The 55,340-nt window shown below is 63.0% G+C and carries 45 protein-coding genes and 1 tRNA gene (1 of these 46 only partly in view); 25 read left to right on the forward strand and 21 right to left on the reverse strand.

The window, feature by feature from the left end:
- Positions 1-342: the beginning of a protein-disulfide reductase DsbD domain-containing protein gene (locus ABID44_RS04790; protein ID WP_354150531.1), read on the reverse strand. It extends 465 nt beyond the left edge of the window; 342 of the gene's 807 nt are visible here — the first part of the coding sequence; its start codon is at positions 340-342; its stop codon lies beyond the left edge, outside the window.
- 161 nt (positions 343-503) lie between these two features.
- Here ABID44_RS04790 and ABID44_RS04795 point away from each other — a divergent pair, with 161 nt between their 5' ends.
- Positions 504-1,115, forward strand: coding sequence for a YqgE/AlgH family protein (locus tag ABID44_RS04795; RefSeq protein ID WP_354150532.1), 612 nt, complete (start codon positions 504-506; stop codon positions 1,113-1,115).
- 14 nt (positions 1,116-1,129) lie between these two features.
- Here ABID44_RS04795 and ABID44_RS04800 read toward each other — a convergent pair whose 3' ends face one another.
- The 4 genes from ABID44_RS04800 to thrC all read right to left on the reverse strand — a co-directional run bounded on the left by ABID44_RS04800 (position 1,130) and on the right by thrC (position 7,526).
- Positions 1,130-3,949: an EAL domain-containing protein gene (locus ABID44_RS04800; RefSeq protein WP_354150599.1), complete on the reverse strand. Its 2,820-nt coding sequence runs from the start codon at positions 3,947-3,949 to the stop codon at positions 1,130-1,132.
- A 198-nt stretch (positions 3,950-4,147) separates the two neighbouring features.
- A complete protein-coding gene (locus ABID44_RS04805) occupies positions 4,148-4,732 on the reverse strand; it encodes a GNAT family N-acetyltransferase (RefSeq protein WP_354150533.1) in 585 nt (194 codons plus the stop codon).
- 13 nt (positions 4,733-4,745) lie between these two features.
- Positions 4,746-6,038 (reverse strand): M16 family metallopeptidase, encoded by a 1,293-nt coding sequence (locus ABID44_RS04810; protein WP_354150534.1) that lies wholly within the window; start codon positions 6,036-6,038, stop codon positions 4,746-4,748.
- 96 nt (positions 6,039-6,134) lie between these two features.
- Entirely contained in the window at positions 6,135-7,526 is a 1,392-nt protein-coding gene (gene thrC, locus ABID44_RS04815; RefSeq protein WP_354150535.1) for a threonine synthase, read from the reverse strand.
- A gap of 115 nt (positions 7,527-7,641) precedes the next feature.
- Between thrC and ABID44_RS04820 the strand changes: the two genes are divergently transcribed.
- Complete coding sequence (locus tag ABID44_RS04820; RefSeq protein ID WP_354150536.1) at positions 7,642-8,337, forward strand: hypothetical protein; 696 nt, start codon at positions 7,642-7,644, stop codon at positions 8,335-8,337.
- Between the two features lie 39 nt (positions 8,338-8,376).
- Here ABID44_RS04820 and ABID44_RS04825 read toward each other — a convergent pair whose 3' ends face one another.
- On the reverse strand, positions 8,377-9,066 hold the full coding sequence (locus ABID44_RS04825; protein WP_354150537.1) for an HAD family hydrolase: 690 nt from the start codon (positions 9,064-9,066) through the stop codon (positions 8,377-8,379).
- A 164-nt stretch (positions 9,067-9,230) separates the two neighbouring features.
- On the opposite strand from ABID44_RS04825, the gene ABID44_RS04830 reads away from it, so the two are divergent.
- Positions 9,231-10,364, forward strand: coding sequence for a site-specific DNA-methyltransferase (locus ABID44_RS04830; RefSeq protein ID WP_354150538.1), 1,134 nt, complete (start codon positions 9,231-9,233; stop codon positions 10,362-10,364).
- Positions 10,365-10,410: 46 nt separating this feature from the next.
- On the opposite strand, the gene mutY is transcribed toward ABID44_RS04830, so the two are convergent.
- Complete coding sequence (mutY, locus tag ABID44_RS04835; RefSeq protein ID WP_354150539.1) at positions 10,411-11,502, reverse strand: A/G-specific adenine glycosylase; 1,092 nt, start codon at positions 11,500-11,502, stop codon at positions 10,411-10,413.
- A gap of 75 nt (positions 11,503-11,577) precedes the next feature.
- Here mutY and ABID44_RS04840 point away from each other — a divergent pair, with 75 nt between their 5' ends.
- The 7 genes from ABID44_RS04840 to ABID44_RS04870 all read left to right on the forward strand — a co-directional run bounded on the left by ABID44_RS04840 (position 11,578) and on the right by ABID44_RS04870 (position 23,145).
- Positions 11,578-12,081 (forward strand): DUF721 domain-containing protein, encoded by a 504-nt coding sequence (locus ABID44_RS04840; protein WP_354150540.1) that lies wholly within the window; start codon positions 11,578-11,580, stop codon positions 12,079-12,081.
- Positions 12,082-12,219: 138 nt separating this feature from the next.
- A complete protein-coding gene (locus ABID44_RS04845) occupies positions 12,220-12,909 on the forward strand; it encodes a DsbA family protein (protein WP_354150541.1) in 690 nt (229 codons plus the stop codon).
- Positions 12,910-12,993: 84 nt separating this feature from the next.
- Positions 12,994-16,452 (forward strand): chromosome segregation protein SMC, encoded by a 3,459-nt coding sequence (gene smc, locus ABID44_RS04850; RefSeq protein WP_354150542.1) that lies wholly within the window; start codon positions 12,994-12,996, stop codon positions 16,450-16,452.
- A 320-nt stretch (positions 16,453-16,772) separates the two neighbouring features.
- On the forward strand, positions 16,773-18,770 hold the full coding sequence (locus ABID44_RS04855; RefSeq protein WP_354150543.1) for a polysaccharide biosynthesis protein: 1,998 nt from the start codon (positions 16,773-16,775) through the stop codon (positions 18,768-18,770).
- Positions 18,771-19,017: 247 nt separating this feature from the next.
- On the forward strand, positions 19,018-20,658 hold the full coding sequence (locus ABID44_RS04860; RefSeq protein WP_354150544.1) for a polysaccharide biosynthesis tyrosine autokinase: 1,641 nt from the start codon (positions 19,018-19,020) through the stop codon (positions 20,656-20,658).
- The gene (locus ABID44_RS04865; protein WP_354150545.1) at positions 20,630-21,805 is read left to right on the forward strand and encodes a tetratricopeptide repeat protein; all 1,176 of its coding nucleotides are present in this window, start codon (positions 20,630-20,632) and stop codon (positions 21,803-21,805) included. The genes ABID44_RS04860 and ABID44_RS04865 overlap by 29 nt, the downstream gene beginning before the upstream one ends.
- Positions 21,802-23,145: an O-antigen ligase family protein gene (locus ABID44_RS04870; RefSeq protein WP_354150546.1), complete on the forward strand. Its 1,344-nt coding sequence runs from the start codon at positions 21,802-21,804 to the stop codon at positions 23,143-23,145. Before ABID44_RS04865 ends, ABID44_RS04870 begins: the two co-directional genes overlap by 4 nt.
- A gap of 103 nt (positions 23,146-23,248) precedes the next feature.
- Here the strand turns inward: ABID44_RS04870 and ABID44_RS04875 are convergent, their stop codons facing one another.
- The 4 genes from ABID44_RS04875 to ABID44_RS04890 form a co-directional block, all read right to left on the reverse strand.
- Positions 23,249-24,817: a VOC family protein gene (locus tag ABID44_RS04875; RefSeq protein WP_354150547.1), complete on the reverse strand. Its 1,569-nt coding sequence runs from the start codon at positions 24,815-24,817 to the stop codon at positions 23,249-23,251.
- 16 nt (positions 24,818-24,833) lie between these two features.
- Entirely contained in the window at positions 24,834-25,790 is a 957-nt protein-coding gene (locus ABID44_RS04880; protein WP_354150548.1) for a pirin family protein, read from the reverse strand.
- A 130-nt stretch (positions 25,791-25,920) separates the two neighbouring features.
- Positions 25,921-26,541, reverse strand: coding sequence for an alpha/beta hydrolase (locus tag ABID44_RS04885; RefSeq protein ID WP_354150549.1), 621 nt, complete (start codon positions 26,539-26,541; stop codon positions 25,921-25,923).
- Between the two features lie 56 nt (positions 26,542-26,597).
- Positions 26,598-27,527, reverse strand: coding sequence for a ring-cleaving dioxygenase (locus ABID44_RS04890; RefSeq protein ID WP_354150550.1), 930 nt, complete (start codon positions 27,525-27,527; stop codon positions 26,598-26,600).
- A 114-nt stretch (positions 27,528-27,641) separates the two neighbouring features.
- On the opposite strand from ABID44_RS04890, the gene ABID44_RS04895 reads away from it, so the two are divergent.
- Positions 27,642-28,541 (forward strand): LysR family transcriptional regulator, encoded by a 900-nt coding sequence (locus ABID44_RS04895; RefSeq protein ID WP_354150551.1) that lies wholly within the window; start codon positions 27,642-27,644, stop codon positions 28,539-28,541.
- A 230-nt stretch (positions 28,542-28,771) separates the two neighbouring features.
- Here the strand turns inward: ABID44_RS04895 and ABID44_RS04900 are convergent.
- Both ABID44_RS04900 and ABID44_RS04905 read right to left on the reverse strand, forming a co-directional pair.
- Positions 28,772-28,846, reverse strand: a tRNA-Gln gene (locus tag ABID44_RS04900).
- Between the two features lie 215 nt (positions 28,847-29,061).
- Complete coding sequence (locus tag ABID44_RS04905; RefSeq protein ID WP_354150552.1) at positions 29,062-29,406, reverse strand: VOC family protein; 345 nt, start codon at positions 29,404-29,406, stop codon at positions 29,062-29,064.
- Positions 29,407-29,681: 275 nt separating this feature from the next.
- Here ABID44_RS04905 and ppdK point away from each other — a divergent pair, with 275 nt between their 5' ends.
- A complete protein-coding gene (gene ppdK / locus ABID44_RS04910; protein ID WP_354150553.1) occupies positions 29,682-32,348 on the forward strand; it encodes a pyruvate, phosphate dikinase in 2,667 nt (888 codons plus the stop codon).
- 10 nt (positions 32,349-32,358) lie between these two features.
- Here the strand turns inward: ppdK and ABID44_RS04915 are convergent, their stop codons facing one another.
- Complete coding sequence (locus tag ABID44_RS04915; protein WP_354150554.1) at positions 32,359-32,715, reverse strand: hypothetical protein; 357 nt, start codon at positions 32,713-32,715, stop codon at positions 32,359-32,361.
- A 231-nt stretch (positions 32,716-32,946) separates the two neighbouring features.
- Here ABID44_RS04915 and ABID44_RS04920 point away from each other — a divergent pair, with 231 nt between their 5' ends.
- Entirely contained in the window at positions 32,947-33,714 is a 768-nt protein-coding gene (locus ABID44_RS04920) for a DUF1499 domain-containing protein (protein WP_354150555.1), read from the forward strand.
- 8 nt (positions 33,715-33,722) lie between these two features.
- Here ABID44_RS04920 and ABID44_RS04925 read toward each other — a convergent pair whose 3' ends face one another.
- Positions 33,723-34,631, reverse strand: coding sequence for an MBL fold metallo-hydrolase (locus ABID44_RS04925; RefSeq protein ID WP_354150556.1), 909 nt, complete (start codon positions 34,629-34,631; stop codon positions 33,723-33,725).
- Between the two features lie 129 nt (positions 34,632-34,760).
- On the opposite strand from ABID44_RS04925, the gene ABID44_RS04930 reads away from it, so the two are divergent.
- A complete protein-coding gene (locus ABID44_RS04930) occupies positions 34,761-35,354 on the forward strand; it encodes a biotin transporter BioY (RefSeq protein ID WP_354150557.1) in 594 nt (197 codons plus the stop codon).
- 69 nt (positions 35,355-35,423) lie between these two features.
- Here the strand turns inward: ABID44_RS04930 and ABID44_RS04935 are convergent, their stop codons facing one another.
- Complete coding sequence (locus ABID44_RS04935) at positions 35,424-36,704, reverse strand: O-antigen ligase family protein (protein ID WP_354150558.1); 1,281 nt, start codon at positions 36,702-36,704, stop codon at positions 35,424-35,426.
- A gap of 400 nt (positions 36,705-37,104) precedes the next feature.
- On the opposite strand from ABID44_RS04935, the gene cysD reads away from it, so the two are divergent.
- The 3 genes from cysD to cysQ are packed head-to-tail and all read left to right on the forward strand — an operon-like array spanning position 37,105 to position 40,766.
- The gene (gene cysD, locus ABID44_RS04940) at positions 37,105-38,031 is read left to right on the forward strand and encodes a sulfate adenylyltransferase subunit CysD (RefSeq protein WP_354150559.1); all 927 of its coding nucleotides are present in this window, start codon (positions 37,105-37,107) and stop codon (positions 38,029-38,031) included.
- Between the two features lies 1 nt (position 38,032).
- A complete protein-coding gene (gene cysN / locus ABID44_RS04945) occupies positions 38,033-39,970 on the forward strand; it encodes a sulfate adenylyltransferase subunit CysN (protein WP_378226449.1) in 1,938 nt (645 codons plus the stop codon).
- Between the two features lie 58 nt (positions 39,971-40,028).
- Positions 40,029-40,766 carry a 3'(2'),5'-bisphosphate nucleotidase CysQ gene (gene cysQ, locus ABID44_RS04950; protein ID WP_378226464.1) on the forward strand — a complete coding sequence of 246 codons (738 nt, stop codon included), beginning with the start codon at positions 40,029-40,031 and terminating at the stop codon, positions 40,764-40,766.
- Between the two features lie 20 nt (positions 40,767-40,786).
- On the opposite strand, the gene ABID44_RS04955 is transcribed toward cysQ, so the two are convergent.
- The 3 genes from ABID44_RS04955 to ABID44_RS04965 all read right to left on the reverse strand — a co-directional run bounded on the left by ABID44_RS04955 (position 40,787) and on the right by ABID44_RS04965 (position 44,257).
- Positions 40,787-41,926 carry a DegT/DnrJ/EryC1/StrS family aminotransferase gene (locus ABID44_RS04955; protein ID WP_354150562.1) on the reverse strand — a complete coding sequence of 380 codons (1,140 nt, stop codon included), beginning with the start codon at positions 41,924-41,926 and terminating at the stop codon, positions 40,787-40,789.
- A 142-nt stretch (positions 41,927-42,068) separates the two neighbouring features.
- Positions 42,069-42,992 carry a carbohydrate kinase family protein gene (locus ABID44_RS04960; protein WP_354150563.1) on the reverse strand — a complete coding sequence of 308 codons (924 nt, stop codon included), beginning with the start codon at positions 42,990-42,992 and terminating at the stop codon, positions 42,069-42,071.
- 38 nt (positions 42,993-43,030) lie between these two features.
- Positions 43,031-44,257: an ROK family transcriptional regulator gene (locus tag ABID44_RS04965; protein WP_354150564.1), complete on the reverse strand. Its 1,227-nt coding sequence runs from the start codon at positions 44,255-44,257 to the stop codon at positions 43,031-43,033.
- A gap of 210 nt (positions 44,258-44,467) precedes the next feature.
- Between ABID44_RS04965 and ABID44_RS04970 the strand changes: the two genes are divergently transcribed.
- The 4 genes from ABID44_RS04970 to ABID44_RS04985 all read left to right on the forward strand — a co-directional run bounded on the left by ABID44_RS04970 (position 44,468) and on the right by ABID44_RS04985 (position 49,212).
- Positions 44,468-45,499, forward strand: a complete 1,032-nt coding sequence (locus tag ABID44_RS04970; protein WP_354150565.1) for a sugar ABC transporter substrate-binding protein — start codon at positions 44,468-44,470, stop codon at positions 45,497-45,499.
- 103 nt (positions 45,500-45,602) lie between these two features.
- Complete coding sequence (locus ABID44_RS04975; protein WP_354150566.1) at positions 45,603-46,685, forward strand: ABC transporter permease; 1,083 nt, start codon at positions 45,603-45,605, stop codon at positions 46,683-46,685.
- On the forward strand, positions 46,685-47,467 hold the full coding sequence (locus ABID44_RS04980) for an ATP-binding cassette domain-containing protein (protein WP_354150600.1): 783 nt from the start codon (positions 46,685-46,687) through the stop codon (positions 47,465-47,467). Before ABID44_RS04975 ends, ABID44_RS04980 begins: the two co-directional genes overlap by 1 nt.
- A gap of 116 nt (positions 47,468-47,583) precedes the next feature.
- Positions 47,584-49,212, forward strand: coding sequence for an alpha-D-glucose phosphate-specific phosphoglucomutase (locus ABID44_RS04985; protein WP_354150567.1), 1,629 nt, complete (start codon positions 47,584-47,586; stop codon positions 49,210-49,212).
- 93 nt (positions 49,213-49,305) lie between these two features.
- Here the strand turns inward: ABID44_RS04985 and ABID44_RS04990 are convergent, their stop codons facing one another.
- Together ABID44_RS04990 and ABID44_RS04995 are read right to left on the reverse strand one after the other, a co-directional pair.
- Complete coding sequence (locus ABID44_RS04990; protein WP_354150568.1) at positions 49,306-51,093, reverse strand: TadG family pilus assembly protein; 1,788 nt, start codon at positions 51,091-51,093, stop codon at positions 49,306-49,308.
- On the reverse strand, positions 51,093-51,560 hold the full coding sequence (locus ABID44_RS04995; protein WP_378226452.1) for a TadE/TadG family type IV pilus assembly protein: 468 nt from the start codon (positions 51,558-51,560) through the stop codon (positions 51,093-51,095). The genes ABID44_RS04990 and ABID44_RS04995 overlap by 1 nt, the downstream gene beginning before the upstream one ends.
- Before the next feature lie 145 nt (positions 51,561-51,705).
- Between ABID44_RS04995 and ABID44_RS05000 the strand changes: the two genes are divergently transcribed.
- From ABID44_RS05000 to tsaA, 4 genes are read left to right on the forward strand one after another with little or no spacing between them, the layout of a single operon-like run.
- Complete coding sequence (locus tag ABID44_RS05000; protein WP_378226453.1) at positions 51,706-52,749, forward strand: iron ABC transporter substrate-binding protein; 1,044 nt, start codon at positions 51,706-51,708, stop codon at positions 52,747-52,749.
- Positions 52,746-53,795: a FecCD family ABC transporter permease gene (locus ABID44_RS05005; RefSeq protein WP_354150570.1), complete on the forward strand. Its 1,050-nt coding sequence runs from the start codon at positions 52,746-52,748 to the stop codon at positions 53,793-53,795. Before ABID44_RS05000 ends, ABID44_RS05005 begins: the two co-directional genes overlap by 4 nt.
- Complete coding sequence (locus ABID44_RS05010; RefSeq protein WP_354150571.1) at positions 53,792-54,580, forward strand: ABC transporter ATP-binding protein; 789 nt, start codon at positions 53,792-53,794, stop codon at positions 54,578-54,580. Before ABID44_RS05005 ends, ABID44_RS05010 begins: the two co-directional genes overlap by 4 nt.
- 5 nt (positions 54,581-54,585) lie before the next feature.
- Entirely contained in the window at positions 54,586-55,107 is a 522-nt protein-coding gene (gene tsaA, locus ABID44_RS05015) for a tRNA (N6-threonylcarbamoyladenosine(37)-N6)-methyltransferase TrmO (RefSeq protein WP_354150602.1), read from the forward strand.
- Positions 55,108-55,340 lie beyond the last annotated feature (233 nt).

The following is a 55,340-nucleotide window of genomic DNA, read 5'->3' on the forward strand; positions in this document are numbered from 1 at the left end:
CAGCAGCACGGAGCGGTCATAGCCCGCCCATTCCGAATAGCCGTCGTCGTGCCGACTGGGGGCGGGGAAGTCGAGCTTCGCTTCCCTGAACCGCTTGCCATCGACCGTGATCTGCGGCGGCACGCCGCTATCGCCGGGGTCGCGCCAATAGGTCTTCCAGCCGGGCTTCAGGTCGATCTCAAGCACACCTTGCAGGCGCCCTTCAGCGTCGGGCTGGCTGGCTGTAACGAGCCGGATCCGTCCGCCCTCGTTCTGGTGCCAGTCCGACGAGGCCGCATGGGCGGGAAGGACGACGAGAGCGGCCGCCAGTGAAATGACCGGAAAAATGAACGGGCTGCGCATGGCGTTCGGTTTGGCCCTCGCCGACCGCCTCTGCAACCACTTTTGACCTGCGCCCCGTATCATTTTTGCGTGAGCATCGGTGGTAAGCTGGAATTTTCAGCAGGCAGGCGTGACGCTGGCGCATCTTTCCAGCGTCGCTGAAACGCGCTAACTTTCACGGGATGGATATATTGTCCGGCAAGAATGCGGACTCGGGGCGCGGCGGTTTCCTCGAGGATCAGTTCCTCATCGCCATGCCCGGCATGAAGGATGACAGGTTCGCACGCTCCGTGATCTATGTCTGCGCCCACAGCGACGAGGGCGCGATGGGCCTGATCATCAACCAGACCCAGCAGATATTGTTCCCCGACCTTCTCGTGCAGCTTGGCATCATGGACGAGCAGGAAGCGATCCGCCTGTCGCCGCCGGCGCGCGACCTGGTGATCCGCAATGGAGGTCCGGTCGATCGCAGCCGCGGTTTCGTGCTGCATTCGGGCGATTACCGGGTCGAATCCTCGCTCAATGTGGCCCACAACATCTGTCTGACTGCGACGGTGGACATATTGCGGGCCATCTCGACCGGCCGGGGACCGCGCAGCGCGCTGATGGCGCTTGGCTATTCGGGTTGGGGCGCGGGCCAGCTCGAGAACGAGATCGCCCAGAACGGCTGGCTGACCTGCCCGGCCACACCGGAACTGCTGTTCGACGCTGAGATCGAGAGCACGTATGATCGTATCCTCGCCTCGATCGGCATAGACATCGCGCATCTCAGCCCGAACGCCGGGCACGCCTGATCCGATACGGATAATCACGCCTGCGCTAGAGGGTACTGTTCCTTCAGCAGCTTGATGGCCTGATCGCCGGAAACCGGCGGGCCGAACATGAAGCTCTGCACATATTCACAGCCGATCTGGCGAAGCTCCAGCGCGTCGCTCGGATCGGACACGCCTTCGGCAACCACCGAAAGGCCCAGCTCATGGGCCATGTTGACCATGGATTTGAGAAGCATGGTGCGCTTCGGCGTGGTGTCGTCGACGAAGCTCTTGTCGATCTTGATCGTATCGAACGGGAAGCGGGTGAGATAGGCGAGCGACGAATAGCCGGTGCCGAAATCGTCGAGCGACAGGCCGATGCCGAGATGCTTGAGCTTGTTCAGCACATGGGCGGTCTGTTCGGGATTGTCCATGACCAGAGATTCGGTCAGCTCCAGCCGGAAACAGCGCGCCTTGAGATTGGCGCGGGCGAGAATGGAACGCACGTCGCTGACGAGATCGCGGCGAATGAGCTGGCGGCTGGAAAGATTGACGGAAACAGACAGCGGCACGTCGCCGATCTGCTTCTGCCACGAAACGAGGTCCTCGGCGGCCTTCTGCATGGCGAACAGGCCGAGCGGAACGATCAGCCCGCAATTCTCCGCCACCGGAATGAAATCGGCTGGCGGAATCATGCCGCGCCGCGGATGTTCCCAGCGCATCAGGGCTTCGAAGCCGGCGATGCTGTTGTCCTCCAGCCGCACGATCGGCTGGTAGGCGAGGGTGAGTTCCTTACGCTCGATGGCCCGGCGAAGGTCGGATTCGAACTGCAGCTTGTCGGTGCCCACGGTGCGGAAGGAGGGGCGGAAAGGCTCTATCCTGTCGCCGCCGAAGCGCTTGGCCTGATGCAGCGCCAGTTCGGCGTCCTTGACCATGTCTCCGGCCGAGGTCTGGTCCGAAGTCCAGCTGATCAGGCCGATGGAGGCGGTCAGCACGATCTCGCGCTTGGCGAAGGTGATCGGGGCGCTGATGGCGTGCTTGATCGCGTCCGCCACGGCGGCGATGCGTGCCGGTTCCTGGTCGGACAGAAGCATCAGCGCGAACTGGTCGCCGGCGAAGCGCGACAGGGAATCCTGCGGTTTGAGCAGCCGGTGCAACCGGCGGCCTATGGTCAGCAGAATGGTGTCGCCGGCGGAAATGCCGAGCCCGTCATTGACCTGCTTGAACCGGTCAATGTCGATTACAAACACGGTCGGCCGCACCTTTTCCTCAGTGCGGGCGATGGCGATGACGGCCTCCAGCCGGTTCATGAACAGTTCGCGGCTGGGAAGGCCGGTGAGGTTGTCGTGCACCGCGTCGTGCAGCAGGCGCTCTTCCGCCTTCTTGTGCTCGGTCACGTCGATCATGGTGCCGACGCAGCGGATGACCTCGCCATCCGAGCCGATCACCGGGCGGGCGCGCAGCGCAAACCAATGATAGTGGCCATCGGCCCCGCGCAGGCGGAATTGCTGGCCGACGCGCCCGCGCCTGTGCTCCAGCACGATATCCAGCGTGGTGCGGAACGTGTCGCGGTCGTCGGCGTGGAGAACCGGCAGCCAGTTGCGGGCCGGTCCGCCGAGGCTGTTCGGTTCAAGGCCGAGCTGAATGCTGATGTCGGGCCGGGTGACCACGCGGTCGCGCAGCACGTCCCAATCCCAGACGATGTCGCCTGCGCCCATGACCGCTAGCGCCTGCCGCTCGATATCGGAGAACAGGCCCTGGTGGAGCGCTCCGCCGGCGAAGGCGTGCTGCATCACGGTGAAGCCGATCAGCAGGATGATGAGGATCAGGCCGCCGCCAAGCGCCGGTTGCACGATGTCGTTGTCGAGCAGGCCGGTCACCGCCATCCATGAGCCGGTGAGCCACAGAAGCACCATCACCCAGCTTGGCACCAGCATGATGGCGCGGTCATAGCCGCGAATGCCGAGATACAGGATGAGCCCTATGCCGACCAGGGCCGTGGCGGCGAAGGAGAAACGGGCGATGCCGGCTGCGATCGGCGGGTCGATGATGGCGATGCCGGCGATCAGCCCCAGACACAATATCCATACCAGCGCGCCATAGCTGAAATGGCCATGCCAGCGGTTGAGGTTGAGATAGGTGAACAGGAACACCACGAAGGTGGCGGCCAGGCCGATCTCGGTTCCCGCCCGCCATATCTGCTCATTGCCGGGCGAAAGCTCGATGATCTTGTAGAGGAAACCGAAATCCACGCAGATATAGGCAAGGACAGCCCAGGAAAGCGCGGCCGTGGCCGGGAACATAGAGGTGCCCTTGACCACGAACAGGATGGTGAGGAACAGGGCGAGCAGGCCGGCGATGCCGAGAACGATGCCGCGATAGAGCGTGTAGGAATTGACCGAATCCTTGTAGGCCTCCGGCTCCCACAGATAAACCTGCGGCAGCTTGGGCGACGCGAGATCGGCGACGAAGGTGACGACCGCGCCGGGATTGAGCGTGACGCGGAACACGTCGGCGTCGGGGCTGGCCTGCCGGTCGAGCGCGAAGCCTTCGCTCGGCGTGATGGCGGCGATGCGCGTGGAGCCGAGGTCGGGCCACAGCAGGCCGGAGTTCACCAGCCGGAAATGCGGCGCGACGATCAAGCGGTCGATCTGCTCGTCGGTGGTGTTGGCAAGCGCGAACACGGCCCAGTCGCCGCTGGAGCGGTTGTCATTGGCCTCGACCTCGATGCGGCGCACGATGCCGTCCGGGCCGGGCGCGGTGGAAACCTGGAAGTTCTCGCCCTGATTGCGGTAGATCTCCACGGCTCCGGACAGATCCAGCGCCACGTCGTCGCGGGAAATCTTGATCGGCTCGACGGCGTGAGCCGCCGCGATCTGGAAAAGAAGCCCAAGGACGAGGAAGGGGGCGGCGAGAAGCGTGGCCGGCAGCAGCCGCGCACCAGAGCGCCGTGCGTCCTTTCGGACGCACAAAAGACGCCCTGGCATTTTGATCGAGCATCGGAACAATCCGAAAACCGATACCACTTTCCGGTCCGATGCTCCGGGGAATGTCGTCAAAATCAGTCCTTACGTTCACGCGGCCGGCGGATCGTCCTCGATCCGGGCATAAAGATAATGGTCCTGCCAGGCGCCGTTGATCCTCAGATAGGACCGCAGCAGTCCTTCGCGCCGGAATCCGGCTTTTTCAAGCACGCGGATGGAGCGAATGTTTTCGGGAATACAGGCTGCCTCGATCCGGTGCAACTTCAGTTCGCCGAAAGCGTAGCGTGAAAGCGCCTTCACGGCGTCGGTCATCAGGCCCTGTCCGGCATAGGGCTGGCCGATCCAGTAGCCGACCTGGGCGCTCCTGGAGACGCCATGGCGGACATTGCCGAGCGTTATGCCGCCGACCAGCCTGCCGCGGCTTTTCTCGAAGATGAAAAAGGCCATGGCAATACCCTGCGCATGGTCCTGCCGATAGTGGTTGATGCGCATGCGCCATGCGGTGCGCTCAAGCTCGTCGGGCAGCCAGCGCGGTTCCCACGGTTCGAGGAAAGCACGGCTGGCGGCGCGCAATTGCGCCCATTCACGGTAGTCGCCGATCTGTGGCGCACGCAGGCTTACCCTGTCGCCTTCCGGTGCCGGAATTTCGCGGCGGATGAAGGGAAGGGCGAACACGGCTGCAAAAATTCTACACGGCAAGCCGGTGCGGCATCGACGTGGAGGAAGGTAGCGCGCCCACTACGGATTCGTATGAGGTCAGCGGACCGATGGGGCCGACGGCCGCAAGGGTCGGCTTGGCGGAGAACAGCCGTCCGGACAGGTCGGTCAGCCGTTCCACGCTCAGCGCTGAAAGCCGCTCCATCAACTCTTCCTTGGGGATGGGCCGGCCGAACAGGAGAAGCTGGCGGGCGATTTGCGACGCGCGGCTGGACGGGCTTTCGCCAGACATGATGAGCCCGGCGCGATATTGCGCGCGGGCCCGGTCCAGTTCCTCCGGGAGAATGCGGTCGCCGGCCTTCTGCAATTCCTGCGCGATCACCGGCACCAGCTGGGCCAGATTGTTCTGCCCTGTGGCGGCGTGGATGCCGAAAATGCCGGTGTCGGAGAAACCCCAGTGGAAGGCATAGACCGAGTAGCAGAGGCCGCGCTTTTCGCGCACTTCCTGGAACAGACGCGACGACATGCCTCCGCCGAGGATCATCGACAGCACCTGTGAGGCGTAGAAGTCGCGTACGTGATAGGCGCGGCCCTCGAAACCGAGGATGACCTGCGCATCCATCAGGTCGCGATTCTCGCGGAAATCGCCGCCCACATATTGCGCATATTGGGAGATCGCGCCCTGCGCGTGCGGACGGAAGCCGCCCAGCTTGCGCTCCACCTCCCGCACGAAGTCGTCATGCTTCACGTCTCCTGCGGCGACGACGATCATGCGGTCTGCGCCATATTCGCGTTGCATGAAGCGGTGAAGCTGCGCCGAACTGAAGGACAGCACCGTTTCCGGCGTACCGAGAATCGAGCGGCCGAGCGTCTGGTGGCGGAAGGCCGTTTCGGTGAAGCGGTCGAAGACGACGTCGTCCGGCGTGTCGTGCGCTGCGCCGATCTCCTGCAGGATGACATTCTGCTCGCGCTCCAGCTCTTCGGGCTCGAAAGTGGAGTTCTGGAGGATATCGGCGAGAAGGTCGACCGCCAGAGGCACGTCGTCCGACAGCACGCGGGCGTAGAAGGAAGTGGTTTCGACGCTGGTGGCGGCGTTGATCTCGCCGCCCACATTCTCGATCTCGGAGGCGATCTGGAAGGCGCTGCGCCTGGCGGTGCCCTTGAAAGCCATATGTTCGAGCAGATGCGCCATTCCGTGCTCGTCTTCACGTTCGTTACGGGCTCCGGATTTGACCCAGACCCCGAGAGCGACGGATTCCATGCTTGGAAGGGTTTCGGTGGCGACTGTCAGGCCGTTCGACAGACGGCTTACCTCAACGCCCATATGGATCACACTCCCTGGCTCCGGATCGCCGTTCGCCGGAAAGGCGCACGAAGGACGACCTGACAATTTGATAGAGCACCGGATCGGCCCGATGCTCTAGGCCCGCGTATGGCGGGAAATATGATCTTCCAACATTTTTTTGTCCGATGGAAGCACTGTGTAGTTTTCCTTTGCGCTCATCAGGTGTGAAAGCCATGCCGGAAGGGCCGGCGACACGCCGCAAGCTTCCTCCACCGCGGCTGGGAACTTGGCGGGGTGGGCAGTGCCAAGGATGACGTTCGGCGCGGCGGAATTCTGCGCGCCCGCTGCGACATGGACCGCCGTGGCGGTATGCGGGTCAAGCAGGTAACCGCTCGACGCCAGCGCGGCGCGGATCGTTTCGGCCGTGTCCTTCATCGTCGCGCGGCCGGCGGTGAAGCCTTCGCGGATCGACTCGATTTCCTGCTTCTCTATGGTGAAGGCGCCGGACTGGCTGAGACCGTTCATATAGCGCCGCACCGTTTCGGCGTTGCGGCCGGAAGCCTCGAACAGCAGGCGCTCGAAATTGGACGAGATCTGGATGTCCATCGACGGCGAGGTGGTGGCGACCACGCCCTCCATCCGGTATTCACCGGTTGCCAGCGTGCGCGCCAGAATGTCGTTGTCGTTGGTGGCTATGGTCAGGGTCTCCACCGGCAGGCCCATGCGCTTTGCAGCGTAACCCGCAAAGATATCGCCGAAATTGCCGGTTGGCACGGTGAAGGAAACCGCGCGGTCCGGCGCGCCGAGCGATACGGCAGAGGTGAAGTAGTAGACGATCTGGGCCATGATGCGCGCCCAGTTGATCGAATTCACGCCCGAGAGCGCAACCCGGTCGCGGAAGCCGTGATCGTTGAACAGTTCCTTCACCAGGCTCTGGCAGTCGTCGAAATTGCCTTCGATGGCGAGCGCGTGGACATTGTCCGCCGTCGAGGTGGTCATCTGGCGCTGCTGCACCGGCGACACCTTGCCGTTGGGGAACAGGATGAAGATGTCGGTGCGGCTGCGGCCGGCGAAGGCCTCGATGGCCGCCCCGCCCGTATCGCCCGAGGTCGCGCCGACGATGGTGGCGCGCCGGTCGCGCTCGGCAAGCACATGGTCCATCAGGCGGGCGAGCAATTGCATGGCCACATCCTTGAATGCGAGCGTGGGGCCATGGAACAGTTCGAGCACGAAGTTGTTGGGGCCAAGCTGCACCAGCGGGCAGACCGCCTCATGGCGGAAGGTGGCGTAGGCCTCGTTGATCAGCTTCTCCAGAACCGGGGTCGCGATCTCCCCGCCGACGAAGGGTGTGATCACGCGCAGCGCGATTTCCTGGTAGGTCAGGCCGCGCATGGCGCGGATATCGGCGGTGGAAAACCGGGGCCATTCCTGCGGCAGATAGAGGCCGCCATCCCGTGCCAGCCCTGCAAGTATGGCATCGGAAAAGCCGAGACGAGGCGCTTCACCGCGGGTGCTGATGTAGTTCATGAAAGCTATTCCGTTTTTCCAGTCGGCAGGCGTGTGGATTTGTCGCTTTCGTCAGTCGCATTTTCGCCGCCGGATTGCTATAGGTCACCACCGTCGCGAGAGGGAAGTGCACTTCATGGTAGCTGCTACATCGAATTTTCGCTTTTTCACGGGCCTTGCTCTTTCCGGCATGATGCTGGCGATAGCCGGGTGCCAGTCGAACGGCGGCGATGTGCTGAACGTGCAGGGCAAGCAGGCCGCCAACGCTTCCGGCGAGAAGGTGCTGGCCAGCGAACTGATGGCTTATTGTCCGACGCTGACGCTGCGCGAAGGAACAGCCTATTTCAACACCTACGCCAGGGGCGGGCAGGACGACCCGGCCAAGATCGTCTATCAGGCCTCGATCGGCGAGGTGACGCGCGACTGCAAGCGATCCAACGGTCAACTGACCATGAATGTCGCGGCTGCGGGGCGCGTCGTGCCCGGCCCGCAAGGGGCGGCCGGAACCATCACCATGCCGATCCGCGTGGTGGTGATGCGCGGCGGCGACGTGCTTTATTCGCAGCTTCACCAGTACAAGGTTCAGGTGAGCGATACCTCCTCCGCTACCCAGTTCGTGTTCAGCGATCCGAACGTGACCGTTCCGGAACCGAGTTCGCGCAATTATCAGGTGTTCGTCGGCTATGACGAGGGACCGCCTAAGGCGAAGCAGGAAGAACAGCCGAAGCGCGTGGTGCGTCGCGCGCGCCCCGCGCCAACCGCCCAGCCGGCTCCGGCCCCGGCGCAACAGCAGCAACCGGCTGCGACCTCGGAATCGGACATTCCGCGCTGATAAATTAAGAAGGCCGCTGTCGGGCGGCCTTTTTGCTGGTCAGCCGTCTTCCGACCAGGTGAGAAGCGCTTCAAGCACGCCCTTGAAATCGGCCCAGCGGCGGATGACGGTTTCCGCACCCGCCTCCATCAGCACGTCGGCGTGGCCGGGATAGCTGTGAGCCCCGCCGGTGAAGCCGATGACACGCATTCCGGCGGCGCGCGCCCCGGCAATTCCGTGCACGGAATCCTCGATGACGAAGCTGCGCGCCGGATCGGCGTTGAACTCGCTCGCCGCGTGCAGGAAGACGTCCGGCGCCGGCTTGGTCTTGCCCGTGGGCAGTTCCGGCGCGGAAAAGATCGGACCCTTGAACACAGGCATGATGCCGGTTCTTTCCAGCATGGCCCGTATCCGCTCGCTGGGCGAGTTGGAGCAGATGCAGCATGGCCCGGCAACCTGCGCGACAGCCTCACGCACGCCCTCGACCGCGCGCACCTCCTGTCTGAGTCTACGGTCGACAGCCGCCTCCGCCTGGTCGATGAGCGTCGCCTGAAAGGGCAGGCCGGAGATTTCCTCGATGCGCAGCAATATATCCTTGAAGGTCAGGCCGGCATAAGTTCGGGCCAGTTCCTCAGGCGTGATCTCGAAGCCGGCCTCGGTCAGGAGCTCGGCCTCCACGCGCGCGGCGATGATCTCGGAATCGACCAGAACGCCGTCGCAGTCGAAGATGATGAGGTCGGGCTTGTCCATATTGTCCGCATCCGGTTTCGGGGAGGAAAACGCCGGCGACCGGCGGGCGGGGCATACATCAAGGCGCGCTCCGGCGCAAATCGCTCCGGGCCTTCACCGATTGTTTACGCTGATCGGTAACCATAACGACAGGTAAACAGTAACGCGCATCCTGGGTGTACAACATGTCTGCAGTACGTCGTCTCGACGAGTTTTCCGGCGTTTCTTCCAGAACGGAATGGCTGGACACGATCCTCAAGGGCGACTGCGTGGCGGCGATGAACCGCCTTCCCGACGCTTCCGTCGACGTCATCTTCGCCGATCCTCCCTACAACCTCCAGCTCAACGGCGACCTGCACCGGCCGGACCAGTCCAAGGTCGATGCGGTGGACGATGCGTGGGACCAGTTCGACAGTTTCGAGGCCTATGACGCCTTCACCCGCGCCTGGCTGCTGGCCGCGCGCCGCGTGCTGAAGCCGAACGGCACCATCTGGGTCATCGGCTCCTATCACAACATCTTCCGCGTTGGAGCCAAGCTGCAGGACCTTGGCTTCTGGATTCTCAACGACATCGTCTGGCGCAAGACCAATCCGATGCCGAATTTCCGCGGCCGCCGTTTCCAGAACGCGCATGAGACGATGATCTGGGCCTCGCGGGACGCCAAGGCGAAGGGCTACACCTTCAACTATGAGGCCATGAAGGCGGCCAATGAGGATGTGCAGATGCGCTCCGACTGGCTGTTCCCGATCTGCACCGGCCATGAGCGGCTGAAGGACGCCAAGGGCGACAAGCTGCACCCGACCCAGAAGCCGGAGGCGTTGCTGGCGCGCGTCATGCTGGCCTCGACCAGGCCGGGCGACGTGGTGCTCGACCCCTTCTTCGGCTCCGGCACCACCGGGGCGGTGGCGAAGCGGCTTGGCCGGCACTTCGTCGGCATCGAGCGCGAGCAGGACTATATCGACGCGGCATTGGAGCGCATCGAGGCCGTGAAGCCGCTGGGCGCGACAGAACTCACCGTGCTGACCGGCAAGCGCGCCGAGCCGCGCGTCGCCTTCGGCAGTCTGGTGGATACGGGCCTGATCAAGGCCGGCGCCACCCTGTGGGATTCGCAGCGCCGCTGGTCCGCAAAGGTGCGCGCCGACGGCACGCTTACGATCGGCGAGGATGCAGGCTCGATCCACAAGATGGGCGCGCGCGTGCAGGGCTTCGACGCCTGCAACGGCTGGACCTTCTGGCACTATGAGCGCGCCGGCGGCCTCACCCCTATCGATGAACTGCGCCGTATCGCGCGTCTTGGCATGGAGAAGGCCGGAGCCTGATCTTTCCTGGCGGGTGCGCGCCGGTTTTCCGGTCGCGCCCGCATGGTCAAGGCTTCCGGCGCTTGGTCGCACCGGGAATGGCGGCGTCGATCGCTTTTTTCATGACTGTGGGCAGCGCCTCGCCGTGAAGATCGTCCGGCGGCGACCAGAAATGGCCCTGCGGCGCGCGCCCGCCGAAGCTGGCGCGGTAGATGTCCAGCTCCAGCGTAAAATGCGTGAATACATGGGTGATCTGTCCGGCCCGTTTCCATGGTGAAGGGAAGGGGGCGGCGTCCGGCGAAGTCTCGCCGTCCAGGCGCGCGGTCCAGCCTGTCGTGGGCACTTCCGTCATGCCGCCGAGCAGTCCTTTCTCGGGGCGCTTGCGCAACAATACCGCTCCATCCTCGCGGATGGCGACGAAGGCCGCGCCACGGCGTCGCGGCTTTTCGGGCTTGGCCAGCCGCACCGGATAGAGTTCGGGATCGCCTGCGGCCAGCGCGTCGCAATCGGCGCGCAACGGGCAAAACATGCATTTCGGCCGGCGCGGCGTGCAGATGGTCGCACCGAGGTCCATGGTCGCCTGCGCGAAATCGCCCGGCCGGCCAGACGGCACCATCTGCTGCACGAGAGCGCGGATTTCCGTCTTGGCCTGCGGCAGCGGCGTCTCGATGCGGAACAGCCGTGAGACGACGCGCTCGACATTGCCATCCACCACGGCCGCCGGGCGGGCGAAGGCGATGGAGGCGATGGCCGCCGCCGTGTAGGGGCCGATGCCGGGCAGGGCCAGCAAGCCCTCTTCCGTATCCGGGAAAATCCCGCCTTGCGCCGCCACCAGATCGGCGCAGGCCTTCAGGTTGCGGGCGCGCGAATAATAGCCGAGCCCTGCCCATGCCTTCATGATGTCGTCATTGGCGGCGGCCGCGAGCGCGGAAACGCTCGGCCAGCGGCGGACAAAGGCGGTAAAATAGGATTTGACGGCCTCGACCGTGGTCTGTTGCAGCATGATTTCGGAAAGCCAGACACGGTAGGGATCGGGCCGCTCGCCCTTCGAGAGGGCGGCAGGGCCTGTCCGCCACGGCAATTCGCGGTGGTGGGCGTCGTACCAATTAAGAAGTCTGGCCGCGACGGCGGGCTTGCGGCTTTTGTCCTGCGGTGCCATTGATCGGGAAATGCCGGTTTCCGGTGCCTGAGGTTCGATGAAACGTCGCTGATGAAACGTCGCTGGACTAAGCACATGGCAGGGAAACCCTTCGCGGGCAATCCCGTTCCGGTCAGCGATCTGGCGACGGGTATTCTTGATCCCGTGCTGCGCAAGCGCGCCGGCATATCGGTCGGGCTCGTCCAGTCCTGGGAGGAGATCGTCGGCGAGCGGCTGGCCTCGAGCTGCCGCCCGGAAAAGATCCAGTGGCCGCGCCGCATGCGCGAGGAAGATCCGTTCGAACCGGCCGTGCTGGTCGTCGCCTGCGAAGGGTTGGCTGCGCTTCACATCCAGCACCAGAGTGGCGAAATCATCGGCCGGGTCAACGCCTTCCTCGGCTTTGCCGCAGTCGGGCGTATCCGCATCGTGCAGAAGCCGCTGAGCGGCCCTGTGCGCAAGCAGCGGCCTACCTTGCGCGCCCTTTCCGTGCCGGAAAAGGAGAAGCTGGCGCGCACCGTCGACAAGATCGAGGACGAGGGCCTGCGCGCATCGCTGGAACGGCTGGGCACCACGGTGCTCGGCCGCAAGAAACCGGGCTGACGCCGCGCCATCGCGCTTTCGTGATCATGCGAAGACGGCTTGATGATTGGATTGTCCGCGCCAATGCCTTAATTGGCCACGACTCTCGCTTTTATAGGCCCTCACGGTACACAATCGTAAAACAAATCGGTGATTCGCATGACCTTGTCCCGCAGAACAGTCCTGTCTTCCCTGGCCGCGGTTCCCGCCGGGCTCCTGCTGTCGGCTTGCAGCGATTCAGGTCAGCAAGGCGCCGCCAACGCGGCGTCCGCTTCCGCAGCCACGGCAGCGCCGCCCGCATCGGGAACGCTCGACATGGCGCAGGTGCTGAAGGAAGGCGCGCTGCCCGACAAGGTGAAAGGCAGCGCCGACGCCAAGGTCACGGTCGTGGAATATGCCTCGATGACCTGTTCGCACTGCGCTCATTTCGCGGTGAACACCTATCCGGAGGTGGAGAAGAAATATATCGACACCGGCAAGGTGCGCTTCATCATGCGCGAATTCCCGTTCGATCCGCGCGCCGAGGCTGGTTTCATGCTGGCGCGTTGCGCCGGGGACAACTATTTCCCGATGATCGACGTGCTGTTCAAGCAGCAGATGAACTGGGCCGCCGCCGAAAACGTCAAGGACGCCATGTTCCAGCTTGCAAGGCTCGCCGGTTTTACACAGGAGAGCTTCAACGCCTGCTTGACTGACCAGAATCTTCTTGACCAAGTGAGAGCAGTCCAGAAGCGCGGTGCGGAGGAATTCAAGATCGACTCCACGCCGACCTTCATAATCAACGGAAAAGTCTACAAGGGAGCGATGTCGATTGACGAATTCTCGGCGGTCATTGACCCGCTGCTTTGACGTCCCGGCAGCATCGAAGCGGCCCGCCAACGGTGCGCCGCTCTTCCTGATGCATGACTTCCTTATTCCTGAACGAGGGCGCGGATGAGGTTTTCGCGCCTTCGCCTTCTCGGCTTCAAATCCTTCGTCGAGCCTGGTGAATTCGTCATCGAGCGCGGCCTGACCGGCATTGTCGGGCCGAACGGTTGCGGCAAGTCCAACCTTGTCGAAGCGCTGCGCTGGGTGATGGGCGAAAGCTCCTACAAGAACATGCGCGCGTCCGGCATGGACGACGTGATCTTTTCAGGTTCGGGCTCGCGTCCCGCCCGCAACACCGCCGAAGTCACGCTCTTCCTCGACAACAGTGACCGCACCGCGCCGGCTGCCTTCAACGACGCCGACGAGTTGCAGGTCTCGCGCCGCATCGAGCGCGAGGCGGGCTCCATCTACCGCATCAACGGCAAGGAAGCGCGAGCCAAGGATGTGCAGCTTCTGTTCGCCGACCAGTCGACGGGCGCGCGTTCCCCCTCCATGGTGGGGCAGGGGCGTATCGGAGAGCTCATTCAGGCGAAGCCGCAGGCGAGGCGGGCGCTGCTGGAGGAGGCGGCCGGCATTTCCGGCCTGCACACCCGCCGCCATGAGGCGGAGCTGCGCCTGCGCGCCGCCGAGCAGAACCTCGAACGTCTTGACGACGTGGTCGGCGAACTGGAAGGCCAGATCGAGAGCCTGAAACGGCAGGCGCGGCAGGCGTCGCGCTTCAAGAACCTGTCCTCGGACATCCGCAAGGCCGAGGCCACCTTGCTACATCTGCGCTGGAGCGCGGCCAAGGCGCAGGAAGGCGAGGCGCGTTCCGCACTGGCTGAAGCCACCTCGCTGGTGGGAGAGCGTGCGGCGGCCCAGGTCGAGGCGGCTAAGGAACAGGCCATCGGCGCGCACAAGCTGCCGCAATTGCGCGAGGCCGAGGCTGCGGCCGCCGCCGCTTTCCAGCGTCTGTCCATCGCCAATGCGCAACTGGAGGAGGAGGCCCGTCGCATCCTCTCGCGCCAGTCCGAACTCGACAGGCGGCTGGAGCAACTCGACGCCGACATCGCGCGTGAAGAGCGCATGGTGCGCGAAAACGCCGATATTCTGGAGCGGTTGGCCGAGGAGGAAGGGCTTCTCAACGAGGAGAATGCGGGATCCGACGAGCGCGCGGAGGCAACGCGCATGGCTCGTGAGGCTGCGGCCGAAACGCTTGGCAGGAGCGAGGATGCTCTGGCGCGGCTGACGGCGGAACGCGCGGAGGCGGCGGCCTCCCGCAATCAGGTAGAGCGTTCCTTGCGCGAGGCCGGCGAACGTCGCGACCGCTTCGCCCGCCAGCTCGGCGATATGGACCGCGAACTGTCGGAAATCGGTGCGCGGCTCGCCGCTCTGGCCGATCCGGCCGAGAAGATGGAGCTGGTCGAGCAGGCTGAGGCGGCTTTGGAGGAAGCGGAGGCGGTCGTGGAGGCTTCCGAGCAGTCGGTTGCGGAAGCGCGCGAGGCCGAGAGCGAAACCCGCGGCCCCTTGCAGGAGGCGCGGGCGGAACTGGCCCGCATCGAGACAGAGGCGCGAACGCTTGCAAAAATGCTCAGCGCCGGCGGCAGCGACCTTTTTCCAGCCGTTCTGGAGCAGGTCAGCGTCGAACGTGGTTACGAGACGGCCCTGGGCGCGGCGCTGGGCGAAGATCTCGATGCGCCGCTGGACCGCGGTGCGCCGGTGCATTGGGGAGATGTTCAACCTGTCGCCAGCGATCCGCCGCTGCCTCAGGGTGTACGAAGCCTTGCCTCGGTGGTGCGCGCCCCGCAGCAGCTTGCGCGACGGCTGGCTCAGATCGGCATTGCGGATGCGGCGGAGGGGCCGGCCCTCCAGCTCCTGCTGGCGCCCGGCCAGCGGCTGGTGACGCGCGAGGGCGCGCTGTGGCGTTGGGACGGGTTCACAGCGAGCGCCGACGCGCCGACTGCCGCCGCTCTTCGGCTGGCGCAGAAAAACCGGTTGACGGAGCTCGACGCCGAGGCGATCACCGCCACGTTGAAGGTGCGCGCCGGAGAAGAGGCTCTTGCCGCCGCCGAGGCTGCAATCCGAAGCCATGCCGAAGCCGAGCGCGCCGCGCGCCAGATTCTGCGGGAAACGCAGGCAAAACTCGATCAGGCCCGCACGGCGCTGGCTCAGGCCGAACGAGCCGCCGGGGAAATCGCCAGCCGCCGCGATGCTCTTGAAGATGCCCGCCAGCGGCTGATGGAAGAACTGGAAGAAGCTTCCGCCATCTATGCGGAGGCGGAAGAAGCGCTGCGCGACGCGCCCGATGCGGGCGATCTGCAACTGCGCCTTGACCGCGCGTCAGCCGTCGTTGCGTCCGATCGGGCGGCTCTTGCCGAAGCGCGCGCCGTTCACGACGGCCTGAGCCGTGAAGCCGAGACGCGCGCGCGCCGGCTTCAGGCGATCGAGGCCGAGCGCCGCAGCTGGCTGGTGCGCGCGGAGAACGCCGACAGCCATATCCGCGCGCTTCAGGAGCGTCGCGCCGAAGCGCTTGAGGAACGTGAAACGCTGGCTGAAGCGCCCGACGAGTTCGATATGCGCCGCCGGGCGCTGTTGTCGCAGCTTTCGCAGGCCGAAGCGCAGCGCAAGGAGGCGGGGGACCGCCTTCAGGAAACCGACAACCGGCAGGCGGAGCTGGACAAGGCGGCCACCGCCACCATTCAGGGACTGGCCGAGGCCCGTGAAGCGCGCGCGCGCTCCGAGGAGCGGCTGACCGCAGCCGACGAACGGCGGCAGGAGGTCGAGGCGCGTATCCACGAGGCGCTGAACACGCCGCCCCATCTGGTTATCCGCCACACCGGCCTGCAACCGGACGATCCGATGCCGGACGCCACCAATGTCGAGCGAACGCTGGAGCGCCTGAAGATCGAGCGTGAAAGGCTGGGCGCGGTCAATCTGCGCGCCGAGGAAGAACAGCGCGAGCTCACCGGGCGGCTGGACACCATCGTTTCCGAGCGCGACGACATCATAGAAGCGATCCGCAAGCTTCGGCAGGCGATCCAGAGCCTGAACCGCGAAGGGCGCGAGCGTCTGCTCGCCGCCTTTGAAGTGGTGAACGGCCATTTCCAGCGCCTGTTCGCGCATCTGTTCGGCGGTGGCACCGCCGAATTGCAGCTCATCGAATCCGATGATCCGCTGGAGGCGGGGCTTGAAATCCTCGCCCGCCCGCCGGGCAAGAAACCGCAGACCATGACGCTGCTCTCGGGCGGCGAGCAGGCGCTGACGGCGATGTCGCTGATCTTCGCCGTGTTTCTCACCAATCCGGCGCCGATCTGCGTGCTGGACGAGGTGGACGCGCCGCTGGACGACCACAATGTCGAGCGCTTCTGCAACCTGATGGACGAGATGGCGGCCTCGACCGAGACGCGCTTCGTCGTCATCACCCACAACCCCATCACCATGGCGCGCATGGACCGCCTGTTCGGCGTGACCATGGCTGAGCAGGGCGTGAGCCAGCTCGTTTCGGTCGATCTCCAGGAAGCCGAAGCCCTGAGTGAGGCGAGCTAGGGGCCGATTCACGCAAGATGTTCCATTTCGGATCACTTTCTGTGGCCGATTGTTACACTTCTTGTCGACCCGAAGTCGTCCTTTTGATCCTATCCCCATGATCAGACATGGTTTTGTCAGTTTGATGCGGCACATTCAGGGATGTGGGGATTTCATGACGCAACGATTCTGGTAACTCCGCGTTAGTCGCTGTCAGATGGAAGTCTGCATATGGGGAAAGCGTGCTGCCGATTCCGGCTGGTGCGGTGAGCGGGAAAACGATGCTGATTGCCCGGGGGCGGGGCTGATCTGTGCTGCTTGCCGAGGAGAATTTCGACAGCATGAAATTTCGCGTACTGATGCGGAGAGCGCGCATTCTGCGAACTGCCGGCACTGCGCTGGACGTGTTCACCGCGTTTGCGGCTTTCATCCTTTCCTACGTCACTGCTTACGGTGAACGCTTCATGTTCGCCGTGCCTGGCCTTGAGGAAAAGGGTCTCGCATTTGTCGCGATCTTCATCTGTTTCTACTGGCTGTTTTCGGTCCATCGCGGATCGTGGCGGTATTTCTCGATTCCGGACATGGTTACGATCGTAAAGGTCGTCTCGGCATCGGTGATCGCCTATACGATTGCGGCCTTCCTGATGACGCGCGGCTCCAACGTGCCGCGGTCCGTGCCGGTGTTGACGCTTATCTATCTGGTGGCTGGCCTCTCCTTCAACCGCACCGCCTGCCGGCTCCTGATGGAAAGGTCGTTTTTCTCAAGACCCGCCATGTCCGGTGCGCCGGCGCGGGCGGCGCGCAACGTGCTGCTCTACGGGCTTACCGACAGTGCGGAAAGTTTCATACGCGCAAACCGGCGTGGAGCGGCCAGCGAGTTCAATATTCTGGGCATACTGGACGATGGGGTTCTCCATCAGGCCCGCATCGTACAGGGCGTGAAGGTGATCGGCAGCTTCGAGGACCTCGAATTTCTGGTGGAGCGGTTGAAGGTCCGGGGAACGCCGATCTCCGAACTGATCGATACCGAGGAAAACCCGAGCAGGCAGCATCTGGCCGAGGTTGTGCAGGCGGCCACCCGGCTGGGGATCAAGGTGTCCCGCATTCCAGAGTTCACGGAAAGGGCGCTGCTCACGGGACAGAACCTGCGGCAGCCGAAACCGATAGACCTGAGCGATCTGCTTGGACGCCCGGAGATCACAGCGGATCTGGCGAGCGTTGCGCGACTGGTCAACGGCCGCGTAGTGCTGGTGACGGGCGCGGGCGGCTCCATCGGTTCTGAACTTTGCCGGCAGATAGCGGAATATGGTCCGGCGCAGCTTGTCATAGCTGACGCCTCCGAACTCCATCTCTACAGGCTGGATATGGAACTGCGTGAAAATTATCCGCAGATACGGATCGAAACAAATCTCGTCGATGTTCGTGACAACACAAGGGTCGAACAGATATTCGAGCGGTTCCGGCCAAATATCGTCTTCCATGCGGCAGCACTGAAGCATGTTCCGATCGTCGAGGAAAACCCGGTCGAAGGCATCAAGACCAACCTGCTCGGCACCCGCAATGTGGCGGAAGCGGCAGTCAGGTCCGGCGTCTGCAACTTCGTGCTGATCTCCACAGACAAGGCGGTGAAACCGACCAACGTGATGGGGGCCAGCAAGCGCGCCGCGGAAGCCTATTGCCAGTCTCTGGACGTCGCCTCCCAGACAACGTTGTTCACGACGGTCCGCTTCGGCAATGTCCTCGGCTCAAACGGGTCCGTCGTTCCGCGTTTTGAAAAACAGATCGCGGAAGGTGGTCCGCTGACGGTCACGCATCCCGAAATCACGCGGTTTTTCATGAGCATACCCGAAGCCGTATGTCTGGTTCTCAATGCAGCCGCAGCCTATGCAGGGCGAAAGCGCGGCGACATCATGGTGCTGGACATGGGCAAGCCCGTGAGGATTGTCGATCTTGCCGAACGCATGATCCAGCTTGCCGGACTCAAGCCCTATGTCGATATCGATATTGTCTTCACCGGCTTGCGGCCGGGTGAAAAGCTGCATGAGGAACTCTTCGATCCTAGCGAAGTCCTGCAACGTGCGCCGGATGCGCCTTACTTCGCGGCCTCTCCGCGTGTGATCGACAAGGAAGTCCTGCACAAGACGATCCTCTTCCTCGAACAGGCTGTGGAACACGAAGACCGGGAACGTGCGGTCGAGCTTCTCCGGCACATTGTCCCGGAATTCAGGCCGGGCGCTGTTCTGGCGAGGGGGGACGACGACTACGATCCGGAGGCGATGGTCGTCCGTATCGACAGGAAGACGAAGGCTGCACCATCGTTTCCAAAGCCGGTGGCCTGATACCGAAAAACCTGTGTTTTTTATCAGGAAATAAAAGATCGTCGCACGCCAATGCTTTGAGCGGCCAGCATTCGGGCATGAGCGCTCGTTCCATTTTATTCAGCAATATCATCGTCATATAAAACTTGAGAATTTTTTCATTGAATTAGCACGTTATGCGTGTATCGCCCAGAGCTTTATCGACCAGCGTGTCGATCAGGCCAGCGACACCTCTTCGCAGGCGCGCAAGTTCATTCAGGAACAGGTGTTGCAGGTCAAGGAGCGTCTTCAGAAATCCGAAGAGGAACTGGTCGAATACGCCAAGAGCGCCGGCATCACCATCACCGGCAGCGACAGTTCGCTGATTGCGGCGAACCTGACGGAGATCAACAAGGCTCTGGGCCTCGCCATGCAGGAAAACCTGGATTACGGGCGTCTGGTCCAGCAGATCGACAATGGGCAGGGCGCCAGCCTCGAGCAGGTGCTCAAGAGCGAGGGGCTGGAGAGGCTGCGGGGCAGGCTGGCCGAGATGAATGCGGAGTACCAGCAGAAGCTGGCGTTCTTCAAGCCGGGCTTTCCCGAGATGCAGCAGTTGCGCTCGCAGATTCGCGAGACCGAGAATCAGGTCAATCTGGGCGTCGCGGCGATAACCGACTCGATCCGCATCAAGCACCGCGAGACGCTCGCCAAGGTCGAGGATCTGAGGAACAAGCTGGCCGAACTGGAAGCCGAACAAGTCGCCTACCAGGACAAGAACATCCAGTACACGATCCTGAAGCGGGAGGTGGATTCCAACCGTTCCCAGTATGAGAACCTCATCGCCAAGCTGAACGAGGTCGCCGTCGGCTCCGAACTTAAGAACCAGAATGCGGCTGTGGTGGACATGGCGGTCATGCCGCGTTCCGCCTATTCGCCGCGCCTGTCCCTCAATCTGGCGATCGGACTTGTCCTGTCCATGGTGGTCGGGGCGGCGGCGATCTATGTGCTCGAACTGCTTAATAACACCTTCACCAATCCCGAGCAGGTGGAGAAGGAGTTGCAGTTGCCAATCCTCGGCATCCTGCCGGCGCTCGAGGACAAGGATTTCGGCCAAGCCGTGGCCGATCCGAAATCGGGACTGTCGGAATCCTACCGGTCGCTGCGCACCTCGCTCCAGTTTTCCGGTGAAGAAGGCGCGCCGCGCACGCTGCTCGTCACCAGTTCCGAACCGGCGGAGGGCAAGTCCACCACCGTCTACAAGCTGGCCGAGGACTTCGGCGCGCTGGGCGCAAAGGTGCTGGTTCTGGATGCGGATCTTCGCAAGCCGATGGCGCATCGCATATTCAAGGTCGACAACGCCGTGGGACTTAGCAACGTTCTGACCAACACCATCCGGCGCGAGGATCTGCCGAAGCTCATCAAGCCGGTTGGGGGAAATGTCAGCGTCATGACTGCCGGCATGATCCCGCCCAACCCCGCCGATCTCCTGTCTTCCTCACGCATGGGGCTGCTGTTGCAGAAGCTCTCCCGGAGCTACGACATGGTCCTGATCGATTCCCCGCCGATCATCGGTCTTTCCGATGCTCCGATCCTCAGCCGGCTGACCGAAGCGACGCTCCTCGTCGTCTCTTCAAATCAGGTGACGCGAAAAGCTGCGCGAACGGCGCTGAGGCGCATCCAGGCCGCTGGTTCCAACGTGCTTGGCGTGGCGATGACCAAATTCGCGGTCCGCAAGCTCGACTACAACTACAGCTATAAATACCTCAGCTACAACTACTACAGCTATGGCGACGAAACGCCGAAGCTGGAAGGCGGGGCCGGTGAGGGGGGCTCATCACAACATGCGAAAAACTGGTCGCTGGCTTCTGTGTCTGAGCGCATGCGCAAGCATTTGCGTGATCTTGGCGATCGCATCAAGTCGGCATCTTGAGGCAAGCGATCCTGACGCGGCGCTGGCGCTTTATCCGCTGAACACGGAGGCGCTGCTTGCCGGGGCCGTCGCCCGGCTGAACAGGCAGGATGCCGACCGCGCCATTGACAAGATGGAAGAGCAGGTCCGCGCGGCAGTCCCGGACAATGCCGGCGATGCGCGTATCTACAGCCTGCTTGGAGAAATCTTGCGCCGGCGCGGCCAGACCGAGGCCGCCTATCACATGTTTGACCACGCCCTGACGCTGGCGAGCACCGAAATCCATGCGCTGCAATGGTCCATCCACAGAGCCGTGACGGCCGGGGACCATGACAAGGCGGTGGCGGCTCTGGACGTGATGTTCCGGCGCTGGCCCGACAGGATCAGGCCGTTCGCGGCCGCGGTGCCGCAGGTGTTCTCGCTGCCCGACAGCTACGCCGCCTTGCTGGAGACCGTTGCGCAAACGCCGCCGTGGCGCACCCCGCTGATCGTGGCCCTTGCGGATTTCAGCTCCGGAAACCTCGCCTTCACGGCGCGGCTTTTGCAGGATCTGACACTGGGTTCCACGCCGCCCACGAACCCGGAAACGGCGCACCTGCTCGCCAGCCTGTTTCGACACAAACAATATGATCTGGCGTACCGCACCTTCCTGTTGACGCTGTCGCCACAAGAAAAGGATTTGTCGGGCTTCGTGTTCAACGGGCTTTTCCGTCAGGGCCCTTCGGGCAGAAGGTTCGACTGGATGATCCGGCAGCAGCCCGGCATCGTCCTGACCTTGCCTGCCGGGTCAGCCGACAGCGCATCGGGGCAGGGCCTTCTGCTGGAATTCGGCGGCACGCCCGTGCTTCGTGTTGGGCTGGAGCAGAACCTCCTGCTTCCTCCGGGAGCCTATCATATGGAGTTCGCGGCTTCGGCCACTGGGGCCGAACTGCCCAAATCGCTGTTGTGGGCCATTGACTGTATCGATCCGGGCCAGCCGGTGCAGCGCGTCGAGGTGCCGGACGGGACTTATCAGAACCGCACCATTCGCGGCACGTTCACCATCCCGCAGAACTGCCCTCTGCAAAGCCTGACGTTGCGCACCAACACGATGGTCGAGAGCTGGAGCAATCGCTACGGCGGCAGGGTTCTGTTCCACAGCATTCGTATTTCGGCGGTGCAATCATGACGGTCGTCGAGGCAGGGGCAGTGAAAGGGCTGCCCGGCAGCCGCAACGCACTGGGCCTTTGCCTGCTCGCGTGCCTTCTGGTGGGCGGCGCCACGCAGCGCGGCATACTGGTCGACGCCATCCTCCAGATGATCGTCATCGCCGGCTCGGCCTATGCGCTGATGTCGGCGCAGATATCGAAACCGATGCGTGCCGGATTCCTCATGTTCATCCTGATCATCGCGGCCGGCCTGGCGCAGCTTTTGCCCCTGCCGCTCACGCTGCTCGAAATCGCCCGGCCGGCCGACCTGCTACCGTTCGCCGGGGGCGAGACCGCGGTCAGCGCCGCGCCGATCAGCCTCAGCGTTTCGCGCACCGTCGAGGCCACGATCTTTGCACTGGCGCCGGTCGTGTTCTTCATCGCCGCAGCGAGCCTGCCGCAGGAAAAAATCGCCAGCCTGCTGCCATTTTTCGTCATAGGCCTCGTCTGCAACCTGATCGCCGGCGGCTTGCAATACTCATTCAGCACGGACGCTACGCTCGGCGACCTGCTCGGCTACGGCGTGATGGTCGGCATGTTCGCCAATGTGAACCATTTCTCCACGCTGGTGTTCGCAAGCCTGCCGCTGATCGTCTATTTCGGCTTTTTCCACGACCGCGCGGCCATCGCCACGCTCCTGCTGGTGTTGACCTTTCTCGTCCTGCTGGCGGCAGGCTCGCGCGCCGGAATCCTGATCGGACTTGGCGTGGTCGCCATCTCCGTCGGTTCGCTCATCTGGCGGGGCCGCGTCGGCACCATCGCGATGGTGGTTCTGTTCGCCAGCTTCGCCGCCTATGGCTATGGCGCGTTGATCCAGATCAGCTCGCAGCAACTCGACCCGGATTTCGGGCGCAGGGAAATCGCCCTCACGACATGGAACGCCCTGCGGGACAACTGGGTATGGGGCACGGGGTTCGGCACTTTCGATCTCGTCTACCCGGCCTACGAGAGACGGGACATGGTGCACGCGACATACGTCAACCATGCTCATAACGATTTCCTCGAACTGCTGCTTGAGGGCGGTATAGGCGCGGCCGTCATTTTTGGCGTCTATGTCTTTGCGCTGGTCGTCCGCGCGTTTCAGGTGTTCAACCGTCCGCTCCAGCGTCTGGCGCTGCTGTCGATCGCCGTTATCCTGCTACATTCCATTGTCGACTACCCATTGCGGACCATGGCGATCGCCATGACGTTCGCCTTCTTCAATGTCCTGTTCTTTTCCGACATAGGCGCGCGGCCGGCGTCACCGGATCGCGGCGCGCAAGGAAAACCCAGGCAGGCGCGTGAAGAGGTTTTACTTCCTTCGACGCAAGGCCTCGGTTGACCGATGGCCAGGGGGCATGTCCATCCTCCACCGTGCAGGAGGCGAGCGTCGGCCCTATGCCGCCGATCCGAGCGACATCAACTCCTCTCTGACGATCCCGATATCAGCCATCGCCGTCGCCTTGCCTTGCGATCAGCCAATCCTGCGCAATGCTTTCGTCTTCCGGCGACAATTCATGCCCGGCGTCGATTGTATGCAGATCGAGCATCGCGCCCGATTCCGTCAGCCATTGGGCCAGCGGCTTGCCGAAATTGGAGAAGGGATCGCGCGCGCCGGCGATCATCAGCACCTCGGTATCGCCGAGATCGGCCGCCGGGGGCTCTTCCAGCACCATCATGGGACGCAACAGGATCGCTTTTCCGATGTGGCCGGGTTGCAGGCTCATCACCGACGCGGCGAAGTTGGCCCCATTCGAAAGCCCTATGAACGTCATGCGGGCGGGATTGAGTCCGTAGGCCGCGACAGCGCCTTCGAGGAAGGCTGCGAAAGCTTCCGCCTCGGAGCGAATGTCGGCCTGATCGAAGCTGATCGGGCCAAGACGACGGAACCAGCGTGCGTCGCCTTCCTCATGGGCGCGGCCGCGCACGCCGAGCAAGGTGGCGCGCGGTGCGATGCGGTGCGCCAGCGGCATCAGGTCCGCTTCCGTGCCGCCGCTGCCATGCAGAAGCACCATAGTGCTGCCGTCCGGAGCGTCCGGCGTGAAGAAGCGGTGCACGAAGGGCAGGTCGCGGTGCGGCAGGCGCGGTTCGCCCGGCATGGCGAACTGGGGCAGCATGACCCTGATGTCTTGCGCGCGGTCCTCATCGTCTGGCGGCACCATCAGTGTGGCGCCGAGTTCGGCCGGCGTTTCATCGACCGTAAAACCCGGCCCGTCCGTCGCCACTTCAAGCAGCGTGCCGGCGGGTTCGCGCACATAGAGCGAAGTGAAATAGCGCCGGTCATGCACATTGGTGGGCGAGGAATTGAGCTTTGAAAGCTGTGTTTCCAGAGCCTTGATCGCCGCGACATCGGCGGCGCGCAGGGCCACGTGATCGGCGGTGCCCGTGCCGGGAACGCCTTCCACAAAGCCCGAGCCATCGCGAATATCGATGGCGTCCGTGCCGGACAGCATGCGTCTTGTCCCGCCTTCCACCGGCCCCGGCCTGTAGCCGAAACGGGCGATGAAGGCGGCGGTCTCTTCCGGAGCTTGCGACAGGATGGTCACGGCGCGCAGGCGCGTGGGTCCGCGCGCCGTGTCGCCCCAGGGATGCGGTGCCGGCATGTCGGCCCCGACAAGCTTGACGATGACGCCGTCCGGGTCCTTTAACCGCAGCACCGTTTCGCCGAATTCGAGCGAAGGGCCCTGCATGGCGACGCCATGCTGAAGACAGCGGGTCATCCATTCGCCAAGGCTTGACCGAGGCACGGCAAGCGCAATCTCGAACACCTGACCGTGGCCGACCCGGCCGCTGGCCCCCTCTTCCCAGACGAGGAAGGTGATGAGGGTGCCCGGCGAGCCTGAAGCATCGCCGTAGAACAGATGAAGCTGTTCGGCGTCCTCATAGCCTCCGGTGCGCTTGACCAGCCGCAGGCCGAGGAAACCGGCGTAGAAATCGACATTGGCCTGCACGTTGCGCGTGATCAGCGTGACGTGATGGATGCCGCTTTGCGGCTCTGCGGACTGCTGTTGCATGTTGGATTCCGCTGTTTCAGTGTCCGGAAGGGCTGCTCCCCGGGAAAGGGATGAATTCGGCGTCGTCGCCGGGCGGCAGCCGGAAACGGCCGTGTTCGAAATCGCCCTTGATCCAGGCTTCCTTGGCGGCGTCGAGCTTTTCCTTCGACGAGGCGACGAAGTTCCATGAAATGTAGCGCGGGCCGTTCAGCGTCTCGCCACCGAGCAGCATCAGGCGAGCGCCGCGTTCGCCCGCTGTGATGGTGATGGGATCGCCCGGGCGAAACACCATCATCTGGCCGGCCTCGAATTCCTGGCCGGCGATCAGCACGGAGCCTTCGGTGACATAAAGCCCCCGATCCTCATGATTGTCCGGCAGCGGCAGTTTGGCGCCGGGCAGCAGGACGGCGTCGGCATAGAACATTTCCGAGAAAGTCCTGACCGGCGCGCGTTCGCCCCAGGCATTGCCGAGAATGAGGCGCACTTGCTTGCCCTCGCCGGTGATGAAGGGCAGCGCATCCTTGTCCTGATGCTCGAATGTGGCGGGTTTGTCCTCATCGGCTTCAGGCAGGGCCACCCATGTCTGGATGCCGAACAGCGAGTGACGCGGCTGCGCACGGGTCTGCGCGCTGGTGCGCTCGGAATGGGTCACGCCATTGCCGGCCACCATCCAGTTCACCGCGCCGGGATAGATCATCTGGTTGGTGCCGAGGCTGTCGCGATGCTGGAACTCGCCCTGATAGAGATAGGTCACGGTGGCGAGCCCGATATGGGGATGCGGGCGCACGTCGATGCCGCCTTCGTCGATGAATTCGGCCGGGCCCATCTGGTCGAAGAAGATGAAGGGGCCGACCATCTGGCGCCTGGGAGCGGGCAGGGCGCGCCGCACTTCGAAGCCGCCGAGATCGCGCGCTCGCGGCACGATCAGGGTCTCGATGTCGTCGATATTGCCGGCTTCCGGGCATTTGGGTTCGATGTCGGGCATCCAGCTCATGGCGTTCCTCCTGATGCTTGCGGGTTGACGATCCTGCTGGCTGCGCGGGTGGTTCCGCCAAACCATGCCAGCATTGTCCCCGACAGGTGGCGCGTCAATGCCGCATCCTGCCGAAGCTTGTCGCGATGTTTCAGGCGGAGACTGGATCGGGCGACAGGAACGCCGCGATGGCATGGATCTCCTGCTGCCTGATCTCATGGCCGCCATCGTGCAATTGCAGGTCGACTGCCACGCCCTGGGATTCGAGATAGCCGGCCAGCGTTTCGGTCAGGGGAAGCGGGCAGATCGGATCGCGCCGTCCGGCGGTGATCAGCACGCGGCGTCCAAGCAGTCCGGGATTGGGGGCGGGCGACCACGGAATCAGCGGGTGCATGAGGACCACCTTGTCGAACAGCCCGGGCGTCTCGAACAGGACGGAAGCGAGAATGTTCGCCCCGTTGGAATAGCCGAGCCCGTAGACGGGCGCGTCTTCGTTCGCCTCGCGATGGGCGCGTATGAATCCGGTCATCTTTTCGGTGCGGGCGGCGAGGTCGGCCATGTCGTAGACGCCTTCCGTCTTCCTGCGGAAGAAACGGTTGGCGCCATGTTCGGAAACGTCGCCACGCGGCGAGACGATACCGGCTTCGGGCAGGATCTGGTCGATCAGATCGGTGAACTGCCGCTCGTCGCCGCCGGTGCCGTGAAAGGCGAAGACAACCGGCGCGCCGGCTGCGGGCGGTTTGGATATATGGTGATAAGCGTCACGAGACATGATGTTCTCCTTGAGCCGGGGCCCGCCGGTCGGGCGGGCAGGGAGGGTGTTTCGCGTCAGTCGATCGGGGGGAGGATTTCCTCGATGCGGCTGCGCAGATGGGCGTGCTGGGCGGGAATTTTCAGCGCTTCGCCCAGATGCGCGGTGTCCTCGTCGCGGTCAAATCCGGGTTCATTGGTGGCGACCTCGAACAGAACGCCGCCCGGCGTGCGGAAATAGATGGCCCAGAAATAGTCGCGGTCGATGACCGGGGTGACATGATAACCGGTGTCTATCAGCGCCTTGCGTACCTCAAGTTGCGCCGCGCGGTTCTCGACAGCGAAGGCGACGTGATGGACCGAGCCGGCGCCTTGACGTGCCGCCGGCGCACCGGGCAACACTTCGAGGTCGACGAAATCGGCCCCGTTGCCGCCCTTGATGGCGTAACGCGTCAGCGCGCCCTGCCGGTCGACTTCCTCGTACCCCATATACTTAAGCAGTTCGCCCGTCGCGCCGCCGTCACGCAGCCGCATGGTGACGCCATGAAAGCCATGGACGCCGTCGTCGGTGGGGACAGCGCCGCCGGCGAATGGCTGGCGCTTGTCGCCATCCACCTCAACCAGCGCAAAAGCGTCGCCGTCGGGGCCGGCAAAGCGCAGACGCTTCTGACCGAAAGTTTCGCCTTCCTCAAGACCTCTCAGGCCCCGTGCGGTGAAACGCTCCTTCCAGTAACCCAGCGTGCCTTTCGGCGCCGAGAACAGGGTTTCGGATACCTCGCCGGCGCCGCGATCGCCTTTGACGATATGTGGAAACGGGAAGTAGGTCATCACCGTTCCGGGCGTGCCGACCTCGTCGCCGTAATAAAGATGATAGACGTCAGGCGCGTCGAAATTGACGGTCTTCTTGACCCGGCGCAGGCCAAGCGTCCTTGTAAAGAAGTCGTTGTTTTCCTGCGCATTAGCGGCCATCGAGGTGACGTGATGCAGGCCTTTGATCTGGGTAAGCATGGCGGTGTCCTCACATGCGGTTCAATGTTCTGGATTGAAGATAGGGTCGGACGCCATTGACCAGAATATCCATAATCTTGCATATATTGTTGCAATTAACGTAATAATTCAAAGATGGGCGAACTCGAATCCCTTCGCGTGTTTCTGGCCGTGGCCGAGCAAGGCAGCTTTGCCGGCGCTGCCCGCCAGCTGGCCATGACGCCTGCTTCAGTCACGCGCACCATCGCGGCGCTTGAAAGGCGGCTTGGCGTGCAACTGCTGGTCCGGACCACGCGGCAGGTGTCATTGACTTCGGCGGGAGCCGTCTATGCGGCGCGTGTAGCGCCGCTCTCCAGTGGGCTTGCGCGTGCGGCGGAGGAAACCCGCGAGGCGCAGGGCGTCGCATCCGGCAACATTCGCATCAGCGCCCCGCTGTCGCTGGGGCTCAAGGTGTTGCCGCCGGTCCTGTCACAGTTCGCCACGCTCTATCCGCAGACGCATGTCTCGCTGACGCTCACCGACAGCTTCGTGGACATCGTCGAAGGGGGATACGATCTCGCAATCCGCATTTCCGGACCGCCGGACGACAAGTCGACGATCTGGCGCAAGATCTGCGAGGTACAGCGGGTGCTTGTCGCTTCGCCGAACTATCTGGCCGCGCGCGGGACGCCGGTGACGCCGGACGATCTCGCTGACCACTTCTGCCTCAGCTATCGGTCGGATGCGCGCGACGAAAGCTGGGAACTCTCCCGAGGGTCAAGCCGCCGTGTTCACAAAGCGTCCGGCGCATTCAGCGCCAACAATGGCGATATACTTGCCCAGCTTGCCGTCAACGGCGAGGGGATTGCGCTGTTGCCTCGCTTCATCGTCGATGAAGACATTGCGGCCGGCCGTCTCGCGCCAGTGCTGCCCGACTGGAGCGCGCCGCAGATATGGCTCACACTCTACTACCCGCCCTATGAACGGCTGCCGCTGAGGGTCGCGACCTTCTCCGACTTCTTCGAAGCGTGGATCAAGGACATCAAATCTTTCTGAAGCGCGAGACAGCTATCGACCGCGTCATTCCAGTTTGAATTCGACCGGTCGCGTGCGGCGTTGCACGCCCGCTTCCGCCCCAGCGTCCGGCATGAGCCCGTCATAGTGATCGGAGGCCCGGTTGCGTCAGCGCAGGAGTCCCAAAGGTCGGGAAGCTGAAAGGCCAACCTGAATTGGTCCGCTCCTGAAGGCGTATCCAGTAAGATATTGAATTATCGTGTCTTCAGGTTTGGCTGGGGCGCCAGGATTCGAACCTGGGAATGTCGGTACCAAAAACCGATGCCTTACCACTTGGCGACGCCCCAACGGAAACGTCCGAGGCCGGACAGAGCGGCCTTATAGGCAGAGAAGGCGAAAAGCACAATCCGTCTTGTTCAGATTAAAGCACCGGCGCGGACTATGCTGTAATTCCGCAGGCACGCCAGGCAAGACGATGGCAACCGGATTCGCTGATACGAACCCGGGACGACACAAAGGCGCTCCGGGAGCAGTGGTGGCCAGGGCCGTGCTCCGCTCCGCTCTACTCGCCCCAGACGGCCAGTTCGTTGCCTGCGGGGTCGGAAAAATGGAAGCGACGCCCGCCGGGGAAGGAGAAAATGGGTTTGACGATTCGCCCTCCGGCCATCGTCACCGCATTCAGTGTTTCCTCCAAATTCTCGCTGTAGAGCACCGGCAAAGGCTTTAATGATCCTTCGGTCGCATCGGTATGGAATCCGCCGTCCAGCCCTTCGCTGAAAGCCGAGTAGCTCGGTCCGTAATCTGTGAAGGACCACGAAAAAGCTGTGCTGTAGAAGGCCTTGACGCTGTCCAGCGTACCGCCGGTGGCGGGCATTTCTATATAGTCGAGCTTGCCTGTCTGCCTCATGGCGTCCTCCATGTTCCTGTTGTGTTCTAGTGAATTTCATGCGTTCCGGCAATAGCCCGGGGCGGCTTGCCGGGCTGGTTTTCACAGGCGGATATGATCCGACCGGCTGTTTTCGTCTGGCGACGGGAAGACGCTGATGGATGCATCGGGACCTTAATCGATATAGATCGCCGGCAACGCATGCGCGCGCTTGCCTTTCGCTTTTCGGCACCTTATCGCTGCCCCCATCCAGCCCCGGCCGGGGTTGATCGACCACAGCAAGCCGGGGAGCAGGCATGAGCAAGTGGGTGTACACCTTCGGTGACGGAGCCGCCGAAGGGCGCGCCGGTGATCGGAACCTTCTCGGCGGCAAAGGTGCGAACCTTGCCGAAATGTGCAGCCTGGGGCTGCCGGTGCCGCCCGGTTTCACCATCACCACCGAAATGTGCAACTGGTATTACGCCAACGGCCGCCGCTATCCGGAGCAGTTCGAGGCGCAGCTCGATGCGGCGCTCGACCACATCGGCAAGGTGACGGGCCGCAGCTTTGGAGATCCGTCCAGGCTCCTGCTGGTGTCGGTGCGTTCGGGCGCGCGCGCTTCCATGCCGGGCATGATGGATACGGTGCTCAATCTGGGCCTCAATGACGAGACGGTTGAGGCGCTGGCTTCCGATTCCGGCGACGCACGTTTCGCCTATGACAGCTACCGCCGCTTCATCCAGATGTACTCCAACGTCGTGCTGGGACTCGACCATGAGGTGTTCGAGGAAATCCTCGAAGACGCCAAGGCGCGTCTCGGCCATGAGCTCGACACCGACGTGACCGCCGTCGAATGGCAGGAGATCATCGATCTCTACAAGACCATGGTGCAGGAGGAACTGGAGCGGCCGTTTCCGCAAGATGCGCGCGAGCAGCTTTGGGGCGCGATCGGCGCGGTGTTCTCAAGCTGGATGAACCAGCGCGCCATAACCTATCGCCGTCTTCACGACATTCCCGAAAGCTGGGGCACGGCCGTCAATGTGCAGGCCATGGTGTTCGGCAATATGGGCGACACCTCCGCCACCGGCGTGGCCTTCACCCGCAATCCCTCGACCGGTGAAAACACGCTCTATGGAGAGTTCCTCGTCAACGCGCAGGGCGAAGACGTGGTGGCCGGCATCCGCACGCCGCAGAACATCACCGAAGCGGCGCGCATCGCCGCCGGTTCCGACCGGCCATCGCTGGAAAAGCTGATGCCGGCGGCGTTCCGCAACTTCGTCGAGATTTCGCGGCAGCTGGAAAACCACTATCGCGACATGCAGGACCTCGAATTCACCATCGAGCGCGGCAAGCTGTGGATGCTGCAAACGCGGTCCGGCAAGCGCACCGCCAAGGCGGCGCTGAAGATCGCGGTCGACATGGCCAACGAAGGCCTGATCACGAAGAAGGAAGCGGTCTGCCGCATCGATCCGGCTTCGCTCGACCAGCTTCTGCATCCGACCATCGACCCGAAGGCGGCGCGCGACGTCATCGGCGTCGGCCTACCGGCTTCGCCCGGCGCGGCGACCGGCGAGATCGTTTTCAGCTCGGACGAGGCGGAGGAGATGAAGTCGGTCGGCCGCAAGGTCATCCTCGTTCGCGTGGAGACCAGCCCGGAAGACATTCATGGCATGCATGCCGCGCAAGGCATTCTCACCACGCGCGGCGGCATGACCAGCCATGCGGCCGTCGTTGCGCGCGGCATGGGCAAACCCTGCGTCTCCGGTGTGGGTTCGCTGCGTGTCGACCATAAGAATGGCACGCTGATCGCCCTTGGCCAGACCTTCCGCAAGGGCGACATCATCACCATCGACGGGGGCTCCGGTCAGGTTCTGAAGGGCGCGGTGCCAATGCTTCAGCCGGAGCTTTCCGGCGATTTCGCAGCCATCATGGAGTGGGCGGATGCTGCGCGTCGCATGAAGGTGCGCACCAATGCCGAGACGCCGGCGGATGCGCGCATGGCGCACTCCTTCGGCGCCGAGGGCATTGGCCTTTGCCGCACCGAGCACATGTTCTTCGACGGCGACCGCATCGTCTCCATGCGCGAGATGATCCTTGCCGACACCGAGAAGGACCGTCGCGCGGCGCTTGCCAAGTTATTGCCCATGCAGCGCTCCGATTTCCTCGAACTGTTCGAGATCATGGCGGGCCTGCCGGTCACGATCCGCCTGCTCGACCCGCCTCTGCACGAGTTCCTGCCGAAGACGGAAGAGGAACTGGACGAGGTGGCCAGGGGCATGGGCGTTTCGCCAGACAAGCTGCGCCAGCGCACCGAGTCCCTGCACGAATTCAATCCGATGCTCGGTCATCGTGGCTGCCGTCTTGCGGTCAGCTATCCCGAAATCGCCGAGATGCAGGCGCGCGCGATCTTCGAGGCGGCTGTGGAAGCCGGCCGCAAGGCGGGCAAGCTTGTGGTGCCGGAAATCATGGTGCCGCTGGTCGGTCTCAAGAAGGAGCTCGACTACGTCAAGGCGCGCATCGACGCCGTGGCGAAGAGCGTCATGGACGAAACCGGCGTCGTCATCGAATATCTCACCGGCACCATGATCGAGCTGCCGCGGGCTGCGATCCGCGCCAACTTCATCGCCGAGACCGCCGAATTCTTCTCCTTCGGCACAAACGACCTCACCCAGACCACGTTCGGCATTTCGCGCGACGACGCAGCGAGCTTCCTCGAAATTTATCGCCAGAAGGGCATCATCGAGCAGGATCCGTTCGTGTCGCTGGATGTCGAAGGCGTCGGTGAACTTGTTCGTATGGGAGTGGAGAAGGGCAGAGCCACACGGCCCGACATAAAGCTTGGCATCTGCGGCGAGCATGGCGGCGATCCGGCCTCGATCCGCTTCTGCGAGGAAGTCGGGCTCGACTATGTGTCGTGCTCTCCTTTCCGCGTGCCGATCGCCAGGCTGGCGGCGGCGCAGTCGGCCATTCGAAAGGCGGCCTGAGCGCGCGCAGCTACGCCGCAGCGTTCAGGGCGTCCATGAGAGCGGCATAGGAGGCGGCGATGCCGGAGAGCGGATTGCCGCTTTTCGATGCTGGTTCGACCTTGAGCTGACCACCTGAAACGGGTTGTGACAGCAGCAGAATTTGCCGGGCATCGCCATCGCCAAGGCAACCGGCGGCGACATGCTCCCCGGCGTCTTCGTCGCCTGTGCGCATGCTGAACAGAAGCCGGCCCCCGACGGATTCCAGCGCTTCGGTCGCAGCCTTGAGAAAATCCTTATCCGAAACCGGGAGGGCGTCGGAAGCGATTCCGGCCAGACCTTCTGCCAGCGCCTCTTCAAGCACGTTTTCGTCGAGCTGCGCGTTCATGCCAATGCCCTGCGTTCGTCGATGAGCCCTCTTTAAGGAAAGATTTACCTTCAGCGTGGCTGCATTGTGGCGTGCCGACCCGAACAGACGCGGGCGCAGAGTGCGGCGCATTCAACTTTGATGAAGAGCCCTTCCGGCTTCTTGATCGGCCGCGCAGCCTGCCGAAAACCGGATTCCACTTTTCAACGCAATGCTCTAGACTCGTGAACCGAGAGACTTCGATGGCGGGCGATGACGGCATTTCCTGAACGGCGCACCACTATGGCGGCAGGCTGGTCGCGCCGCATGGCGGCATTTTCGGCTGTGCTCCTGCTCACGGCATGGACCGGTCATCATTTCGGTTTTGTCGAAACGCCTGCCTTCCTGTGGGTTCTGGCGCTGGTGGCGCTTCTGGCCGCCTTCGCCCTGCTGTTTTCCGGCTGGGCTTTCGCGCGGCTGTGGAACTTCGGCGATCGCGGCGGCCGCGATCTGACGGTCGGCGCGTTGGTTGCGCTGATCGTGCTCGCGCCCTATGGGCTGGCGTCCTACTGGGCGCTGACGTTTCCGCCGCTGCGCGACATCTCCACCGATCTCGAAACCGCGCCCGCTTTTGCCGATGGTCGCATTTTTGAAGCGACGCCCGGGGAGCGGCGACTTCAGGCGGAGGCCTATCCGCTGGTGAACGGCCGCCGCTATGATCTCCCCTTTGCCGAAGCCGCCGACATGGTTCGCGACGTTCTTCGCCGGCAGGGCTGGGCGAGTTCTACAATGCCGACACTGGAGGATGAGGGATTGCGCGAGCTGCTCGTGACGGCGACAGCCACCAGTTTCGTGCTGGAACTGCCCGTGGATGTTGTCATCCGCGTCACCGGCGATGGCGAGACAAGCTTCGTCGACATGCGCTCGGCGTCCCGTTATGGCCGCCACGATCTCGGCGACAATGCCGACCGCATCGTCAGGTTCCTCAAGGAACTGGATCAGGAGGCGACGGGACAGAGCGCTATCGAACAGGGTCTGTAGTCGCCGGACTACCTGCCCGGCTCGTAGATGCCGTCGATGGCGGCTGCGCCTTCGGTCACCACGAGGCCGCGGCTGACGAGATCCTCCAGATGCGCAAGGATGGAGAGGCCGGCAGCGCCGTGCAGGCGCGGATCGGTTTCGCGATAGATCGCCCCGACCATCTCGGCGATGGTTCGGTCACCCTGTACGATCCGTTCGAGGATGGCGCGCTCGCGCATCTTGCGATGTGCTTTCAACCCCCGCATGAATGCCCTGGGCTGGGTTACGGGGCCACCATGGCCGGGCAGGAGAAGGCGGTCGTCGCGTTCCAGCAGCTTCTCCAGCGAGGTCATGTAGTCCGCCATCGCCCCGTCTGGCGGGGCGACGATGCTGGTGGACCATGCCATGACATGATCGGCGCTGAACAGGACACCGGTGTTTTCGAGGGAAAAAGCCGCGTGGTTCGCCGCATGTCCGGGTGTGTGAACGGCGCGGATCGACCAGCCGTCGCCATCGATGAGCGCATTGTCGGGCAAGGCGACATCCGGAACGAAACCGGTGTCGTTGCTCTCGTCCAGCGCATTGACCTCGCCTATGGCCAGTTCACGCGCCGGCCGGTGAGGGCCTTCCGCAAGCACGAGGGCGCCGGTCGCAGCTTTCAGGCGCGCGGCGAGCGGAGAATGGTCGCGATGCGTGTGGCTGACGAATATGTGGCTTACCGGCCGTTCGCCGATGGCGTCGAGCAGGGTTCTCAGATGGCGCTCGTCATCGGGACCGGGATCGATGACGGCAAGCGTGTCGCGCCCGACGATGTAGCTGTTGGTGCCATGGAATGTGAACGGCGAGGCGTTTGGAGCCGTAACCCGCAGAATGTCGGGCGCCACGCTCACGAAAGAGCCGTGAGCCGGTTCGAAACCCGTGTCGAATTCTAATGCCATGGAAATGTGCCGTCCGGGATGCTGCGCTGCGAAACCATTTGCCGCATAGCATGTAAGACAATATAGGGGAAACGTGCTGCGCGGTGACCGCACCTGCCCAAACGCCTGACCAACGCAATGAGGAAGATCATGGCAATTGCAACGACGATGCGTCCGCTTGTTTCCCTGGCTTTGCCCGAAAAAGGTGTTTCGCGCTTGGCGGCGCAGGCGTTGCTCGCCATCGGCGGCACGCTGCTGCTGACGGTTTCCGCCAAGACCAAGGTGTTCCTCGGCCCGGTCGACATTTCGCTCCAGACGCTGGCTGTCCTGCTGATTGCGTCCGCCTTCGGCATGCGCCTCGCCGTCGCGACCCTGCTGCTCTACATGGCTGAAGGCGCGATGGGCCTGCCCGTGTTCCAGAGTTCGCCTGAGAAGGGCGTCGGTCTCGCTTACATGCTCGGGACCACCGGCGGTTATCTTGCCGGTTTTGTCGCCATGGCCGCCATTGCCGGCTGGGCGGCTGACCGTGGTTTCGACCGCAACCCCTTCAAGCTGTTCGGCGCTTTCATGGTGGCCGAAGTGGTCATGATGGCGATGGGCTTTGCCTGGCTCGCCGTGCTCATCGGCGCCGATAAGGCCTGGCAGTTCGGGGTGGCGCCCTTCGTCGTCGGCGATCTCATCAAAGTCGCGCTGGCCGCGAGCCTTGTTCCGGCCGTCTGGTCGATCCTCGCGCGCTTCCGCTAAGACGCCGAATAATTCCAAAAAAAGCCCGGCGCTGGGAAGCGCTGGGCTTTTTTGTTTAGGCGAAGGGGCCTACCGTTTTTTCATCCCGGGGCCGTCGGCCGGGATCGATGCGGCGATCAGGATCGCAAAGAATACGAAGAACGAATCCATGATGTCGTGCTTGAACATGATCTGGGTCATGCCGCACAGCGCATAGGACCCGGACACGATCAGGGCCGCGAACAGGCGCGTCCGGTAGCTGGCGTCGCGCGGAGCGTTCCAGGCCAGCGCCACCGGCATGCACAGGACCCCGATCATGGCGCTGACCACGAGAACGCCGCCATCCAGCATGAAGGTCAGTACGCTGTTGTGGGCATGGGTGTAGCCGCGGATTGCGTTGCCGTCCAGCATGAGGGTCGGAACCAGCGCGTTCATTCGGTTCTGGATGCCGTAGCCCCAGATCGGGGACTGGCGAATCGCCTCCAGTGCGGCGTGCCATAGCCGTACGCGTTCGCCGATGGGGCCGTGGGCATCGCCGTTCTGGAGCAGGATGCCCAGTTCGCCCACGGTTTCCTGAAAGCGCGCATTGAGCGCATCCTGTATGAAATACACGATGATGAACGCCGCCACGAACGCCAGGATAGTGGCCGGACGCAGGATCATGGCGCGCAGTTTCACCGGGGCGAAAACAGCGAGCAGCAGCAAAACGGATATGGCGGAAAGAGCCACGCCCCGGGTCAGGGACATCAGGAGCGCCGCCAGGCCCGCACCAATGGCGACCAGCCCCAGAAGCATGCCGGCGCGTGTGTCCGATCCGATCTTCAGTCCGCCCAACCCCATCAGGCAGAGCGACATCATGCCGAAGACAGCCTCGTTGCCAGCGCCGCCGGCAGGCCGCACGCCGAAGATGGCCAGTTGCACGAAAGCAATCAGGCAGGCCGCGATCGAGCCGACAGCTGCGCCGCTTATGTAGGACGACAGATAGTCGGCGCCGCCGCTCGCGCGCAACCGGGGAATGATCGCCCACGGAGTGAGGAACGCCAGCAACCAGAGGAAGGAACGCGGAGCCTGCGAGCTGTTTTCACCGACGAGCGCCGTGAGCACGATGAGGCCGGCGAAAAGGGTGCAGGTCCATGCCAGCAGGCGGTCCGAGCGGGTCATGCTGAAGGTGAAACGTCCGAACGCCATGGAAATGAGCGCCCAAACGAAGAATGTGTAGAGCAGCACCGAAATGGCGCTGCCCGCAGCGGAGGGCAGGGCCCCCATGAGGAAGGCGGAGATGACGTTATTACGGGCTATGCCGTCTTCGGGCAGCGAGGGGAATGACAGACGCCTGTTAAGGGCTAAGCTGGGTTTCCGGAATATTTGCACAAGTCCCCGTTCCTGAAGCCGGTCCCCTCATTCGCCGACCTCTTCCAACCGTTCCGATGCTGTCGGAACAGCTTAACGCCCACACCTGTTGGCAGCCAGCCGACCGCGCGACAGCGTCGTCTTTAGACACCTGAAATGATGCCTATTTGATGGCGGGAGGCTTGTCTGCCGCTTCCCGCACGATTGTACCCTGCCTTGCCCTTCCTGTGGAAAAATCATCGCAATCCGTAGCTGCAATGAGTTTCCGTTACGTTGGTTGTGGGCATCCCGACCGCTAGAAAGCGAACCGCAGACGCAGATTTCCGACGCAGGCAAAAGTCAGTCATCAGGCAGACTCTTTGTGTTGAGGCAAGCCCTCTTCGGCAGGCCATCGCGGCATCTGAAGGTCGCTCCTGGTCGGTTGAAAGGAAAGCAGGCTGACATGGCGCCGATGCTCACCCATCTCCAGCGGCTGGAGGCGGAATCCATACATATATTTCGGGAGGTCGCCGCAAGCTTTTCAAAGCCGGTGATGCTTTATTCCGTCGGCAAGGATTCGTCCGTGCTGATGCATCTGGCCTTCAAGGCCTTTTACCCCGCCCGACCGCCTTTTCCGTTCCTGCATGTCGATACGACGTGGAAATTCCGCGAGATGATCGCGTTCCGGGACGAGATGGCGACGCGTCTCGGCTTCGAGCTGATCGTGCATATCAACGCGGATGGCGTGCGCGACGGCATCAATCCCTTTGACCATGGTTCCAACACGCACACCGATGTCATGAAGACGGTGGCGCTACGGCAGGCGCTGGACAAATACGGCTTCGACGCCGCCTTCGGCGGCGCGCGCCGGGACGAGGAAAAGTCGCGAGCGAAGGAGCGCATCTTTTCCTTCCGCAATGCAAGCCATGCCTGGGACCCGAAGAATCAGCGCCCGGAGATGTGGAACATCTACAACACACGCATTTCACCGGGCGAATCGATCCGGGTGTTTCCGCTGTCCAACTGGACCGAGCTGGATATCTGGCAATACATCCTGCAGGAGAACATCCCTATCGTTCCGCTCTATTTCGCCGCGCGTCGGCCTGTCGTGCAGCGCGGCGAAATGCTGATCCTCAAGGACGATGAGCGCATGAAGCTCCTGCCCGGCGAACAGGTGCAGGAGCGCCTCGTGCGGTTCCGCACGCTGGGCTGCTATCCCCTTACGGGAGCCATCGAATCCGGCGCCGATACGCTGGAGGCCATCGTCGGCGAGATGCTGACGGCCCGCACGTCGGAGCGACAGGGGCGGCTGATCGACCGGGACGAATCCGGCTCCATGGAAAAGAAGAAGCGCGAGGGGTACTTCTGAGATGCGGCATGTGACGCCAGACAATCTCGATGCGGTTGAGGGCGTGCGCGCCTATCTCGCGTCGCTGGAGCAGAAGTCGCTGCTGCGCTTTCTCACCTGCGGCTCCGTGGACGATGGCAAATCCACGCTGATCGGCCGGCTGTTGTCGGACACCCGCCAGATATTCGAGGACCAGTTGGCGGCGTTGGAGCACGATTCCCGCCGCCACGGCACCACCGGGGACGAGATGGATTTCGCTCTGCTGGTGGACGGGCTGGAGGCCGAGCGCGAACAAGGCATCACCATCGACGTAGCCTATCGTTTCTTCGCCACGCCGAAGCGCAAGTTCATTGTCGCCGACACCCCCGGTCATGAGCAATACACGCGCAACATGGCGACCGGAGCCTCGACCTGCGATCTGGCTATCGTGCTGGTCGATGCAAGGCAAGGTGTGCTGCGCCAGACCCGACGCCACACGGTCATCGCCTCGCTGCTTGGCATCCGCCACATCGTGCTGGCGGTCAACAAGATCGATCTGGTCGGTTTCGATCAGGGCGCGTTCCACCGCATCGTGGCAGAATACCGCGCTTTCGCGGACAGGCTCGGCTTGCGCACCATAGAAGCCATCCCGATTTCGGCGCGCTATGGCGACAATGTCAGCCAGCGCTCCGAGCGTCTGGGCTGGTATGAAGGGCCAACTTTGATCGAGCATCTGGAAACGGCGCCCGTCGATGAAGAGGCGGCGGAACTGCCGTTTCGTCTGCCCGTACAATATGTGAACCGTCCCGATCTCGATTTTCGCGGTTTTGCCGGCACCATAGCCTCCGGGGCGGTCGCGCCGGGTGACGAGATCGTCGTCGCCAAATCCGGCAGGCGGGCGCGGGTGAAACGTATCGTCGCGCAGGGCGGGGATCTCGAAACTGCCGTCGCAGGGCAAGCCGTGACCCTGGTGCTCGACAGAGAGGTTGAAGTTTCGCGCGGCAATGTGCTGGTGGCCCCGGCCGCTCGCCCGCAGGTGGGCGACCGTTTCGCGGCCTCGGTGGTTTGGTTTGACGAGAAGGCCTTGCGGCCGGGCGCCGCCTATGTGCTGCGCACGGCGACCGATCAGGCGAGCGCAACGGTCGACGCCATCAGCCACAGGCTCAACATCAACGATTTTGCGGAAGAAGAAGCACGCACGCTCGAACTTAATGAGGTCGGCGTCGTCACCATTTCTCTTCGCTCGCCGGTGGCTTTTGATCCTTTTGCGGAGAACCGCTCAACCGGCGCTTTCATCCTCATCGACCGCATCACAAATGCGACTGTCGGAGCGGGCATGATCCGCCATGGCGTCAGGCAGGCCGAAAACATCCACTGGCAGTCGCTCGACGTCAGCCGGGATGCGCGCGCGGCGATCAAGCATCAGCGCCCGGCGGTGCTTTGGTTCACGGGATTGTCCGGTTCGGGCAAGTCGACCATCGCCAACCTGCTTGAAAAGAAGCTCCACGCCGCCGGTCGCCATACCTGTGTCCTCGACGGGGACAATATTCGCCATGGTCTGAACCGCGATCTCGGGTTCTCCGAGGCGGCCCGCGCGGAAAACATCCGCCGGGTCGCCGAAGTCGCAAAACTGATGGCCGATGCGGGCCTGATCGTCATCGTTTCCTTCATCTCACCATTCCGCGCCGAGCGGCAGTTGGCGCGCGCACTTATGAAGAGCGGCGAGTTCGTGGAGGTGTTCGTCGACACCCCGTTCGAGGAATGCGTGCGCCGTGATCCCAAGGGATTGTATGCGAAGGCGTTGAAAGGCGAGATCGACAACTTTACGGGAGTGGACTCGCCGTACGAATCGCCGGAGAACCCCGAAGTACGCCTGCAGACTCTGGGACGCACTCCCGAAGAGATGGTAGAGGCGGTGGAACGGTGGTTGACAGAGCGTGACATTGCCCAGGATCAGTACGAAAGCGGCGGCGGAATCTGACGATACGCAAATCCTCGCCTTGTTGGAGGGCCTTGCGCTCGAAGCCGGGCGCGAGATCATGCGCGTCTTCGAGGCAGGCTGCGCGGTGGAGAACAAGGCTGACAGTTCTCCCGTGACCGAAGCCGACCGGGGAAGCGAACGTATCATTCTCGAAGGATTGCGGGCCCGTTTCCCGGAGATTGTCTGCGTGGCCGAGGAAGAGACCTCCGCGGGCATCAAGCCGGGGGAGATCGGCAGTGAATTTTTCCTGGTCGATCCGCTGGACGGCACCAAGGAATTCGTCAGCCGTCGCGCCGATTTCACCGTCAATATCGCACTGATCCGCAACGGCGTGCCGGAAATCGGCGTCGTTTTCGCACCATGCAGCGGCCGTTTCTTTTCCGGCCGCCCCGGTCTGGCGGAAACGCTGTGGGTAGGCGAGGACTACACCGTCTGTGCGCGTCAACGCGTTGGCGTGCGCGAGCAGGCGGTGCCTCCGACCGTGGTCGCCAGCCGCTCGCACAACACTCCGGAGACGGAGGATTACATCACGCGGCTCGGCATGGCCGAGATCGTTTCGGTCGGCTCGTCGCTGAAATTCTGTCTGCTGGCGGCCGGTGAGGCGGACCTCTATCCGCGCTTCAGCCGCACCATGGAATGGGACACCGCCGCCGGCGACGCCGTGCTGCGCGCGGCGGGCGGCATGACCCGCACGGTCGATGGCGCGCCGCTGACCTATGGCAAGCGTAATCGCGACGACGATGTGGATTTTTCCAATCCGTTCTTCATCGCGCGGGGCAGGGAGCCGGCGGCGTAAGTACGCCGGCTTTCCAGGGGCTATTCGGCGGCTGCGGCCGAGTTCGATCCGATATGGTTGCGGATCGTTTCGATGATGCGGTCCTGATCATCTTCCGACAGATAGGGATGCATCGGCAGGCACAGGATGCGCTCCGGCAGGCCTTCCGAAACGGCAAGTCCGGTCGGCGTGCGCGGGAAGTCGCGATAGGCGATCTGCGCGTGTAGCGGCTTCACGTAATAGATGACGGAAGGGATGCCCTTTTCCTGCAAATGCGCCTTCAGGCTATCGCGCTTCGGCGTCTCGATGGCGTATTGAGCCCAGGCCGAACGGCCATGGCCGGGATTGTTCGCGGCCTTGACGATATCGCCCAGACCATCGGCATAGCGTGCGGCCACCTTGCGGCGGGCCTCCATCTCCTCTTCGAGAATGGCGAGCTTCTCGATGAGAATCGCGGCCTGAATGGTGTCGAGACGCGAATTGATGCCGACATGGACATTATCGTACTGGGTTTCCCCCTTGCCATGGAATGCGAAGGAGCGCAGCCGCTCGGCAAGCTCACCGTCATCGGTGAACATGGCGCCGCCATCTCCATAGCAACCGAGGGGCTTCGCCGGATAGAAGCTGGTTCCGGCGACATGGCCGAACGAGCCGCACATCCCGCCGTCGGCGGAGCCGCCGATCGACTGCGCGGCGTCCTCGATCACCAGCAGGTTTTCGCGTTTGGCGATCCGCATGAGGGCGTCATAATCGGCTGCGAGGCCGAACAGGTCGACAGGGATGATCGCCCTGGGCCGCAGGCGGCCCTCTTTCTTCACCATCTCGATTGCGGCCTCAAGGCTGGCGATGTCGATGTTGTAGGTGTCAGGGTCGACATCCACGAATACGGGCTCGGCCTTGGCGAGCGCCACCACTTCCGCCGTCGCGGCGAATGTGAAGCTTGGCACGAACACGGCGTCGCCGCGCCCGACGCCGGAGGCGTAGAGCGGCAAGAGCAGCGCGTCGGTGCCGTTGGCGCAGGCGACGACATGCTTCGTGCCCACATAGTCGGCGAGTTTCTGTTCCAGTTCTGTGACCTGAGGCCCCAGTATGTAACGGCCATCGTCAACGACGCGGTCGATGGCGGCTTTGAGCCGGTCGCGGATGCGTTCGCGCTGTGCGTTGAGATCGATGAACTGCATGATTGCTCCAATGCGGATGAGCCATAAACAGGGCGCAAGTATCAGAGTTGGCGTAACCAGGAAAGGCGCTAGCCCGGGGATCCATGCGGCCAGAATCACATTTCGACGCCAGAGTGCGGCTGAAATTTGATAATCGCTGGAATCAGACCAGTTCGTGACGCCAGGGCGGGTTCGCTCCCGCGCGCGAAACGGTGACGGCGGCGGCGCGCGCCGCCATGTCGAGCGCGGCGCGCAGTTGCTCGCCGGAGATCGAGGCGATCCCGTTTCTGGTCAGCAATCTCTGCTCGGAAAGGGATGCGAGCACGCCGCCGTTGAAGGTGTCGCCAGCGCCGACCGTGTCCACCACATCAGCTTGCGGCGGGGTGACAGACACCTTGCCTGCCCGCGTATAACCGGTTGCGCCCCTGCCGCCATGCGTCAGGACGATCAGGGTGGGACCTCGCTTCAGCCAGGCTTCGACGAAGTCCTCGGGCGAAACCCTTTGTCCGAACCATGAAAGATCTTCGTCCGAAAGTTTGACGATATCGGCCATGGCCATCATCGCCTCGATGCGGGCAAGATGCCTTGTGCGGTCCGGAATGAAGTTCGGCCTGATGTTGGGATCAAGCATCATCACCCGGTTTCCGTGTTCGCGCCGCATGAACGCTTCATAAGCGTTGCCGGCGGGCTCGGAGATCAGGCTGATGGCCCCGAACAGCATCGCTTCGACATCGCTGCCGAGAGGAGGAAGGTCGGCCTCGGTCAGCATGCGTCCGGCTGTATTCTCGTCATAGAAGATGTAGCTGGCCTGGCCGCCGTCGAGTTGCACGAAGGCGAGTGTGGTGGGGCGCCGGGAAATGTGGAGATAGCGGCAATCGACGTGGCTCGCCTCAAGTTCCTGGCGCAGCATTTTACCGAACATGTCGCTGGAAACGCCGGAGAAGAAGCCGGTGCGCACGCCCAGTCGCCCCAACGCAACGGCTGTGTTGAACACAGCGCCGCCGGCATAGGGGGCGAAAGCGTTTTCACCCTTGGTGGAAGTGCGCGGCAGCATGTCGACCAGCGCCTCGCCGCAGCAGAGTATCATTCGCCTTAGCTCCGTGGTGTGTTTGGGGACGCTGCCGCTCAGGCGCCGCGCGCAGGAAGGGTGGGGCCGATCAGGAAGCGCTCCGACAGCGGCAGGCTGGCCGCGCCCAGCGCGCGGGCATGGACGCCAACCGTTCCCTCCCGGATGTGCGGCAGGAGCAGACCTTCGGCATCGATGCCCCGGATGGCTTCGCGCACGGCCTCGACCAGCCGCGCCCTGATCGCAACAGGCATCCAGCCGTCGATCACGGCCGCTTCGAAGTCGATCACGGCGGTGGACGAAGCTATGGCGTAGGCAAGCGCCGCTGCGGCATCTGTGATCCACTCGTCGACCACAGGTCCCAGATCGCCCCATTCTTCCGGGGTGGTCCAAAGGTGCGGAGCCTCGATGCCCCGTGCATTGAGCCGTTTTTCAAGAACTGCGATGGAGGCGATGTCGATGAGCTGGGCCGGCTTGTCGCCATTGCCGGGCACAAGCATGGAGCCTAGCGCGCCGGCGTTTCCGGTGGGGCCGCTGTAGAGCCGGCCGTCCAGCACGATGCCGCCTCCGGCGAATGCGCCGATATAGAAATAGACGAAGTCGCGTGGCGCGCCTGTCTGGCCGAACACCAGTTCGGCTCCGCAGGCGGAGGTGGCGTCGTTTTGCAGATAGACCGGGAAATCGCACAGGAGCTGGATTTCCGTGCGCATGTCATGGTGACGCCATTCGTCCATCACTTCACGCGGTGCGCCTGCCGTATCGGCCCAGCTCCACAATTCGAACGGCATGGCGATGCCGAGGCCGGCAATGCGCTTCTGCTGCGATGCGGCGAGGCTGGCGCGCAGCTTCTGCATTCCGCTGGAAACGAACTCCACCGTGTCGCGGGGAACCGGATAGCGATAGGAAAGCTGGACGGAAGCGCGCGGTGCGCCGAGGAAATCGATCAGCACAAGATCGGAACTGCGCCGGCCGATCTTGAGGCCGATGAAGAAGGCGCCATCCGGATTGAGCGACATGGGAACCGAAGGCTGGCCGATCTTGCCGCGCTGCGGCGCTTGCTTCAGCAGAAGCCCATCCTGTTCCAGCTCGCGCATGATGACGGAGACGGTCTGCGCCGACAGGCCGGTCATGCGCGCGATGTCGGACTTCGACAGGCTGCCGTGCAGACGCACGAGCGACAGCACGAGCCGCTCATTATGATCGCGCATTCCGCTCTGGTTGGTGCCGCGGTGGAAACGGCTTTCCGCCGCCTCGGGCGGACCATGCTTTGCAGTGCCGGTTTCCACCGTAACAGGTCTCCCGCCAAATCTACCGTCCTTTGGCAAGAATGTTGAATAGGTGCAATGGTGTCAATAATAAATAAGAGTGATTTAATTATTGACAGCCCTCCGCAACCTGTGTTTGGTTTTGCCTGAGGGCGCGGCTGGGAGGCAGCGTGAGCGCTCGTATCATGGCGCCGGCATCGGTCCGGGGTCGTCGTCATCTGGGAGGATGGAATGAAGATCTGCGCGTTGAAAACCGCTCTGTTTTGCGCGACCGCTCTGGGCGTGGCGATGCTGGCCGCGCCTGCTTCGGCTCAGGAAGTGGGCGCCTGCCTTATCACCAAGACCGACACCAATCCCTTCTTCGTCAAGATGAAGGAAGGCGCGACAGCCAAGGCGCAGGAACTGGGCGTCAACCTGAAATCCTATGCCGGCAAGATCGACGGCGACAGCGAAAGCCAGGTGGCGGCGATCGAAAGCTGCATTGCCGATGGCGCGAAGGGCATCCTCATTACGGCATCGGATACGGCCGGTATCGTGCCATTGATCAAGAAGGCGCGCGATGCGGGCATTCTCGTCATCGCGCTCGATACTCCGCTTGATCCGGCGGAAGCGGCCGACGCCACTTTCGCTACCGACAATCTGCTGGCGGGCGAACTGATCGGCAAATGGGCGGCCGCCACGCTGGGAGACGGCGCGGCGGATGCAAAGATCGCCTTCCTCAATCTGACCCCGTCGCAGCCAACCGTGGACGTGCTGCGCAATCAGGGCTTCATGAAGGGTTTCGGCATCGACACCAAGGACATCAACCGCATCGGCGACGAGGATGATCCGCGCATCGTCGGTCACGATATTACCAACGGCAATGAGGAGGGAGGCCGCAAGGCCATGGAAAACCTGCTCCAGAAAGATCCGTCGATCAATGTCGTCCACACCATCAACGAGCCGGCGGCGGCGGGTGCGTATGAAGCCCTCAAAGCGGTCGGGATGGAGAAGAATGTGCTGATCGTTTCCGTCGACGGCGGTTGTCCGGGCGTGAAGAATGTCGAGGCCGGGGTCATTGGCGCGACGTCGCAGCAATATCCGCTGCTTATGGCTTCGCTCGGTATCGAGGCGATCAAGAAGTTCGCCGAAACGGGCGAGAAGCCGCAGGCGAGCGAAGGCAAGAATTTCGTGGATACGGGCGTGGCGCTGGTCACGGCCAATCCGGTCGATGGCGTCGAGTCCATTGATGTCCAGAAGGGTCTGGATTTGTGCTGGGGTTGATCTGACCCGGACTTGAGCACACTGTTTCCGAAGGGCGCGCGCGAGGATGCGGCGCGCCCTTCGGAATGACGAGACCGACACGCTCCACTGGAAGGAGGGCCGGATGACCGAGGCGTCGGCACGCGGCGGGCAACCGCAGGAGTTTGAAAAAGCGCTGGCGGGCGGCGACGCCTCCGTCGCGCAGTTCGAGAGCCATGACCGAACGATGGTGGAGCGGCTCCAGCATTTCCTGCATTCGAGCCCGGCGGCGGTGCCGCTGATTGTGCTTATCGCCTCCCTCGCCATCTTCGCCATGCTTATCGGCGGGCGGTTCTTTTCCGCCTTTTCGCTGACGCTGATCCTCCAGCAGGTGGCGATCGTCGGCATTGTCGGCGCGGCGCAGACTCTGGTCATCCTCACCGCCGGCATCGATCTTTCGGTGGGGGCGATCATGGTGCTGACGTCCGTCGTGATGGGGCAGTTCACCTTTCGCTACGGCCTTCCCGCGCCCGTCGCCATCCTGTGCGGCTTCGGCGTCGGCGCTGCCTGCGGCTTCCTCAATGGCTGGCTGGTTTCGCGGGTGAAGCTGCCGCCCTTCATCGTCACGCTGGGCACATGGCAAGTTATTCTGGCCGCCAATTTCCTGTACTCGGCCAACGAAACGATCCGCGCGCAGGACATCGAGGCCAACGCACCGCTTCTGCAATGGTTCGGCAACAGCGTTCGCCTTGGCAGCGCGGTGTTCACCTATGGCGTCATCGCCCTGGTCGTGCTGGTTCTGGTGCTCTGGTACGTGCTCAATCACACCGCATGGGGCCGGCACGTCTATGCCGTCGGCGACGATCCCGAAGCGGCCGAGCTTTCAGGCGTCAACGTCAACCGCATGCTGCTTTCGGTTTATGTTCTGGCCGGTCTGATCTGCGCGCTGGCAGGGTGGGCGCTGATCGGGCGTCTGGGGTCCGTGTCGCCGACCTCAGGCCAGTTCGCCAATATCGAATCCATTACGGCGGTGGTGATTGGCGGCATTTCGCTGTTCGGTGGCCGCGGCTCCATACTCGGCATGCTGTTCGGCGCACTGATCGTCGGGGTCTTCTCGCTTGCGCTGCGGCTCATCGGCACCGATCCGCAATGGACATACCTGCTCATCGGCGTGCTGATCATCGCCGCCGTCGCCGTCGACCAATGGATCAGGAAGGTGGCCGGATGATGCAACGCGAACCCGTTCTCACAGCGCGCGGTCTGGTCAAGCGGTATGGTCGGGTGACGGCCCTCGACGCGGCCGATTTCGACCTCTATCCGGGTGAAATCCTTGCCGTGATCGGCGATAACGGCGCGGGCAAATCCTCATTGATCAAGGCGATCTCGGGCGCCATCACGCCCGACGAGGGCGAGATCAGGCTGGACGGCGAACCGGTGGCGTTTCGCTCGCCGATGGAGGCGCGCGACGCCGGCATCGAGACCGTCTACCAGAACCTTGCGCTGTCGCCCGCGCTGTCCATCGCCGACAATATGTTTCTCGGTCGGGAGATCAGGCGTGCGGGGCCGCTCGGAAAATGGCTGCGCATGCTGGACAGGTCCGCCATGGAGAAACGGGCGCGGGCCATGCTTTCAGAACTTGGCCTGATGACCATCCAGAATATCGGCCAGGCGGTCGAAACCCTTTCCGGCGGCCAACGTCAGGGGGTTGCGGTGGCGCGGGCGGCGGCGTTCGGTTCCAGGGTCGTCATCATGGACGAGCCGACGGCGGCGCTTGGAGTCAAGGAATCGCGGCGCGTGCTGGAACTGATCCTCGACGTGAAGAAGCGCGGCCTGCCCATTGTGCTGATTTCGCACAATATGCCGCATGTGTTCGAGGTGGCGGACCGTATCCACATCCATCGCCTGGGGCGACGGCTCACCGTCATCGATCCGAAGGAATATACGATGTCGGATGCGGTGGCCTTCATGACCGGCGCCAAGGCGCCGCCGGCGGTCGCCGCCGTGGCCTGAACGGGGAGCCATCTTCACCGGCGCTGCCTGAAAGCGTATCAGGGTTGCGGATCGAAGCGCACGCTTGTGCGTTGACCCCATCCGCACGCTTGTTCTCCGGAAAGGCAGACCGACAGATGATACGCACCGTTGCGACCACGCCATTCGACGATCAGAAGCCCGGCACCTCGGGCTTGCGCAAGAAGGTGCCAGTGTTCCAGCAGGAGCATTATGCGGAGAATTTCATCCAGTCGATCTTCGATGCGCTGTCCGGTTTCGAGGGCAAGGCGCTGGTGGTGGGCGGCGACGGGCGCTACTACAATCGCGAGGTGATCCAGAAGGTGGTCGCGATGGCCGCCGCCAATGGCTTCGGCAAGGTGATGATCGGACAGGGCGGCATTCTTTCCACGCCCGCCGCCTCCCATCTCATTCGCAAATACAAAGCGTTCGGCGGCATCATCCTCTCCGCCAGCCACAATCCCGGCGGACCGAAAGAGGATTTCGGCGTCAAGTACAATGCCGGAAATGGCGGCCCGGCGTCGGAAAGGATCACCGACGCGATTTACGCGCGCACCAGGGAAATCCGCGAATACAGAATTGCCGATATCGATGACATCGATATCGACGCGATCGGCACGGTCGAGGCCGCCGGCATGGTGGTGGAAATCGTCGACCCCGTTCTTGACTATGCCGATCTCATGGAAAGCCTGTTCGATTTCAATGCGTTGCGCAGGCTCTTTGAATCAGGGTTCCGCATGCGCTTCGACGCTATGCACGCCGTCACTGGCCCTTATGCGAAGGAGATATTCGAGCGCCGGCTTGGCGCTGCGGAAGGCGCATGCCGCAATTTTCGCCCGTTGCCGGATTTCGGCGGCCATCATCCCGACCCCAATCTCGTCCACGCCAAACATCTTTATGACGAGATGATGGGGCCGGACGCACCTGATTTCGGCGCCGCTTCGGATGGCGACGGCGACCGCAACCTGATCATCGGCAAAGGCATCTTCGTGACACCGTCGGACTCGCTGGCGCTGCTGGCGGCCAACGCCCGGGTAGCGCCGGCCTATATGGCGGGTCTGACGGGCGTCGCCCGCTCGATGCCGACCAGCGGCGCGGTCGACCGCGTGGCGCAGAAGCTTGGGCTCGGCATGTATGAAACGCCGACCGGATGGAAGTTCTTCGGCAATCTGCTCGATGCCGGCATGGCGACGATCTGCGGCGAGGAGAGCGCCGGCACCGGCTCCAGCCATGTGCGGGAAAAGGATGGCCTGTGGGCCGTGCTTCTGTGGCTGTCGATCCTTGCAGCACATGGCGAGAGCGTGAAGGAGATCGTGACGAAGCACTGGGCCGAATTTGGTCGCAACTATTATTCGCGACATGACTATGAAGAGGTCGAAACCGCCGACGCCAATGCGCTGATGGAGGAATTAGGCAACCGGTTGCCTGCGCTGGCCGGTACGCAGGTGAGGGGGCTCACGATCGAGACCGCCGACGATTTCACCTATCACGATCCCGTTGACGGCTCGATCAGCGAGCACCAGGGCATACGCATCCTGTTCGCGGGCGGGTCGCGGGTCGTGTTCCGCCTTTCGGGCACGGGCACCAGCGGGGCGACGTTGCGCGTCTATATCGAGCGTTACGAGCCCGATCCCGCAAGGCACGGCCTGCCTACGCAGGAAGCGCTGGCCGATCTGATAGCTGCCGCCGAGGAGATTGCCGGCATCCGCGGCCACACCGGGCGCGACCGGCCGAGCGTCATCACCTGAGCGGCGCAGGGTGGACGCGCGAAGGACGTTGTGGGACGTTGACTGGGCATCGGAGCAATCCGAAAGACCGCCCACCCTTTTCGGTCCGATTCCCTATTGAACCAGAACAGAACGCCCGCATGTGGCGCCGGTGACCCGGACGTCAGCTTCGCCGAGGCCGACGCCGAGCATATTCAGCAGGTTGTGGAGCAATTCGTCCAGCACCGGAGTTATCGCATAAAGCGCCGGTTTTACGGCGTTCGTCACAGAGCCCAGGAGCCAGCCCAGGTCGATGCCGAGACCGAGCGGTTTGACCGAGAGTTGCAGATCGTCGATGAGGGTCCGGGTCAGCTTGTCTGTATAGTTGTCTGTTTTCACGTTCTTCCAGACGCGTTGATCGATAGCCGCCCGGTCGAAAGACACTGTTTTGGTTTTACTGTTGCCCATGGCAGCATGGGCCAGGCCTGTAATGCTGAGCACGTCCAGTTTGATGAGACCAAGAATGTTCAGGCTAATGTCGGCAATCGTGGCCTTTTCGAAATTCAGCTTTCGGGTGAAGTCGGCAAATCCGGAGCCGGTGGCCTTCCCCAGATAAAGTTCAGCTATGCCGGGGGTCACGTCCAGTTTCACCTGAATGCTGTCAGGCCGCCCGGTCGCGCACTCGATGGATTTCAGCTTTGCTTCCGCGTAAGCCACCTCCACGTGCAGGGGAAGGTGGATTGAAGCAATATGTATTTTCCTGATGCCGTCCTGAATGTCGGTCTTTCCGGAAAGAGGGCTGACGGTGGCGACGAGGCTGATGCGCGTCTGGGCCGTTCGCACCACCTTGCCCTCTTCGCCAACCGCCAGCCATGGCGAGCGCTGCGGCGGCTCGCCAATTGCAACCTTGAGCGTCAGGCCGCCGAGCCCCGGCAATTCGCCGCCAAGATTGACAGAGACCATGTTCTCGCCATTGGCGATCGCCGCGCTTGTCGTCAGGATCGAAAGTGCGCTCGCTTCTATGTCAAGACCGGCGGGACGCTGCCCTATCGCGAGTTTGCCGACCGAACCAAGATCAACCAGCGTGTTGAGGGCGAGGCGCAGATTGGCGCTTGTTTCGCGTCCGAGGGTTTGTAGCGCGATGCGGTTTGCGCCGCTGAGGCCGGGCGCATCCGCCATGGCGGCGGCGATGTCGCCGATTTTTGCCTCGGTAGCCAGAAGATCGGAATAGGTGACCGCAGTGGCGTTCGTTTTGATTGCGAGTGCATCAAGAAAATCCAGGACGCTTACATCGACCTTTGCGAGGGAATTGTAGTCCATGACATTCAGACGCAGATTCGCGCCAAGCAGCGAGCCGAGCAGGGCGTTCACGAGCCCGTCGTTGAGGCTGAGAAGTCGGGAGCCCACGGCAAATGCCGCTTCGGTGCTGCTGCTGGCGATGGCCGAAGTGCCGATCACCGGCGCAGGCATGATGCTGCTGCCGAAATACAGGCGGCCGATTTTGTTCAGCGAAACCTGTACCGCATTGTAGGGCTGTCTGCCGGCTTCAAAACGCTCGTTTCGAGATTTCGACGGGTCAGGTGTATAGCGTCCGCGAACGACGTTGGCGACGGGGCGGCCGGCTACGGGTGGAGTGGCGTCGGCCGGACTGCGCACCAGCACCTGCCCCAGGCCGTTGTCTGCGAATGTCGCAGCTACCGCTGCCTCCGCCTTGCTCATGTTGCTGGTGGCGGCGATGGCGGCGATATCGGTTATGGCCTGCGCATGGCGGCGTTCGGTGTAGAGTGAACCTTCATCGACCGCGAAGGCGGTGAGCACGATGGCGAAGGGCAGGGTGAGAGCGGTCATCACCGCGAAATTGCCCTTGCCGCTGTCGAGGAAACGTCTTCCCAAGCGCCTTTTTTCGGGCAGCCGTTTGTCCATCATAACCCTCCCAGCCTGATGGTCGATTGCCGGCTGATTGTCTTTCCAGGCATGGCGATGCCGTAGAAGAGACCCCAGATCGGCAGATTTGACGCGTCATAGGTGACCGAAACAACGAACTGGCTTCCATCCGCGACGCTGTCGCGAGCGTCCACCACGAGCTTCGCCGGGTTGACGAAGGCATAGCCGGCTCCGTTGCGGCTGATGAAGTCGGCCACAAGGGCCTGGCGCTCGGCTGCGGAAAGGCCGCTCATCGCAATCCGGGCCGCATCGGCGGCAAGTTGCTGCACCGAATGGCTCGCGCCGAAATAGATGCCATACGCGATCATTCCAAGCAGCAGCATCAGGAAAATCGGTGACAGGATCGCAAATTCGATGGCGGCTGCCGCCTTGTTGCATCGGCGAAATCGACCGAAACGGTCTATATGATGCGAAAAGCAGACCATGGCACAACCTATCGCTTTCATCTTTAAGATGCGTGAATCAATAGATACAACTTTAAGGTGAAAAGGTTTATAGAGAGTTGCAGCCGCCGCAATCCTGCTGATCGTGCTTGCCCGATATATTCAAGCTAATATAACCGTAGCATCACACTGATCCCGGGATGCCGTGATGCGTTTTTTCAGATTTCTGCTCGTCACTTTTGCTGCACTGAATCTCTTGCTGATGCCGGCTGCTGCGCAAGCCGCCCGCCAGTTCGTCGACGCGGCAGGCAGAACCGTTGAGATTCCAGACAGGATCGAGCGTGTGCTGGCGGCCGGTCCGCCCGCTTCGGTTCTGCTCTATGTCCTCGCGCCGGAGAAGATGGTGGGCTGGGTGCGAAGCCCTTCCGCCGCAGAAAAGGAATTTCTGGCCGAGCCTTTTCGCGATCTGCCCGAAACCGGCCGACTGACCGGGCGCGGCAACACCGCCAACATCGAAATGGTGCTGTCCATGAAGCCGGACATTATCATCGATGTCGGCAGTATCGATCCGACCTACGCATCCCTGGCTGACCGCGTCCAGGAGCAGACGGGCATTCCGTATGTGCTGATCGACGGCGCGTTCCCGCGCACCCCTGAAACCTTGCGCGAGGTGGCCGATGTTCTTGGAGTGAAGGCGCGCGGCGAGGAGCTTGCTTCCTATGCCGGACGCACCATGGAATGGCAGAAGGAGACCGTCGCCGACATAGCAGGCGACGAACGCCCGCGCGTCTATTACGGACGCGGACCGGACGGGTTGGAGACGGGCTCCGCAGGATCGATCAACATGGAAGTCCTCGATGTGGTCGGGGCGGCCAATGTGGCGGCGCTTGCCGGGTCGGGAGGTTTGTCCAATGTTTCGATCGAACAGGTGCTGGGATGGAACCCTGACGTGATCCTGACGCTCAGCCCCGATTTCCAGAAGTCGGTGATGAGCGACCCGACCTGGGCCAATCTCAAGGCCGTGAAGGAGGGCAGGGTCTATCGCGCCCCCACTCTGCCGTTCGGCTGGTTCGACTCGCCGCCCGGCGTCAATCGTCTGATCGCGGTGACATGGCTGACAGCCATACTCTATCCGGAAAAGGCGGAGTTCGATTTGCGCGAGCGCACCCGCGAATTCTATCGTCTCTTCTATCAGGTCGAATTGACCGACGGCCAGCTTGACCGGCTTCTGGCGGATTCGGCGGTGCGATGAGCAAGGGCGAGGCGTTGTCTGGAATCGGAAAACAGGGACGCGCCGCTCGCCTGAGGGGCGTTGTGCCTCCGGTTCTGCTGCTGATCGTGGTGGTTCTTGCGCTGTTCGCCGGGAAATATGACGTCTCGCCGTCCGACATGGCTCTGGTCGTCTGGTCTCGTCTGACGGGAACCCCGAGCGGCCTCGATTCCACGGTGGAAACGGTGGTCTGGAACGTGCGGCTGCCGCGCGTGCTGGCGGGGTTGCTGGTCGGAGCCTCACTGGCCGCCGCGGGAGCGGTCTATCAGGGCCTGTTCCGCAACCCGCTCGTCTCTCCGGATATTCTCGGCGTGTCGGCGGGCGCAAGCCTCGGCGCTGTCGGCGGCATCTTCTTCTCCCTGCCGGTTCTGGCGATACAGAGCATGGCGTTCGCCGGCGGGCTTGTGGCCGTGGCGTTGGTCTATCTGGTCGGCTCTGCGGTGCGCGGCCGCGACCCCATACTGGTTCTGGTTCTGGCGGGCGTGGCCATCGGGGCGTTGCTGGGCGCTTGCATCTCGCTCCTGAAAGTTCTGGCCGACCCCTATAATCAGCTTCCCGCCATCACCTTCTGGCTGCTCGGCAGCCTCGCCAGCATCACGCGAGCCGACGCCTTCTCCATCCTGCCGGCCGTGCTGCTGGGACTGGCCCCGATGGTCCTGCTGCGCTGGCGCATGAATCTGATGACGCTGGACGAGGAGGAGGCTCGCGCGCTCGGCATGGAGACCGGCCGGTTGCGCCTTTTGCTGGTCGCGGCAGCAACGCTGATGACGGCCGCGGCGGTGTCGGTCTCAGGCATCATCGGCTGGGTCGGGCTTGTCATGCCGCACATCGCCCGCGGCCTCGTGGGGCCGGATTTCGGCCGCCTCCTGCCGGCTTCGCTGATGCTCGGCGGCGGCTATCTGGTCGGAGTCGATGCGCTGGCGCGCACCGTCGCCCAGATCGAGGTTCCGCTCGGCATTCTGACGGCGGTGATCGGCGCGCCCTTCTTCCTGTGGTTGCTGGCGAGCGGGAGGCGCGGCTGGCAATGATGATGACGGCGCGGGATCTCGCGTTCGGCTACCGGGGGACGCTGGTTGGAGAGGGCGTCACCCTGGCGGTCGAGGCCGCAAGGGTGCTGTGCCTGATGGGGCCGAACGGCTGCGGCAAGACAACGTTGTTCCGCACACTGCTTGGCCTGCTGCCGCCGCTGGCCGGCAGGCTGGAACTGCATGGCAGGCCGGTGATGGAGTTCAGCCGCTCGGAATTCGCCCGTCACGTCGCCTATGTCCCGCAGGCAGGATCATCCTATTTCCCTTTCAGCGTCACGGAGGTGGTCACCATGGCGCGCGCCAGCCGTATCGGCGCCTTCGCCACGCCTTCCGCTCACGATCGGGAGATCGCGCAGGGAGCGCTGGAGCGTCTTGGTCTTCAGCATCTGGCCAGTCGACCCTTCACCGAAATCAGCGGTGGCGAGCGGCAGATGACGCTGATCGCGCGGGCGCTCGCCCAGGAGGCGGAACTGGTGGTCATGGACGAGCCGACGGCAAGTCTCGATTTTGGCAATCAGGCAAAGGTGCTCGATTGCATCAACGAGTTGCGCGGCTCCGGCCTCGCCATCGTGTTGTCCACGCATGATCCCGGCCACGCCTTTGCCTGCGCCGACAGCGTGGCGCTGATGAAGAGGGGGCGGATCATTTGCGAAGGGACGCCGCAGGCGGCAGTCACGCCGGAGACGCTGCGCAATCTCTATGGCGTCGAGATCGCGGTGGAATTCATGCGGGGAGCCGGGCGCAATATATGTGCACCGGCGCTCGGCCGCTTCAGGAAGGAGTGATGTCGATGGTGAGGGAAAACGAGATCCGTCAGGGAGAACGCGCCGTGGAGGCGCCGCCGGCCACCGACGCCGGGCTGGTGTTCATCGGCCAGATCCGCACACCCTGGACATCGCGCATGGTGACGCCACGGCAAGGCAGGCGCGATGGGCCGGTCTGTCGCATCGAGATTTTCCAGCCATGGGTCGAGGCGCTGGCGAATATCGAGGAGTTCGAGGAACTGGAGGTGCTGTATTGGCTGCACATGTCGCGGCGCGATCTGGTGTTGCAAAGCCCGGCCAATGACGGAACGACACGCGGCACCTTTTCCATCCGCTCGCCCGCGCGGCCCAATCCCATCGGCACTTCCATCGCAAGGCTGGTCGGGCGCGAGGGGAACATGTTGCTGGTGCAGGGAATGGATTGCCTGGACGGCACGCCGCTCCTCGATCTCAAGCCCGAACGCACAGGTTTCACACCGATCGCCCCATCCCAACCGGGCGATTTCGAGGTGGAACAGACTTCGTCCTGGCCGCGCGACCGAAGTTAAGAACCCGCTGACAATGGAGACTGTCAGCGAGTTCATCCGTTGTGCGCCTGAGTTTCAGAAAGTCAGGCGCGATGTCAGGTAGAAGGTGCGCCCGGGTTCGGGGAATCCATCTGCCAGTTCGTAATTTCTGTCGAAGATTGAGGTGGACCCGTCTGGTGAGACAGCTTGGCGGCTTGGCTAAGGTGGATCGGGTTGGTTTCTACGCCGCCAATTGCTCCGTCATTTGTGCCGTA

The organism is Aquamicrobium ahrensii, assembly GCF_040545755.1.
In the GTDB taxonomy this organism is placed as follows: domain Bacteria; phylum Pseudomonadota; class Alphaproteobacteria; order Rhizobiales; family Rhizobiaceae; genus Mesorhizobium; species Mesorhizobium ahrensii.

Bases quoted from the DNA above. Each gene is read 5' to 3' on its own strand.
- ABID44_RS04795 (WP_354150532.1), top strand. From the start codon at position 504: ATGGATATATTGTCCGGCAAGAATGCGGACTCGGGGCGCGGCGGTTTC.
- tsaA (WP_354150602.1), top strand. From the start codon at position 54,586: ATGGTGAGGGAAAACGAGATCCGTCAGGGAGAACGCGCCGTGGAGGCG.
- ABID44_RS04840 (WP_354150540.1), top strand. From the start codon at position 11,578: ATGGCAGGGAAACCCTTCGCGGGCAATCCCGTTCCGGTCAGCGATCTG.
- ABID44_RS04985 (WP_354150567.1), top strand. From the start codon at position 47,584: ATGATACGCACCGTTGCGACCACGCCATTCGACGATCAGAAGCCCGGC.
- ppdK (WP_354150553.1), top strand. From the start codon at position 29,682: ATGAGCAAGTGGGTGTACACCTTCGGTGACGGAGCCGCCGAAGGGCGC.
- ABID44_RS04830 (WP_354150538.1), top strand. From the start codon at position 9,231: ATGTCTGCAGTACGTCGTCTCGACGAGTTTTCCGGCGTTTCTTCCAGA.
- ABID44_RS04995 (WP_378226452.1), bottom strand. From the start codon at position 51,560: ATGAAAGCGATAGGTTGTGCCATGGTCTGCTTTTCGCATCATATAGAC.
- ABID44_RS04825 (WP_354150537.1), bottom strand. From the start codon at position 9,066: ATGGACAAGCCCGACCTCATCATCTTCGACTGCGACGGCGTTCTGGTC.
- ABID44_RS04895 (WP_354150551.1), top strand. From the start codon at position 27,642: ATGGGCGAACTCGAATCCCTTCGCGTGTTTCTGGCCGTGGCCGAGCAA.
- smc (WP_354150542.1), top strand. From the start codon at position 12,994: ATGAGGTTTTCGCGCCTTCGCCTTCTCGGCTTCAAATCCTTCGTCGAG.
- ABID44_RS04955 (WP_354150562.1), bottom strand. From the start codon at position 41,926: ATGCAGTTCATCGATCTCAACGCACAGCGCGAACGCATCCGCGACCGG.
- ABID44_RS04875 (WP_354150547.1), bottom strand. From the start codon at position 24,817: ATGCAACAGCAGTCCGCAGAGCCGCAAAGCGGCATCCATCACGTCACG.
- ABID44_RS04980 (WP_354150600.1), top strand. From the start codon at position 46,685: ATGCAACGCGAACCCGTTCTCACAGCGCGCGGTCTGGTCAAGCGGTAT.
- ABID44_RS04925 (WP_354150556.1), bottom strand. From the start codon at position 34,631: ATGGCATTAGAATTCGACACGGGTTTCGAACCGGCTCACGGCTCTTTC.
- ABID44_RS04905 (WP_354150552.1), bottom strand. From the start codon at position 29,406: ATGAGGCAGACAGGCAAGCTCGACTATATAGAAATGCCCGCCACCGGC.
- ABID44_RS04845 (WP_354150541.1), top strand. From the start codon at position 12,220: ATGACCTTGTCCCGCAGAACAGTCCTGTCTTCCCTGGCCGCGGTTCCC.
- ABID44_RS04975 (WP_354150566.1), top strand. From the start codon at position 45,603: ATGACCGAGGCGTCGGCACGCGGCGGGCAACCGCAGGAGTTTGAAAAA.
- ABID44_RS04990 (WP_354150568.1), bottom strand. From the start codon at position 51,093: ATGGACAAACGGCTGCCCGAAAAAAGGCGCTTGGGAAGACGTTTCCTC.
- ABID44_RS04810 (WP_354150534.1), bottom strand. From the start codon at position 6,038: ATGGGCGTTGAGGTAAGCCGTCTGTCGAACGGCCTGACAGTCGCCACC.
- ABID44_RS05000 (WP_378226453.1), top strand. From the start codon at position 51,706: ATGCGTTTTTTCAGATTTCTGCTCGTCACTTTTGCTGCACTGAATCTC.
- ABID44_RS04915 (WP_354150554.1), bottom strand. From the start codon at position 32,715: ATGAACGCGCAGCTCGACGAAAACGTGCTTGAAGAGGCGCTGGCAGAA.
- ABID44_RS04960 (WP_354150563.1), bottom strand. From the start codon at position 42,992: ATGATACTCTGCTGCGGCGAGGCGCTGGTCGACATGCTGCCGCGCACT.
- ABID44_RS04970 (WP_354150565.1), top strand. From the start codon at position 44,468: ATGAAGATCTGCGCGTTGAAAACCGCTCTGTTTTGCGCGACCGCTCTG.
- ABID44_RS04920 (WP_354150555.1), top strand. From the start codon at position 32,947: ATGACGGCATTTCCTGAACGGCGCACCACTATGGCGGCAGGCTGGTCG.
- ABID44_RS04820 (WP_354150536.1), top strand. From the start codon at position 7,642: ATGGTAGCTGCTACATCGAATTTTCGCTTTTTCACGGGCCTTGCTCTT.
- ABID44_RS05010 (WP_354150571.1), top strand. From the start codon at position 53,792: ATGATGATGACGGCGCGGGATCTCGCGTTCGGCTACCGGGGGACGCTG.
- ABID44_RS04855 (WP_354150543.1), top strand. From the start codon at position 16,773: ATGAAATTTCGCGTACTGATGCGGAGAGCGCGCATTCTGCGAACTGCC.
- ABID44_RS04885 (WP_354150549.1), bottom strand. From the start codon at position 26,541: ATGTCTCGTGACGCTTATCACCATATATCCAAACCGCCCGCAGCCGGC.
- ABID44_RS04890 (WP_354150550.1), bottom strand. From the start codon at position 27,527: ATGCTTACCCAGATCAAAGGCCTGCATCACGTCACCTCGATGGCCGCT.
- cysN (WP_378226449.1), top strand. From the start codon at position 38,033: ATGCGGCATGTGACGCCAGACAATCTCGATGCGGTTGAGGGCGTGCGC.
- mutY (WP_354150539.1), bottom strand. From the start codon at position 11,502: ATGGCACCGCAGGACAAAAGCCGCAAGCCCGCCGTCGCGGCCAGACTT.
- cysQ (WP_378226464.1), top strand. From the start codon at position 40,029: ATGCGCGTCTTCGAGGCAGGCTGCGCGGTGGAGAACAAGGCTGACAGT.
- ABID44_RS04880 (WP_354150548.1), bottom strand. From the start codon at position 25,790: ATGAGCTGGATGCCCGACATCGAACCCAAATGCCCGGAAGCCGGCAAT.
- thrC (WP_354150535.1), bottom strand. From the start codon at position 7,526: ATGAACTACATCAGCACCCGCGGTGAAGCGCCTCGTCTCGGCTTTTCC.
- ABID44_RS04870 (WP_354150546.1), top strand. From the start codon at position 21,802: ATGACGGTCGTCGAGGCAGGGGCAGTGAAAGGGCTGCCCGGCAGCCGC.
- ABID44_RS04930 (WP_354150557.1), top strand. From the start codon at position 34,761: ATGGCAATTGCAACGACGATGCGTCCGCTTGTTTCCCTGGCTTTGCCC.
- ABID44_RS05005 (WP_354150570.1), top strand. From the start codon at position 52,746: ATGAGCAAGGGCGAGGCGTTGTCTGGAATCGGAAAACAGGGACGCGCC.